Raw genomic sequence first — 57,289 nt, forward strand, 5'->3', positions numbered from 1 at the left:
AGGTTGGGGGTTCAAGTCCTCTCGCCGGCACCATTTGTACGAGCCATTAGCTCAGTCGGTAGAGCATCTGACTTTTAATCAGAGGGTCGAAGGTTCGAGTCCTTCATGGCTCACCATTTAAATATGCGGGTGTGGCGGAATTGGCAGACGCACCAGACTTAGGATCTGGCGCCGCAAGGCGTGGGGGTTCGACTCCCTTCACCCGCACCATTTATAAATTGCGGAAGTAGTTCAGTGGTAGAACACCACCTTGCCAAGGTGGGGGTCGCGGGTTCGAATCCCGTCTTCCGCTCCAAGTTTTTGCCGGGGTGGCGGAACTGGCAGACGCACAGGACTTAAAATCCTGCGGTAGGTGACTACCGTACCGGTTCGATTCCGGTCCTCGGCACCAGTAAACATTTTAATATGCGCCCGTAGCTCAATTGGATAGAGCGTCTGACTACGGATCAGAAGGTTATGGGTTCGACTCCTTTCGGGCGCGCCATATATTTCGGGGAGTAGCTCAGCTTGGTAGAGCACTTGGTTTGGGACCAAGGGGTCGCAGGTTCGAATCCTGTCTTCCCGACCATTCATTTAAATACCCATATGGGGCCTTAGCTCAGCTGGGAGAGCGCCTGCCTTGCACGCAGGAGGTCAGCGGTTCGATCCCGCTAGGCTCCACCAAAACTTTTTTAAAAAAACATGTTGACTTATCAATATACAGATGATAAGATAACGAAGTCGCTTTTTTGAAAGGCGAACAAATTGCTCTTTGAAAACTGAACGAACAATAAAACGTCAACGTTTAAAAAAGATTCTTCGGAATCAACAATGTACATTATGTACACAAGAGCTAATCAACTCTTTCTTGGAGAGTTTGATCCTGGCTCAGGACGAACGCTGGCGGCGTGCCTAATACATGCAAGTCGAGCGGACAGATGGGAGCTTGCTCCCTGAAGTCAGCGGCGGACGGGTGAGTAACACGTGGGCAACCTGCCTGTAAGACTGGGATAACTTCGGGAAACCGGAGCTAATACCGGATAATGCTTTTGGACTCATGTCCTTAAGCTGAAAGATGGTTTCGGCTATCACTTACAGATGGGCCCGCGGCGCATTAGCTAGTTGGTGAGGTAACGGCTCACCAAGGCAACGATGCGTAGCCGACCTGAGAGGGTGATCGGCCACACTGGGACTGAGACACGGCCCAGACTCCTACGGGAGGCAGCAGTAGGGAATCTTCCGCAATGGACGAAAGTCTGACGGAGCAACGCCGCGTGAGTGATGAAGGTTTTCGGATCGTAAAACTCTGTTGTTAGGGAAGAACAAGTACCGGAGTAACTGCCGGTACCTTGACGGTACCTAACCAGAAAGCCACGGCTAACTACGTGCCAGCAGCCGCGGTAATACGTAGGTGGCAAGCGTTGTCCGGAATTATTGGGCGTAAAGCGCGCGCAGGCGGTCCTTTAAGTCTGATGTGAAAGCCCACGGCTCAACCGTGGAGGGTCATTGGAAACTGGGGGACTTGAGTGCAGAAGAGGAGAGTGGAATTCCACGTGTAGCGGTGAAATGCGTAGAGATGTGGAGGAACACCAGTGGCGAAGGCGACTCTCTGGTCTGTAACTGACGCTGAGGCGCGAAAGCGTGGGGAGCGAACAGGATTAGATACCCTGGTAGTCCACGCCGTAAACGATGAGTGCTAAGTGTTAGAGGGTTTCCGCCCTTTAGTGCTGCAGCAAACGCATTAAGCACTCCGCCTGGGGAGTACGGCCGCAAGGCTGAAACTCAAAGGAATTGACGGGGGCCCGCACAAGCGGTGGAGCATGTGGTTTAATTCGAAGCAACGCGAAGAACCTTACCAGGTCTTGACATCCTCTGACACTCCTAGAGATAGGACGTTCCCCTTCGGGGGACAGAGTGACAGGTGGTGCATGGTTGTCGTCAGCTCGTGTCGTGAGATGTTGGGTTAAGTCCCGCAACGAGCGCAACCCTTGATCTTAGTTGCCAGCATTCAGTTGGGCACTCTAAGGTGACTGCCGGTGACAAACCGGAGGAAGGTGGGGATGACGTCAAATCATCATGCCCCTTATGACCTGGGCTACACACGTGCTACAATGGATGGTACAAAGGGCTGCAAGACCGCGAGGTTTAGCCAATCCCATAAAACCATTCTCAGTTCGGATTGCAGGCTGCAACTCGCCTGCATGAAGCCGGAATCGCTAGTAATCGCGGATCAGCATGCCGCGGTGAATACGTTCCCGGGCCTTGTACACACCGCCCGTCACACCACGAGAGTTTGTAACACCCGAAGTCGGTGGGGTAACCTTTTGGAGCCAGCCGCCTAAGGTGGGACAGATGATTGGGGTGAAGTCGTAACAAGGTAGCCGTATCGGAAGGTGCGGCTGGATCACCTCCTTTCTAAGGATGAAATGAAGTTTATCTTCATTAAAAGACGTCTTTATTTGTTCGTTCAGTTTTGAGAGAGCAATCTCTCGTTATAACTTGTTCCTTGAAAACTAGATAATGCAATAGAAGAAGATTACCAAGTAATCGCCATCTTAGTTTTTTCTCTCTTATTTATTTTAAGTAAGAGCATAACCATAAACACTGGTTAAGTTAGAAAGGGCGCACGGTGAATGCCTTGGCACTAGGAGCCGATGAAGGACGGTACTAACACCGATATGCTTCGGGGAGCTGTAAGTAAGCTTTGATCCGGAGATTTCCGAATGGGGGAACCCATCATCCGTAATGGGATGATATCTTTACCTGAATACATAGGGTATTGAAGGCAGACCCGGGGAACTGAAACATCTAAGTACCCGGAGGAAGAGAAAGCAAACGCGATTCCCTGAGTAGCGGCGAGCGAAACGGGATTAGCCCAAACCAAGAGGCTTGCCTCTTGGGGTTGTAGGACACTCTACACGGAGTTACAAAGGAGCGAGGTAAGTGAACAGGTCTGGAAAGGCCGGCCAGAGAAGGTAAAAGCCCTGTAGTTGAAACTTCGTTCCCTCCAGAGTGGATCCTGAGTACGGCGGGACACGAGAAATCCCGTCGGAAGCAGGGAGGACCATCTCCCAAGGCTAAATACTCCCTAGTGACCGATAGTGAACCAGTACCGTGAGGGAAAGGTGAAAAGCACCCCGGAAGGGGAGTGAAATAGTTCCTGAAACCGTGTGCCTACAAGTAGTCAGAGCCCATTTACGGGTGATGGCGTGCCTTTTGTAGAATGAACCGGCGAGTTACGATTACATGCAAGGTTAAGTTGATAAGACGGAGCCGCAGCGAAAGCGAGTCTGAATAGGGCGAATGAGTATGTGGTCGTAGACCCGAAACCAGGTGATCTACCCATGTCCAGGTTGAAGTTCAGGTAACACTGAATGGAGGACCGAACCCACGCACGTTGAAAAGTGCGGGGATGAGGTGTGGGTAGCGGAGAAATTCCAATCGAACTTGGAGATAGCTGGTTCTCTCCGAAATAGCTTTAGGGCTAGCCTCATGTAGTAAGAGTCTTGGAGGTAGAGCACTGTTTGGACTAGGGGCCCTCATCGGGTTACCGAATTCAGACAAACTCCGAATGCCAAAGACTTATCCATGGGAGTCAGACTGCGAGTGATAAGATCCGTAGTCAAGAGGGAAACAGCCCAGACCACCAGCTAAGGTCCCAAAGTATACGTTAAGTGGAAAAGGATGTGGAGTTGCTTAGACAACCAGGATGTTGGCTTAGAAGCAGCCACCATTTAAAGAGTGCGTAATAGCTCACTGGTCGAGTGACTCCGCGCCGAAAATGTACCGGGGCTAAACGTATCACCGAAGCTGTGGATGGACACCATTAGGTGTCCGTGGTAGGAGAGCGTTCTAAGGGCGTTGAAGCTAGACCGTAAGGACTGGTGGAGCGCTTAGAAGTGAGAATGCCGGTATGAGTAGCGAAAGATGGGTGAGAATCCCATCCACCGAATGCCTAAGGTTTCCTGAGGAAGGCTCGTCCGCTCAGGGTTAGTCGGGACCTAAGCCGAGGCTGAAAAGCGTAGGCGATGGACAACAGGTTGATATTCCTGTACCACCAAAATCCGTTTGAGTGATGGGGGGACGCAGGAGGATAGGGTAAGCGCGCTGTTGGATTAGCGCGTCCAAGCAGTTAGGCTGCAAGTGAGGCAAATCCCGCTTGCATACGGCTGAGCTGTGACGGCGAGGGAAATATAGTACCGAAGTTCTTGATTCCACACTGCCAAGAAAAGCCTCTAGCGAGGATTAGGTGCCCGTACCGCAAACCGACACAGGTAGGCGAGGAGAGAATCCTAAGGTGAGCGAGAGAACTCTCGTTAAGGAACTCGGCAAAATGACCCCGTAACTTCGGGAGAAGGGGTGCTCATTAGGGTGTTAAAGCCTTGATGAGCCGCAGTGAATAGGCCCAGGCGACTGTTTAGCAAAAACACAGGTCTCTGCGAAGCCGCAAGGCGAAGTATAGGGGCTGACGCCTGCCCGGTGCTGGAAGGTTAAGAGGAGGGGTTAGCGCAAGCGAAGCTCTGAATCGAAGCCCCAGTAAACGGCGGCCGTAACTATAACGGTCCTAAGGTAGCGAAATTCCTTGTCGGGTAAGTTCCGACCCGCACGAAAGGCGTAACGATCTGGGCACTGTCTCAACGAGAGACTCGGTGAAATTATAGTACCTGTGAAGATGCAGGTTACCCGCGACAGGACGGAAAGACCCCGTGGAGCTTTACTGTAGCCTGATATTGAATTTTGGTACAGCTTGTACAGGATAGGTAGGAGCCTGAGAAACCGGAGCGCCAGCTTCGGTGGAGGCGTCGGTGGGATACTACCCTGGCTGTATTGAAATTCTAACCCGCGCCCCTGATCGGGGCGGGAGACAGTGTCAGGTGGGCAGTTTGACTGGGGCGGTCGCCTCCTAAAAAGTAACGGAGGCGCCCAAAGGTTCCCTCAGAATGGTTGGAAATCATTCGTAGAGTGTAAAGGCACAAGGGAGCTTGACTGCGAGACCTACAAGTCGAGCAGGGACGAAAGTCGGGCTTAGTGATCCGGTGGTTCCGCATGGAAGGGCCATCGCTCAACGGATAAAAGCTACCCCGGGGATAACAGGCTTATCTCCCCCAAGAGTCCACATCGACGGGGAGGTTTGGCACCTCGATGTCGGCTCATCGCATCCTGGGGCTGTAGTCGGTCCCAAGGGTTGGGCTGTTCGCCCATTAAAGCGGTACGCGAGCTGGGTTCAGAACGTCGTGAGACAGTTCGGTCCCTATCCGTCGTGGGCGCAGGAAATTTGAGAGGAGCTGTCCTTAGTACGAGAGGACCGGGATGGACGCACCGCTGGTGTACCAGTTGTTCTGCCAAGGGCATCGCTGGGTAGCTATGTGCGGAAGGGATAAGTGCTGAAAGCATCTAAGCATGAAGCCCCCCTCGAGATGAGATTTCCCATAGCGTCAAGCTAGTAAGAACCCTGAAAGATGATCAGGTTGATAGGTCAGAGGTGGAAGCGTGGCGACACGTGCAGCTGACTGATACTAATCGTTCGAGGACTTAACCACACAATGGCATTACTGTTTTCTTCTTCTAACATTATCTAGTTTTGAAGGAATAACCTTTCTTCAATTAAATAGTCCGGTGGCGATAGCGAGAAGGTCACACCCGTTCCCATCCCGAACACGGAAGTTAAGCTTCTCAGCGCCAATGGTAGTTAGGGGCTGTCCCCTTGTGAGAGTAGGACGCTGCCGGGCAACATGAAAAAGTACATCTGTATGGATGTGCTTTTTTTGTAGTTTAAATTCTAAATTGAAGACGACTGTTTAACTTCGAGAAACATTGGAGAGCCAGTGCATGTAGTGGCATTGGAGGAAGGACCTAAAATGCCGCAAGGTATAGTCTTAAAAATGTAAGTTTGCTCAACTTATCTTTTTACCAAACTGTGAGGGAAGCGAGAAGCGAACAGGTCGAGGAATCGATTGAGGAAAGGCCGGAGCGTACGTAGTTGGTACGTGAGGACCTTGATGAGTGAGATGACGAAGAGATGTGAAGGTTATCGATTTCCGAACGATGATAGCGAGAAGGTCACACCCGTCCCTCCCGAACACGGAAGTTAAGCTTCTCAGCGCCAATGGTAGTTAGGGGCTGTCCCCTTGTGAGAGTAGGACGCTGCCGGGCAACATGAAAAAGTACATCTGTATGGATGTGCTTTTTTTGTAGTTTTTAATTAAAATCTTTGTTTTTTAATTAATAAGTGCTGCTTAATTATAATAATTTATCTAACCTTAAGTCCAAAACCACGTAGAGCTGCCCCCTTTTCTGAAAAACAGCTCCTAATTCCCTTTGAATATTTAACACGGCAAAAATTACATTATTCCAATATTTTAACTTCAAAGAATAAAATCAAACTTTTCCTTCCTAATTCGAGGTTTGAAGAACAAAAATTTAGGGGAAAATGTTTAATGCTAGTTCGTTGCAACCTATTACATAGATCATGTATAATATAAGTCAAATATAGTCAAAGTCAGATAGGGGGTGGCCGGGTGAGAAATATATCGGACATCATTGAAAACTACCTGAAACAAGTTTTAGACTTGAGCGAGCAGGAGATTGTTGAGATTAAAAGAAGTGAGATTGCAGACAAGTTTCAATGCGTACCTTCTCAAATAAATTATGTTATCAATACTCGGTTTACAATCGAGAAAGGGTATATGGTGGAAAGTAAACGCGGAGGAGGAGGTTATATAAGGATCATGAAGGTGCAGTCTTATGATTACGCACATTTAATTGATCAGCTAATCTCCATAATCGATTCACGAATAGCCCAGAATAGTGCTGAAAATGTTATATACAGACTTGTTGAAGAAGAAATTGTCTCAAAAAGGGAAGCAAAAATCATGCTAAGTGTCATTGATCGATCGGTACTATATATAGACCTGCCCTATAGAGATGAACTTCGAGCACGTATGTTAAAAGCAATGCTTACAACCTTGAAATATAAATAAACAGCAGGTTGGAGGGGAACCAATGGTTTGTCAGGAATGCAATCAAAGACCAGCTACCTTGCACTTTACGAAAATAGTAAATGGCGAAAAAGCAGAATTTCAGCTATGTGAAAAATGTGCGGCAGAAAAAGGGGAGATGTTTATGTTCAATAATGGACAGAACTACTCCATTCATAATCTCTTGGCAGGACTTCTTAATGTACAGCCAGCTTATCAGGGCAGCAGCCAAAATGCCTTTCAGAATGAAAAGGTCATTCAATGCCCTAATTGCTCTATGACATATAAGCAATTTATTAAGATTGGCAGGTTTGGCTGTGCAGAATGCTATGAAACATTTAGTGAACAGCTTCCTCCTATTTTTAAAAGGCTTCATAGCGGAAACGAAACACATAATGGAAAAATCCCCGCCAGAATCGGAGGAAGTATCCATTTACGAAAGAATATCGAAGAACTCAAGCAGAAAATGAAAGAATACATTGCGAACGAGGAATTTGAAGAAGCAGCATTGACTAGAGATGAGATAAGAAAGTTAGAAAAAGAGCTGAATTCCGCTCATGAGGAGGGAGAATAACTTGTCGTTGGAGCGTTTTATTAACCAGGCGATTAGCTCCTGGATGAGTACGGAGGGACCGGATTCAGACATAGTCTTAAGTTCTCGAATTCGGCTTGCTCGAAATCTTAAGCAATATAGATTTCCCACATTGTTTGAAAAGGATGAGGCTGAAGCCGTTATTAATCAAGTCAAAAAACGTTTAGAACATCCTGGAGAAATAGAAGATAAACACTTGGAATTGCTGCTTATGGATGAACTGCAGCCGCTGCAGAAAAGGGTATTAATGGAGAAGCATTTAATTAGCCCGCACTTAGCGGAAAACTCTACACATGGTGCTTGTCTCCTATCAGAAAGTGAAGAGATTAGTATCATGATTAATGAAGAGGATCATATACGCATTCAATGTCTATACCCAGGTTTTCAGTTATTAGAAGCACTGCAGATGGCGAATACAATTGACAATTGGCTTGAGGAAGAAATTGATTATGCTTTTAATGAAAAGGTTGGTTTTCTAACCAGCTGTCCTACCAATGTAGGAACCGGTATTCGTGCTTCTGTTATGATGCACTTGCCTGGTCTTGTATTAACACAGCAGATCAATCGAATTATCCCTGCAATTAATCAACTTGGTTTAGTTGTTAGAGGAATTTATGGGGAAGGCAGCGAAGCATTAGGGAACATCTTTCAAGTTTCAAATCAGATGACGTTAGGTAAATCCGAAGAAGATATTGCCGAAGACTTGAAAAGTGTTGTCAGTCAATTAATTTCACAGGAAAGGTCAGCAAGGGAAGCATTAGCAAAGACTTCTAACATACAATTAGAAGACAGAGTTTTCCGTTCATATGGGACTCTCCTGAATTGCAGAATCATTGAAACAAAAGAGGCGGCACGCTGTTTGTCTGATGTTCGCCTTGGCATTGATATGGGATACATTGAAAATGTATCTGAAAATATTTTAAATGAGCTTATGATTTTGACTCAGCCGGGCTTTTTACAGCAATATGCTGGCGGACCTTTGAGACCACAGGAAAGAGATATCCGCAGAGCAACACTCATTCGGGAAAGATTACAAATGGAAAGCAAATAGTTGGGAGGATAATCATATGATGTTCGGACGATTTACTGAAAGAGCGCAAAAGGTACTTGCATTAGCACAAGAGGAAGCAATCCGCCTTGGACATAATAATATTGGAACAGAACATATCCTGCTCGGTTTGGTTCGAGAAGGAGAGGGAATTGCGGCAAAGGCATTATATGCTCTAGGACTAGGTTCTGAGAAAATTCAGACTGAGGTAGAGAGTTTAATTGGACGAGGACAGGAAGTCTCACAATCACCGCATTATACGCCAAGAGCAAAAAAAGTAATTGAATTATCAATGGATGAAGCAAGAAAGCTGGGACACTCCTATGTAGGGACAGAACATATTCTTCTTGGGTTAATTCGTGAAGGAGAAGGTGTTGCTGCACGTGTACTAAATAACCTGGGCGTCAGCTTAAATAAAGCGAGACAGCAAGTGCTTCAGCTTTTAGGAAGCAATGAATCTGGAGGCCATCAAGGCGGTGCATCAGCAAATGCCAATACACCAACTCTTGATGGATTAGCCAGAGATTTAACTGCGATTGCAAGAGAAGGAAGTCTTGACCCTGTTATTGGGCGCAGTAAAGAAATTCAGCGTGTCATTGAAGTACTTAGCCGTCGTACAAAAAACAATCCTGTTTTAATTGGTGAACCAGGGGTTGGTAAAACAGCCATTGCTGAAGGATTAGCACAGCAAATTATCAATAATGAAGTGCCAGAGACACTGCGCGATAAAAGAGTTATGACTCTAGATATGGGTACTGTTGTTGCTGGGACAAAATACCGCGGTGAATTTGAAGATAGATTGAAGAAAGTAATGGATGAAATTCGCCAGGCCGGCAACATCATCTTATTCATTGATGAACTTCACACCTTGATTGGTGCTGGTGGTGCAGAAGGTGCCATTGATGCTTCAAATATATTAAAACCATCCCTTGCGCGTGGTGAATTGCAATGTATTGGTGCTACAACGCTTGATGAATATCGCAAGTACATTGAAAAGGATGCAGCACTTGAACGCCGCTTCCAGCCGATTACAGTTGATGAGCCGACGTCCGATGAATCTGTTCAAATCTTGAAAGGATTAAGAGACCGTTATGAGGCGCATCACCGTGTAACCATTTCAGATCAGGCGATTGAAGCAGCGGTTAAATTTTCGGATCGTTATATTTCTGACCGTTTCTTACCAGATAAGGCAATTGATTTAATTGATGAAGCCGGTTCAAAGGTAAGATTGAGATCTTATACGACTCCTCCAAACTTGAAGGAGCTTGAAGTTAAGCTTGAAGATGTCCGCAAAGAAAAGGATGCAGCCGTACAAAGCCAAGAATTTGAAAAAGCAGCATCATTGCGTGATACAGAACAGCGCCTGCGCGAACAGCTGGAAGAAACCAAGAAAACTTGGAAAGAAAAGCAGGGCAAAGAAAATAGCGAAGTAACCGTTGAGGATATTGCACATGTTGTTGCTAGCTGGACAGGAATTCCAGTATCTAAGCTGGCAGAAACAGAAACGCAAAAATTGCTTAACTTAGAAGAAATTCTTCATTCCCGTGTCATTGGACAAGAGGAAGCTGTTAAAGCAATCTCTAAGGCTGTACGCCGTGCACGTGCTGGATTAAAAGATCCTAAACGTCCAATCGGATCATTTGTGTTCCTTGGACCAACAGGAGTAGGGAAAACAGAATTGGCTAGAGCGCTGGCAGAGGCTATGTTCGGTGATGAAGAGGCAATGATCCGCATTGATATGTCCGAGTATATGGAGAAACATTCGACTTCTCGTTTAGTTGGTTCTCCTCCAGGCTATGTTGGTTATGATGAGGGCGGCCAGCTGACAGAAAAAGTGCGCAGAAAGCCATACTCTGTTGTCCTGCTCGACGAAATTGAAAAAGCACACCCAGATGTATTTAATATTCTTCTGCAAGTATTAGAGGACGGAAGACTGACAGACTCAAAAGGCAGGACGGTTGATTTCCGTAATACAGTCTTAATCATGACTTCAAATGTTGGAGCAGAAGCTCTAAAACGCAACAAATATGTAGGTTTCAATGTTCAAGAAGGAGATCAGGATTACAAAGATATGAAAGGAAAAGTAATGGAGGAGCTGAAAAAAGCATTCCGTCCAGAATTCCTGAACCGTATTGATGAAATCATTGTTTTCCACGCACTAGAAAAGAAACATCTGCAGGAAATTGTTTCGCTCATGTCAGATTCATTGACTAAACGCCTGCATGAACAAGAAATTCAGCTGGATCTTACTGAAGCTGCTAAGGCGAAAATCGCGGAAGAAGGCTATGATCCAGAGTATGGAGCAAGACCATTGCGCCGTGCGATTCAAAAGCATATCGAAGATCGTCTTTCTGAAGAGCTTTTAAAAGGAACTGTATTTACAGGTCAGAATGTTGTCATTGATGTCGAAAATGGCGAGTTTACCGTTAAGACAGCTGAAGCAAGCGGGACAGCAAATTTAAATAAAGCATAAGTTTATTGAGGTACACGAACAAATTTTCGTGTGCCTTTTTTATAAGTAATATCCTTCTGAATGACTTCAGTAATAATGGGGCTGATTCTGATAGTCCTTCCTTCCCTGTCCCCCTGTTTTATCTTTTTATCACTTTAGTTCTCTTTCCATAGCCTGTCTGTTATAGTTATAAATCATCAATAAGTATTTAACTGGAATCAATGATAATTGTTATATTTGTGAAATATATATAGATGTATGGAAGAAGGGGAAAGTAATGGCAAAACGGAAAACGAAATTTATGTGTCAGGAATGCGGATATGAATCACCAAAATGGATGGGGAAATGCCCAGGCTGCGGTGAGTGGAATAAAATGGTGGAGGAAGTTGAAAAACCCGCTAATTCAAGAAGAGGAGCATTTGCTCACTCTCAGGGAATGGCAACAGCCTCGAAAGCTACTCCGATTACGACAATTGAAACGATATCAGAACCACGGGTACTGACAGAATCACAGGAATTAAATAGGGTACTTGGTGGCGGTGTTGTTAGGGGATCACTCGTTTTAATAGGAGGAGACCCAGGAATCGGGAAGTCGACTTTGCTCCTTCAAGTCTCTTCACAGCTTGCGAAAAAGAACCACTCGGTTTTATACATATCCGGGGAGGAATCGATGAGACAGACAAAGCTGCGGGCAGATCGCCTCAGTATTACGTCTGAGCAGCTGCTTGTTTACTCTGAAACAAGTCTTGAAGAAATCAGCAGAACCATTGAACAGACAAATCCTGCCTTTGTGATCGTTGATTCCATTCAAACGATTTACCATCCTGAGGTTACATCGGCACCTGGAAGCGTTTCACAAGTACGCGAGTGTACGGCGGAATTAATGAGAATCGCGAAAACAAAAGGGATTGCTATCTTTATTGTTGGCCATGTGACAAAAGAAGGCTCGATTGCTGGACCGCGTTTATTAGAGCATATGGTGGATACTGTTCTTTATTTTGAAGGGGAGCGCCATCACACATACCGGATTTTGCGTGCCGTGAAAAACCGATTCGGTTCTACAAACGAAATGGGCATTTTTGAAATGAAAGAAATGGGACTTGAAGAAGTGGCAAATCCGTCTGAGATTTTCCTTGAGGAGAGGTCTGAAGGTGCAGCAGGTTCCACGGTTGTTGCTTCAATGGAAGGAACTCGTCCGGTTTTAGTGGAAATTCAAGCGCTGATTTCACCGACTAGCTTTGGGAATCCAAGAAGAATGGCAACAGGCATTGACCATAATCGAGTTCCTTTATTAATGGCGGTTTTAGAAAAAAGAGTAGGTCTTCTTCTTCAGAATCAAGACGCATATTTAAAAGTAGCCGGCGGTGTAAAGCTCGATGAACCGGCCATTGACTTAGCCGTAGCAGTAAGCATCGCCTCAAGCTTCCGGGATAAACCGACCCGTGCAACCGACTGCGTCATTGGAGAGGTAGGGTTAACAGGTGAGGTCCGCCGCGTGTCCCGAATTGAACAGCGTGTTCAAGAAGCTGCAAAGCTTGGTTTTGAAAGAGTAATCCTTCCCGCCAATAATATTGGAGGCTGGCAAGCTCCTGCAGGTGTTCAGCTAATAGGCGTTAACTCAGTTAGTGAGGCATTAAATGAAGCACTAGGGAGGTAAATATGGAAGCAAAAAAAACGGACGAAAAAAAGATCACCAAAGTCCTTCGGTTTATGGCGCCTGGAACACCAATCCGGGAAGGGATTGAAAATGTTCTGCGAGCCAATACGGGAGGGCTGATCGTCTTAGGCTCCAAAGAGCAGACAGAAGGAATTGTGGAAGGCGGTTTTCAGATTGATTGTCCGTTTACTCCCAGTTATTTATATGAGCTGGCCAAGATGGATGGGGCGATTATTTTAAACGAGGAAGGAAGTCGTATATTAGTAGCGAACGCTCAGCTTGCGCCAGACCGGGGCATCCCTTCGACCGAAACAGGGATGCGGCACCGTACGGCTGAGCGTGTTGCTAAGCAGACAGGTGCTCTGGTCATTGCAGTATCGCAGCGAAGAAACGTCATCACTCTTTATCAAAGCTCATTGCGTTATGCCCTCCGCGACATAGGCGTTATTTTAACAAAAGCCAATGTAGCTGTACAAACACTTGAGAAATATAAGGCTGTCCTTGAACAAAGAATAACAGATTTAAGTATGCTGGAATTTGAGGAAGCGGTTACTTACGCTGATCTTGTTAATGTACTGCACAGTGTATCCATGGTGTTCAGAATTAAAAATGAACTGCTGACATTCCTGTGTGAACTCGGCACAGAAGGCAGGTTAATTCGGCTGCAAATGGATGAGCTCTTGACTGAAATAGAAAAAGAGGCTGAGTTTATTATTAAGGATTATGCTTTTTCACCCAGTATGAATGCAAAAGAAGTTCTCGCTTCTCTTCAGCGCATTTCAAATGGGGAAAGAGCAGAGGATAGTGTTATATTAAAACTTCTTGGTTATCAGGGATACATTCATTTAGAAGAGATGAAGCAGCCAAGAGGATACAGAATGCTAAATAAAGTAGCAAGGATGCCATCCATTATTATCGCAAATCTAATAGAACAATTTAAGGAGCTGCCAAATATTATGGGTGCTACCATTGAAGAATTAGATGATGTTGATGGCATTGGCGAAGTAAGAGCAAAAAAAATTAAAGAGGGCTTGAAGCGTATTAAAACACAAGTTTTTTTAGATAGACATGTATAGAGACCATTGAACTATAAATTTGGTTATGCTAAAATGGTTGGTTATTATTTGACACCTTATGATGTGAGGTGCTAACCTAGTGGTATACCTTTTTAACTGGAAAAAGTTTAATGTGAATTAGTTTTGTAGAATAACATTTGTGTTACAAAAATAAAATTATCTGTAATAGAAGGTTTCGATTTGGAAAATTTGTTTATAATGAGTAAAAGGAGGTGAGGGAATGTTAAAACGTATTGTACAGGCATGCTTCCTTATTACTGGGGTCGCGCTTGGAATCTTTTTAATTCCTCAATTATTATCGTTTGTTGCATTAGACGGGGTTTCTTGGTTAAATAATCCATATATATCCGGTGTGTTAGGTGCCATTATATTTTATCTTATTACTTTTTGGGCGGTTGATTATGTTGTCAACTTTGTGCGCTGGACAGAGGAATCGCTCGTTAAGGTTCCCATTACTGATATTATTTTTGGAAGCGTTGGATTAGTATTTGGGCTTGTGATTGCGTTTCTTATTGGTTTTGCGCTCTCTGAGTTCCCTATTATAAATACAGTTGCACCGATTGTATTAACACTGCTATTTGGATATCTGGGCTTTCAGGTAGGGTTTAAGAAGCGGGATGAACTATTAACACTATTTACAAGTAAGAAAAAGAAAGCGGCTGAAGAGGAATCGGAAAAAACAGCCCCTAAAACGCTGAAAATTCTAGATACAAGTGTCATTATTGATGGCCGTATCGCGGATATCTGCCAAACAGGCTTTTTGGAAGGAACGATTGTGATTCCGCAATTTGTTCTCGAGGAGCTGCAGCATATCGCAGACTCATCTGACGTGCTTAAACGAAATAGAGGTCGCCGCGGTTTAGATATACTCAACCGTATTCAAAAGGAGCTTTCCATTAAGGTTGAAATTTATGAAGGTGACTTTGAAGAAATTCAAGAAGTAGACAGCAAGCTTGTTAAACTAGCTAAAATATCTAATGGTGTTGTCGTCACCAATGATTTTAATCTTAATAAAGTATGTGAATTGCAAAAGGTAGCTGTTCTTAACATAAATGATCTTGCAAACGCTGTAAAACCAGTTGTTCTTCCAGGGGAAGAAATGAAGGTGCAAGTCATTAAAGATGGAAAAGAGCAAAACCAAGGTATTGCTTATTTAGATGACGGAACGATGATTGTCGTTGAAGAAGGACGCAATTATATTGGAAAACATATTGATGTTCTGGTTACAAGTGTTCTCCAAACCTCTGCAGGTAGAATGATATTTGCGAAACCCAAACTATTAGAAAAAGCATTATAATATTAAAGTGACTGATAGAGCTGTTTGCTAACAGCTCTTTTCAAATTGTCGGGAATTAAAACGGCAGATTGCGTCAATTTTAGAGGAGTTACTTAAGAAATCCTATAAGTTTTAGGGGCATCATCAGATAAAACAGAGAATTATAAAGGATTGCTGTTTTGCTCTCTTTCTAGTGAATTGATTATCTGATAGAATGATGATGTTATAAAAGGTAGATACTGACCAAATGGATAGGAGATTACGATGGGTTATGAAGTGATCATTCCTGCGGCCGGGCAAGGTAAAAGAATGGAAGCGGGTAAGAACAAGCTGCTGCTCGAGCTTCGGGAAGTCCCTGTGCTTATACATACATTAAAGGTGTTTGAACAAGATCGAAATTGTAAAGCGGTACATCTTGCAATCCACCCAGATGATGAACAGGAAATGAAAAAGCTCTTGCGAAAATATGGGATTAAAAAAGTTGCATCTCTGATCTATGGCGGAAAAGAACGCCAGCATAGCGTGTATCATGTGGTGAAGGAACTAAATGGGGAAGGCATCGTTTTAGTGCATGATGCAGCAAGGCCATTTGTTGAAATAGACGCCATTAGCCGCTTGGTAGAGGCAGCAGAAGAAACAGGTGCCTCTATTTTAGCTGTGCCTATGAAGGATACCGTGAAAAAAGCAAATGAAGGCTTGGTTTCGGAAACGGTTGAACGGGCATCGCTATGGTCTGTCCAAACTCCTCAGGCATTCCGCCTGCCGATGCTGCTTGATGCACATGAACGAGCTGCAAGAGAAAGCTATGTTGGAACAGATGATGCAAGTCTGGTGGAACGAACAAATGGCAATATCAAAATTGTTGAAGGCAGTTATGACAATATCAAGCTGACGACACCGGAAGATCTTTACTTTGCTGAAGCTATTATGAATAAGAGAATGCAAGGTAAAAAGAAAGGCAAATAGGGAAACTGATGTCTGGTTTTCCGCTTAGCCCTCAAAGTAAGATCGTTTTCATTAGAGTCTTTCGCCATACGCCTGCAATAGGATAGAGGGAGACTTGCTGCTTTACAAAATATACACACCTTAAGGCATATTTCTAACAAGGAGTTGAATGAAATGTTTCGTATTGGACAAGGATTTGATGTACATCAGCTGACAGAAGGAAGACCTCTTATCATCGGCGGGATTGAGATACCATATGAAAAGGGATTATTAGGACATTCGGATGCCGATGTGCTATTGCATACAGTAGCCGATGCCTGTTTAGGTGCCATTGCAGCTGGGGACATTGGAAAACATTTTCCTGATACAGACCCTGAATTTAAGGATGCTGATTCTGCCAAGCTTCTGCAGCATGTGTGGGCGCTAGTTAAAGAAAGAGGCTATGAGCTTGTAAATGCGGATTGTACGATCATTGCCCAGATGCCAAAGATGGCTCCTCATATTGATAAAATGAGAGAAAGAATTGCGTCTTTGCTCGAGACAGAGCTTGAGAATATTAATGTAAAGGCAACTACTACTGAGAAGCTTGGTTTTCCCGGCAGAGGTGAAGGGATTGCTTCACAGGCGGTTGTGTTATTAAAAAAGCGAGATAGCTAATGGCTCATTAGCAGCTTAGAGAAAATACGAAAATGAAGTAAAAAAATAAGGAGGCACTATGATGTCAAATAATATTCGTGTCCGTTATGCACCAAGTCCAACAGGACATTTACATATTGGAAATGCACGTACAGCTCTATTTAATTATTTATTTGCACGCAGTCAAGGCGGGAAATTTATTATTCGCATTGAAGATACTGATAAGAAGCGTAATATCGAAGGCGGAGAAGAGAGTCAGCTTAAGTATTTAAATTGGCTTGGAATCGATTGGGATGAAAGTGTAGATAAAGAAGGCGAGTATGGTCCTTATCGTCAGTCTGAAAGAAATGACCTTTATCAAAAATATGCTCAAGAATTGCTGGAGAAGGGCCATGCTTATAAATGCTACTGCACAGAAGAAGAACTGGAAGCAGAACGCGAAGCACAGATGGCAAAAGGCGAAAATCCAATTTACTCTGGAAAGTGCCGCAATCTAACGGATGAACAAAGAGCAGCACTAGAAGCAGAAGGCAGAAAGCCGAGCATCCGATTCCTTGTTCCAAAAGGGGTTGTATACTCTTTTGATGACATGGTAAAAGGACAGGTATCGTTTGAATCAGACGGAATTGGTGATCATGTTATTGTGAAAAAGGATGGCACTCCAACATACAATTTTGCAGTAGCGGTTGATGATCATCTTATGGCCATCTCGCATGTTCTGCGCGGAGATGATCATATCTCAAACACACCAAAGCAGTTAATGATTTATGAAGCTTTAGGCTGGGAGCCTCCTGTTTTTGGTCATATGACTTTAATTGTTAATGAAAGCCGTAAAAAATTAAGCAAGCGGGATGAGTCCATCATTCAATTTATTGAGCAATATGAAGAGCTTGGCTATTTACCTGAAGCACTCTTTAACTTTATTGCACTGCTTGGGTGGTCGCCTGCTGGAGAAGAAGAAATCTACAGTAAAGAACAATTTATTGATTTATTTGACGCAAGTCGTCTATCTAAATCCCCAGCGCTGTTTGATAAACAAAAATTAACATGGCTGAACAATCAGTATATGAAAACGATTGATCTGGATCGACTTGTCAGCCTGTCTCTGCCGCATCTAGTGAAAACCGGAAAGGTAGAGGAACAGCTTTCCCCTGAGAAACAAGAGTGGGTTCGAAAACTTATTGCTTTGTACCAGGAAAAAATGAGCTTCGGTGCTGAAATCGTCGAAATGTCTGAACTGTTTTTTACCGAGGAAATGAATATAGAAGACGAAGCAAAAGAAGTGCTCTCAGGCGAACAGGTACCTGAAGTGTTAAATGCATTTTTAGGTGAAATTGAACAGCTTGAGCCATTTGCTGCTGATGGAATTAAGGCAGCCATGAAGGCTGTGCAAAAGCAGACAGGACAAAAAGGGAAAAACTTATTTATGCCGATACGTTCTGCAACAACAGGCCAGACACATGGTCCGGATCTGCCGCAGGCAATTGAGCTTTTAGGTAAAGAAAAAGTAAAAACCAGAATCATGAGCATTTTAGGTTAACATATTGGGGAAAATGTAATATAGTAAATATAATTAAAAACAATTTAAAGCGTGGAAGAGGAAAAGTAGGGAAATGAAGCTTTTTAGAGAGAACCATCACCGGCTGAAAGTGGTTCAGGCCTCTCATTTTTTGAAGTGCCCCTCTGAGCCCTGTATCGAACGATAAGATAACTCTTTAGAAAAGAGTGCTGTAGATATAGGCGGAACCTATCCGTTATTAGGCTAAAGTTGAGGCATGATCGTTCAATCGATTAGTCTAAACAGAGTGGAACCGCGGGTAAAACGTCTCTGTCATTTGACAGGGGCGTTTTTTATTTTGATCAAAGGCAAGGGAATGGTAGCGGGGGAGTTTTTCCATGTTTGTCTTTTACTCCTCAGCAGATGGCAGCAGTATTCAGCTTCCTGATTTACACGCGCAATATTTCAAGACTCACGGATAATATTTCCCGGAAAATACTATTCGAGAAAAGCAAATCGCCCAGAGGAGGGGTGTTTATGTTTAAGCGAATGAAAGAGGACATCGGAGTGGTGTTTGAACAAGATCCCGCTGCACGAAGCAGTTTGGAGGTCATCTTAACGTATTCTGGCTTGCACGCTGTGTGGGCACACAGACTTGCTCATAAGTTTTATAAAAAGCGGTTTTATTTCCTGGCAAGAATGATTTCACAGCTCAGCCGGTTCTTCACCGGAATTGAAATTCATCCTGGTGCAAAAATAGGAAGGAAATTCTTTATTGATCATGGGATGGGTGTTGTTATTGGAGAAACATGTGAAATTGGAGATAATGTAACAGTTTTCCAAGGAGTAACATTAGGCGGAACAGGTAAGGAAAAAGGCAAGCGGCATCCGACCATCTTGGATAATGCCCTTATTGCGACAGGAGCTAAAGTGCTGGGTTCGATTACGATAGGGGAAAATGCAAAAATCGGCGCCGGCTCAGTGGTGCTTCACGATGTCCCTCCTAATTCAACTGTTGTTGGGATTCCGGGACGAGTGAAGGTACAGGATGGTGTGAAGATCAAGGATTTAAATCACACTGATTTGCCGGATCCACTGTTTGATCGTATGAAAGAAATAGATGAGGAACTTCTAGCCTTGAAAAATGAGTTAGAGTTGTTAAAGAAAGAAAGGAGCAAAGTATAATGGCTATTCAGCTTTATAATACACTGACAAGAAAAAAAGAACCGTTTATTCCTTTAGAGGAAGGGAAAGTGAAAATGTATGTATGCGGACCGACGGTTTATAACTATATTCATATAGGGAACGCCCGTCCGCCAATTGTATTTGATACAGTAAGAAATTATTTAACATATAGAGGCTACGATGTACACTATGTTTCAAATTTCACAGATGTTGACGACAAGTTAATTCGTACAGCGAAAGAATTGGGTGAAGAAGTGCCGCAAATTGCGGAGCGTTTTATCGATGCGTATTTTGAAGATGTAACAGCTCTAGGGTGCAAACGAGCAGATGTTCACCCGCGTGTAACTGAAAGCATGGATATTATCATTGAGTTTATTCAAACGTTAATTGATAAGGGCTATGCATATGAGTCAGAAGGAGATGTATACTTCCATACACGAAAATTTGATGGGTATGGAAAGCTTTCACATCAGTCGATAGATGAACTTCGAGTTGGTGCTCGGATTGCAATTGGTGAAAAGAAGCAAGATGCACTGGATTTTGTTTTGTGGAAATCAGCCAAAGAAGGGGAAATCAAGTGGGATAGTCCTTGGGGGCAAGGACGTCCAGGCTGGCATATCGAGTGCTCGGCAATGGCGAAAAAATACCTGGGTGATACGATTGATATTCATGCTGGCGGCCAAGATCTTTCTTTCCCGCATCATGAGAATGAAATCGCACAATCGGAGGCTTTAACAGGAAAGACCTTCGCACGCTACTGGATGCATAATGGCTATATTAATATTGATAATGAAAAGATGTCGAAGTCATTAGGTAACTTTGTCCTTGTGCACGATATTATTAAGAAGCATGATCCGCAAGTATTAAGATTTTTTATGCTTTCTGTTCACTACCGAAATCCAATTAATTACAACGATGAACTTCTCGAAAACACAAGAGTTGGATTAGAGCGCATCCGTACTTCATATGAAAACTTAAAGCACCGCAAACAGGCAAGTGCGGAACTGACAGACCACAATGAAGAATGGCTGCAAAAGATCAGTCAGCATCATGAAGAATTCATTACTGCAATGGACGATGATTTTAATACTGCAAATGCTATATCTGTTCTATTTGAACTTTCTAAGCTTGCTAACTATTATCTAATGGAGAAAAATACTTCTGCAGCTGTAATTGAAGCATTTTTAAAGGAGTTTGAAGATTTATTCTCCGTTCTAGGGCTTTCACTTGAAAAGGAACAAGAAGAACTGCTTGATGAGGAAATTGAACAATTGCTGGAGCAGAGAATTCAAGCAAGAAAAGACCGCAACTTCCAGCTGGCAGACGATATTCGCGACAAGCTAAAGGAAATGAATATCATTCTTGAGGATACTGCTCAAGGAACCAGATGGAAGAGAGGCTGAACAAATGCTCAGCTACAGTGAAAAAATAGATGAAAAACAATTAAATAGTCTTGCGCTTGCCTATATGGGTGATGCTGTTTATGAGATATATGTAAGAAGGCATCTTTTGCAAAGCGGAAAAGTAAGACCGCATCAGCTTCATAAAGAAGGCACACGATATGTGTCAGCAAAAGCGCAAGCTCATGTCATACATGGTTTTCTAAATGAAGGTCTGCTTTCAGAAGAAGAGGAAGCAGTTGTGAGAAGAGGAAGGAACGCTAAGTCAGGAACCATTCCTAAAAACACCGACGTTCAAACCTACCGTTACAGTACAGCGTTTGAAGCGCTGATCGGTTATTTATATTTAGCAGACAGAGAGCAGCGGCTTGAGGAATTAATACAAGCCGCATTCCGCTCCGTCGAACTTAAGGAAGGAGGCAAATAGAATGAGTCAGGATTTTATCATTGGTAAAAACCCGGTTATAGAAGCGTTAAAATCGGACCGGGATATTAACAAAATTTTTATAGCTGAAGGTTCCCAAAGCGGCCAGATGCAGCAAGTGATCGGTTTAGCGAAAACAAATGGCGTGCTTGTTCAATTTGTACCGAAAAAGAAGCTGGATCAGCTTGTTGAAGGAACACATCAAGGAGTTGTAGCGGCTGTAGCAGCTTATCAGTATGCAGAGGTGGACGAGCTATTTGCTCGTGCTGAAGAAAGAAATGAAGATCCTTTCTTCCTGCTGCTAGATGAAATTGAAGACCCACATAATCTTGGATCAATTATGCGAACAGCTGATGCTGCTGGAGCACATGGTATTATCATTCCGAAAAGAAGAGCGGTAGGGCTGACGGCAACTGTAGCGAAAGCATCAACGGGAGCCATTGAGCATATACCAGTGGTGCGTGTGACCAATATGGCAAGAACGATCGATGAATTGAAAGAACGCGGTGTATGGATTGCAGGAACAGACGCATCCGGCAAACAAGACTACAGACAATTTGATGGAACCATGCCGCTGGGTTTAGTAATCGGAAGTGAAGGAAAGGGAATGGGCAGGCTGATTAAAGACAAATGTGACTTTTTGCTGAGTTTACCGATGGCTGGACATGTAACATCTTTGAATGCATCTGTTGCTGCAGCACTGCTTATGTATGAGGTATACAGGAAACGTAATCCTGATGTACGATAATGGATATTTTGATTGTAGACGGCTATAACATAATTGGCGCCTGGCCAGAGCTTGATGAGCTTAAAAAGAAGGATTTAGCTTCGGCCAGGGACAGGCTAGTGGAAAAAATGGCTGAATATCAAGGGTATACTGGATTTCGTGTCATTATCGTGTTTGATGCGCATTTTGTAAAAGGAACGGAAAAAAAGTATAAAAACTATAAAGTGGAAGTTATTTTCACGCGGAATAATGAGTCGGCAGATGAACGAATTGAAAAGCTTGCGAGTGACCTGAATAACATCCGGACGCAAATTCATGTGGCTACTTCTGATTATACGGAGCAATGGGTGATTTTTGGCCAAGGCGCTTTACGGAAGTCAGCCCGTGAGCTGCTCAATGAGATGAATGTCATTGAAGGTAAAATTCAAAAAAAGGTCAAAAAAATCCAAGAGAAAAGACCGTCTTCTAAAATTGCTCTCCCGGATGAAGTGGCAGAAATTTTTGAAAAATGGCGCCGAGGGAAGGAATGAGCGGTTGACGCTTGAAAAAAATGTACTGTATAATATTTCTATCCATGCTTGGTACGGTCGGAGGGATCTTAGTGAGTACTGACTTCAAGACGAATGATGATAACAACATTGCCTTTTTGGAGCTTGAGGATGAAGAGCTGATTGAATTGGTGCATAAGGGTGAGAGTCAAGCGTTAGATTACTTGATTCATAAGTATCGCAACTTTGTAAGAGCAAAGGCAAGGTCCTATTTTTTGATTGGTGCAGATAAGGAAGATATTGTACAGGAAGGAATGATTGGTCTTTATAAAGCGATCCGTGATTATAAAGGCGACAAATTATCTTCTTTCAAAGCATTTGCAGAACTATGTATTACCAGACAAATTATTACCGCAATCAAAACAGCCACACGACAAAAACATATCCCTTTAAACTCATACGTATCTTTGGACAAGCCTATTTATGATGAGGAATCAGACAGAACGCTGATGGACGTCATTTCTGGCGCAAAGGTGATGGACCCGGAGGAACTGATCATCAACCAGGAGGAGTTTGACCAAATTGAAGTCAAAATGTCCGAGCTGCTAAGTGACTTGGAACGAAAGGTTCTTGCTCTTTATTTGGATGGGCAGTCTTATCAGGAAATATCTGAAGAATTAAATCGTCATGTTAAGTCCATCGACAATGCACTGCAGCGAGTTAAACGCAAGCTGGAGCGCTATTTGGAAGTTCGAGAGTTTTCCTTGTAAATATAATTTAGAATTTTGCAGTTATTGACATCATTTGTCGCCCATGGTACAGTTTTAAAGACGTAAATGAAAGTGTAGCAGGTGGAGACTATGCAGAAAAAAGCCGTTTTAGCGTGTTCACAGTGCGGAAAGAGAAACTATTCGACGTCTGCAAGCAAAGATGGAACAAGGCTGGAATTCAAGAAGTTTTGCAGCACATGCAGTGCTCATACAGTACATCGAGAAACAAAGTAAGCGTAGAAATGTGCAGTAACTTATACAAGAATGATTCCATTTTTAGGACAAGTCATTTGGAAGATAAGTACAGCAAAGCCTCTGTTTACGCCTTTTTTAGGTAGGATTACTTATTTGATCTTAGAATAAATAGCACATTAATGTGGCTTTTAGGATATATCTCTTGAAGTTGGGGGTTACGAAATGCAACGCATCGTGAATTTTTTCCGTGAAGTTGGACGGGAAATGAAAAAGGTCAGCTGGCCAAAACGCAAAGAATTAACGAAGTATACAGTTACTGTATTATCAGTTGTTGTGTTCTTTTCTGTGTTTTTCGCTGTGCTTGATCTTGGAATTTCCGAATTGATTCGTTTAATTCTTGAATAACCCCTGTGATTCCATGGTATAATGGAAAATAATACAGGTCAAATTCGCAGAAGCCCGGAAACGGGTTTTTTCATTTGGTCAAAAAATGATATGCGAAGAGATGGAATCAGTATCATCTACTTGTTTACAAACAATCGCAGGCTGAAGATTGTGAAATAAAATTATGAAATTACAGGGAGGGAAGGACGAACAAGTCCTCTTGAATGGAAAAGAATTGGTATGTTGTTCATACGTACTCTGGCTATGAGAATAAAGTAAAAGCAAATTTGGAAAAACGGGTAGAATCGATGGGGATGCAAGACAAGATCTTCAGAGTCGTTGTTCCAGAGGAAGAAGAAACAGATTTTAAAAACGGAAAAAAGAAGGTTGTTAAACGCAAGGTGTTCCCTGGGTATGTTCTGGTGGAAATTGTCATGACTGATGACTCTTGGTATGTTGTCAGAAATACACCAGGTGTAACAGGCTTCGTAGGTTCTGCAGGCTCAGGGTCAAAACCAACCCCGCTGCTGCCGGAAGAAGTTCAGGTCATCCTTAAGCGCATGGGTGTGGACGAAAAACGAGTTGATGTTAACTTTGAGCTTGGTGAAACGGTACAAGTTCAAGAAGGTCCTTTTGCTAACTTTACAGGTACGATCGAAGAAATTGATAAAGATAAAGCGAAAATTAAAGTGCTTGTTAACATGTTTGGCCGTGACACTCCAGTCGAACTTGATTTTTCTCAAATTGAAAAAATTTAAGTTGAGCGTTTCTGCGGGTTTTTAAGAAAGAAAAAGGCATTTTTCCTTTTTTTTAGAACCTTGTGCTGATGAGTAACTTCATATATTTTCAAAAAAACTTGAAATCAGTTTCGGAAAGTGGTAGAATTTCAAAGGTCAGTATGTCTCGGAACGAGACCGGACAATTGTTAGTTCTTTATCTTAATATAAAGAATATGAGTTGAGTGGGAGGGTTTATTCCCTATTACCACATCACGGACTTTAAGGAGGTGTGTCTCGTGGCTAAAAAAGTAATCAAACTTGTTAAGTTGCAAATTCCTGCAGGTAAAGCGAATCCAGCACCGCCGGTAGGTCCTGCACTTGGTCAAGCCGGTGTTAATATCATGGGATTCTGTAAAGAGTTTAACGCTCGTACAGCTGAACAGGCTGGCTTAATCATTCCTGTTGAAATCACGGTGTTTGAAGACCGTTCATTTACATTTATTACGAAAACTCCGCCTGCTGCTGTTCTTCTTAAGAAGGCTGCTGGAATTGAGTCTGGTTCTGGTGAACCAAACCGTAATAAAGTAGCAACAGTCAAGCGTGACAAGGTACGCGAGATTGCTGAAACAAAAATGCCTGATCTAAACGCTGCAAGTGTTGAAGCTGCAATGCGTATGGTTGAAGGTACTGCACGCAGCATGGGTATTGTTATCGAAGACTAATCCCTGCTGTAATTGATGAGGTTGCGACGCTGAATTTGGATTCACGCGCAACCTTTATTAGTGCGGACGCTTTATAAGTTGTCCGGACGCTTTCTTCTAAGAGAAAGCTGTTTCGTCACGTGGGAGGTTATTCCGCTAAAACCACAATATAGGAGGAAATATTAAAATGGCTAAAAAAGGTAAAAAGTTTATCGAAGCTGCGAAGCTTGTAGATAACACTAAAGCATACCCGGTTGTTGAAGCAATCGAGCTTGTTAAAAAAACAAACTTTACTAAATTTGATGCAACTGTTGAAGTGGCATTCCGTTTAGGTGTAGATCCTAAGAAAGCTGACCAGCAAATCCGTGGAGCAGTTGTGCTTCCAAACGGAACTGGTAAAACTCAACGCGTTCTAGTTTTCGCTAAAGGTGAAAAAGCAAAAGAAGCAGAAGCTGCTGGTGCAGATTATGTTGGCGATGCTGAATTCATCAACAAAATCCAACAAGGCTGGTTCGAGTTCGACGTAATCGTTGCAACTCCAGACATGATGGGTGAAGTTGGTAAACTTGGACGTGTATTAGGACCTAAAGGCTTAATGCCAAACCCTAAAACTGGCACAGTAACATTTGACGTTGAAAAAGCGGTAAATGAAATTAAAGCTGGTAAAGTTGAATACCGTGTTGATAAAGCTGGAAACATCCACGTTCCAATCGGAAAAGTATCTTTTGAAGATGCTAAACTTGTTGAGAACTTCAACACAATTTTCGATACTATGCTTAAAGTTAAACCTTCTGCTGCTAAAGGCACATACATGAAGAACGTTTCTGTTACTTCAACAATGGGCCCTGGTGTTAAAGTAGATCCATCTTCTGTAACAGTTAAATAAGTTTACGAACTTGGATAAAAAAGGATTTGACAAACAATAATACATTTAGTAATATGTATTTTGTTGTAAAAAATAAATAACCATTTGTACCGAAGACAGCAGGTGCTATTAGCTTAATTCCCTGCCGAGGTCATACGATAGATTGATATGCTTACATTAGCTATTGTATACTTCCTCCATGTCTGTTTCGGATGTGGAGGTTTTTTATAGCCGGTATAAATGTAGAATTTCTACAGGAGGTGTAAGGATGAGCAGCGTAATCGAACAAAAGAAACAAATCGTAGAAGAGATTGCTGATAAATTTAAATCAAGTTTATCAACAGTTGTTGTTGACTACCGTGGTCTTTCTGTTGCAGAAGTAACTGAACTTCGTAAACAGCTTCGTGAAGCTGGCGTAGAATTTAAAGTTTACAAAAACTCTTTAACTCGCCGTGCAGCTGAAGTAGCTGAGCTTACTGGCTTAAACGATTCACTTACTGGCCCGAATGCAGTAGCATTCAGCACAGAAGATGTTGTTGCTCCAGCGAAAATCCTTAACGATTTCGCGAAAAAGCATGAAGCATTAGAGATCAAAGCAGGTGTTATTGAAGGCACAGTTGCTACAGCAGAAGATGTTAAAGCTCTTGCGGAACTACCATCCCGCGAAGGTTTACTATCTATGCTACTCAGCGTACTTCAAGCTCCAGTCCGCAACCTTGCTCTTGCTGCAAAAGCTGTTGCAGATCAAAAAGAAGAACAAGGCGCGTAAGCTAGATTACTCGTTAAACTAATAGATTCAAACCAAAAATAAGGAGGAAACATACTCATGACTAAAGAACAAATCATTGAAGCAGTTAAAAATATGACTGTTTTAGAACTTAACGACTTAGTAAAAGCAATCGAAGAAGAATTTGGTGTAACTGCTGCTGCTCCTGTAGCAATGGTTGGCGGAGCTGCTGCTGGCGGTGCTGCTGAAGAGAAAACTGAATTTGATGTAGTTCTTGCTTCTGCAGGCGATCAAAAAATCAAAGTTATCAAAGTTGTTCGTGAAATCACAGGCCTAGGTCTTAAAGAAGCGAAAGAACTTGTTGATAACACTCCTAAAGCTCTTAAAGAAGGCGTTTCTAAAGAAGAAGCTGAAGAAATCAAAGCTAAGCTTGACGAAGTTGGAGCTGGCGTAGAAGTTAAGTAATAATGTTTAAGAAGCCCGCTTTTATAGCGGGTTTTTTCTACTTTTCATTTATTTTCTTCTATAATATATGAGCAATCATGAATTTCTCCGTCCTAGATTGTATAATCATTCTTCATTTTATTCCCCGCCGGAGGTGATATTGTGTCTGAGCATTACTATTCCCAAACTCAAAAGGTAGAAAGTCAGCCGAAAACATGGCGTTATACATTGAATGGAAGGTCTTTTGTTTTTAAAACAGACAATGGTGTCTTTTCGAAAGCTGAAGTTGATTTTGGATCTAAGCTGCTGATCGAAACATTTACCGAGCCTCAAATAGAGGGCAACATTCTTGATGTTGGCTGTGGATATGGACCAATTGGTTTGTCGGTAGCTCAAAAGCTGAGTGATCGTACAGTCCACATGGTTGATGTGAATGCAAGAGCTCTTGGCCTTGCTAAGGAAAATGCTGAGTTAAACCACATTGAAAACGTCAATGTGTATGAAAGTGACCGCCTTGAAAAGGTAAAAGGCAATAAGTTTGCTGCTATTTTAACAAACCCGCCCATTCGTGCAGGAAAGAAAGTAGTACATGATATTTTTGAACAGAGTTTTGAAGTGTTACTTCCAGGAGGAGAGCTCTGGATTGTCATCCAGAAAAAGCAGGGAGCACCTTCAGCGATTGAAAAATTAAGCGAGCTTTTCCCTGAAGTAGAGACAATTGAGAAGAAGAAAGGCTATTTTATTATTAAAGCAAAAAAAGATTGACTTGACATTTTCGCTATGATAGTATTGTAAAATGCCAACATATTATATTTCTGATATAAACTAAATTAATCAACTCTTGTATAAATTTGGTTTTATTGGAAATGCTAATAAAATAATAGTCGTATTGTGGAACTGTGGTTTTATGACTAAAACCCTTTTTCTTTTTGTCTTATGAGTATCGGCTTGCTTGCGGTTCAAAAGGTGTTTTATTTATACTAAAGCATATTTTACAGCAAGTGTTTATGTATTTGAAGAATAAGTATGAACCTGATTAGTGCTTTTGTGCCTCGGTTTTCTGAAACTAAGATCCAGCGTGTAATACATAATATCGCTGGATATCATTATGTGTTTGGAGCCAATGCGGGTACCTGCGCTTTTCTAAATAAATTAGCTTGATTTGAGGGGTGAATCAGTTGACAGGTCAACTAGTTCAGTATGGACGACACCGCCAACGTAGAAGTTACGCGCGAATCAGTGAAGTTTTAGAATTACCAAATCTAATCGAAATCCAAACCTCTTCTTATCAATGGTTTCTTGATGAGGGTTTACGTGAAATGTTTCATGACATTTCTCCGATTGAAGACTTTACTGGTAATTTGTCGCTTGAATTTATTGATTACAGCCTTGGCGAACCAAAATATTCCGTTGAGGAATCGAAAGAACGAGATGTTACATACTCTGCACCACTGCGTGTAAAAGTGCGTCTTGTAAACAAAGAAACAGGCGAAGTGAAAGACCAGGATGTCTTTATGGGTGATTTCCCGTTAATGACAGAGACAGGTACGTTCGTAATTAATGGAGCGGAACGTGTCATCGTTTCCCAGCTTGTGCGTTCTCCTAGCGTATATTACAGCGGGAAGCTTGATAAAAATGGAAAGAAAGGTTTTACTGCGACAGTAATTCCGAACCGCGGCGCTTGGCTTGAGTATGAAACAGATGCCAAAGATGTCGTATACGTTAGAATAGATCGTACTCGGAAACTGCCCGTTACGGTTCTTTTGCGTGCACTTGGGTTCGGCTCTGATCAAGAGATCATTGATTTAATTGGGGATAATGAATATATCCGCAATACGCTTGAAAAAGATAACACGGAAGGTATCGATAAAGCGCTATTAGAAATTTATGAGCGTCTTCGTCCGGGTGAACCGCCAACTGTGGAAAATGCTAAAAGTCTTCTATTGTCAAGATTCTTTGATCCAAAGAGATATGATTTGGCAAATGTTGGCCGTTACAAGATTAATAAAAAGCTTCATATTAAAAATAGATTATTTGGTCAGAGATTGGCAGAAACACTTGTTGATCCAGAAACAGGCGAAATTATCGCGGAAAAAGGTGCGACTTTAGACCGTCGTACATTAGACCGTATTTTGCCTAACCTTGAAAAGAATATCGGTTTCAAATCTGTAAATCTTTTAGGCGGAGTTATTTCAGATGATGTAGAACTTCAGTCTATTAAAATTTATGCACCTAATGAAGACGGGGAAAAAGCGATTAACGTTATTGGAAATGCGTACGTTGAGGAAGCAGTGAAGAACATTTCACCTTCTGATATTATTGCGTCCATCAGTTACTTCTTTAACCTGCTGCATGGTGTAGGTGATACAGATGATATCGATCACTTAGGAAACAGACGTCTGCGTTCTGTTGGAGAATTGCTTCAAAACCAATTCCGTATTGGTTTATCCAGAATGGAACGTGTGGTTCGTGAAAGAATGTCAATCCAGGATACAAATACGATTACTCCACAGCAGTTAATCAATATTCGTCCTGTTATTGCATCTATTAAAGAGTTCTTCGGAAGCTCTCAGCTTTCTCAGTTCATGGATCAGACAAACCCATTAGCAGAATTAACACATAAACGCCGTTTATCTGCCTTAGGGCCAGGTGGTTTGACGCGTGAGCGTGCAGGCTTTGAAGTTCGTGACGTTCACTACTCTCACTACGGCCGCATGTGTCCAATTGAGACACCAGAGGGTCCGAACATCGGTTTGATCAACTCTCTTTCATCTTTTGCAAAAGTGAATCGTTTCGGCTTTATTGAAACACCTTACCGCCGTATCGATCCTGATACAGGTAAAGTGACATCCCGAATCGACTATTTAACAGCTGATGAAGAGGATAACTATGTTGTTGCACAGGCAAACGCTGTTTTAGGCGAAGATGGCTCTTTCCTTGATGAAGAAGTTGTTTCACGCTTTAAAGGTGAGAACACAGTTGTAAGCAGAGATCGCATCGATTACATGGATGTATCTCCTAAGCAGGTTGTTTCTGCCGCAACAGCTTGTATTCCGTTCCTTGAAAACGATGACTCTAACCGTGCTCTTATGGGAGCGAACATGCAACGTCAAGCGGTTCCTCTTATGCAGCCGGAAGCTCCTCGTGTAGGAACAGGTATGGAGTATGTATCAGGGAAAGACTCTGGTGCTGCTGTGATCTGTAAGCATGAAGGTATTGTTGAGCATGTGGAAGCACGCGAAGTTTGGGTGCGACGCATTAATGTAGTAGATGGCCAAGAAGTAAAAGGCGATCTTGATAAGTACAGAATGTTAAAATTCATCCGTTCCAACCAAGGAACTTGCTATAACCAGCGTCCAATCGTTGCTGTAGGAAACCGTGTAACAAAAGGAGAAATCCTTGCTGACGGTCCATCTATGGAACTTGGGGAATTAGCATTAGGACGAAATGTTCTTGTAGCGTTTATGACTTGGGATGGATATAACTACGAGGATGCGATCATTATGAGTGAGCGCCTTGTAAAAGATGATGTATATACTTCTATTCATATTGAAGAATATGAATCAGAATCTCGTGATACAAAGCTTGGACCTGAAGAGATTACAAGAGATATCCCTAACGTTGGGGAAGATGCTCTTCGCAACCTCGATGAACGCGGAATTATCCGTACAGGTGCAGAAGTAAAAGATGGTGATCTTCTTGTTGGGAAAGTAACTCCTAAAGGGGTAACAGAACTAACGGCAGAAGAAAGATTATTACATGCGATCTTTGGTGAGAAAGCTCGTGAAGTCCGTGATACTTCTCTTCGTGTGCCACATGGCGGCGGCGGAATTGTATTGGATGTAAAAGTATTTAATCGTGAAGATGGAGACGAATTGCCTCCAGGTGTAAACCAGCTCGTTCGCGTCTATATTGTTCAGAAGCGTAAGATTTCTGAAGGAGATAAAATGGCCGGACGTCACGGAAACAAAGGGGTTATATCCAGAATCTTACCAGAAGAGGATATGCCTTACCTTCCAGACGGAACACCTGTTGACATCATGTTAAACCCACTTGGGGTTCCATCTCGTATGAACATTGGTCAGGTGCTTGAGCTTCATCTTGGTATGGCTGCAAGAGCATTAGGCATCCACGTTGCTTCTCCAGTATTTGATGGAGCAAACGAGGAAGATGTTTGGGAAACAATTGAAGAAGCTGGTATGGCAAGAGATGCTAAAACGGTTCTTTACGATGGCCGTTCAGGTGAGCCTTTTGACAACCGTGTATCTGTAGGTGTCATGTACATGATTAAACTTGCACACATGGTTGATGACAAGCTCCATGCCCGTTCAACAGGACCTTACTCTCTAGTTACGCAGCAGCCGTTGGGCGGTAAAGCTCAATTTGGCGGACAGCGTTTCGGTGAGATGGAGGTTTGGGCACTTGAAGCTTACGGTGCAGCCTATACACTTCAGGAGATCTTAACGGTTAAATCTGATGATGTTGTAGGACGTGTTAAAACATACGAATCAATTGTTAAAGGTGAAAATGTCCCTGAGCCAGGTGTACCTGAATCGTTTAAAGTATTAATCAAAGAACTTCAAAGCTTAGGTATGGACGTGAAAATCCTATCTGGCGATGAAGAAGAAATTGAAATGAGAGACCTTGAGGACGAAGAAGAGATTCAGCAAGCTGAATCCCTTACAATTGCTCCAGATACAGCAAACGAAGAATCTGAAAAGGTTGCAGCAAAAGAATAATGAAGTATACGGAGTGAGGGCGATCACGTCCTCCTCCATTCCATAATAATTTAGGCAAAATGGGTAAAATCCGGAGATCAAAAGGGAGGTAGGCCCCTTGCTAGATGTAAATAATTTTGAGTATATGAAAATAGGTCTAGCTTCACCTGACAAGATCCGTTCTTGGTCACATGGTGAGGTAAAAAAACCTGAAACGATTAACTATCGTACATTAAAGCCAGAAAAGGACGGTTTGTTCTGTGAACGCATTTTTGGTCCTACAAAAGACTGGGAATGTCATTGCGGAAAATACAAACGAGTTCGTTACAAAGGTGTAGTTTGTGACCGATGCGGCGTTGAAGTAACACGTGCAAAAGTCCGTCGTGAAAGAATGGGTCATATTGAGCTTGCGGCTCCTGTTTCTCATATTTGGTACTTCAAAGGGATCCCTAGCCGTATGGGGCTTGTTTTGGATATGTCACCGCGTGCATTGGAAGAGGTTATTTACTTCGCATCCTATGTAGTGACAGATTCTGGTGATACAGCGCTAGAGAAAAAGCAGCTGTTATCCGAAAAGGAATACCGTGCATACCGTGAAAAATACGGAACAAAGTTCCAAGCATCAATGGGTGCTGAATCCATTAAAAAACTTCTTTCAGAAATCGACCTAAATAAAGAGGCTGATACCCTTAAAGAAGAACTGCGTACTGCTCAAGGGCAGCGTCGTACACGTGCAATTAAAAGATTAGAAGTAATTGAAGCATTCCGTGGTTCTGGCAATGAACCTTCTTGGATGATTCTTGATGTTCTTCCTGTTATTCCTCCAGAGCTTCGCCCAATGGTACAGTTAGATGGCGGACGTTTCGCTACTTCTGACTTAAACGACCTTTACCGTCGTGTTATCAACCGTAATAATCGTTTAAAACGTTTATTAGACCTTGGTGCTCCAAGCATCATTGTTCAAAACGAAAAACGTATGCTTCAAGAAGCGGTTGATGCATTAATCGATAATGGCCGTCGCGGCAGACCAGTCACTGGACCAGGTAACCGTCCATTAAAATCATTGTCACATATGCTAAAAGGTAAGCAAGGACGTTTCCGTCAAAACCTTCTGGGTAAACGTGTTGACTACTCAGGCCGTTCCGTTATCGTTGTAGGACCGAACCTGAAAATGTATCAGTGCGGATTACCAAAAGAAATGGCATTAGAGCTATTTAAGCCTTTTGTTATGAAGGAATTGGTTGAAAAGGGTCTTGCTCATAATATTAAATCTGCAAAACGCAAAATTGAAAGAGTACAGCCGGAAGTTTGGGATGTGCTAGAAAGTGTTATTAAAGAACATCCAGTTCTTCTTAACCGTGCCCCTACTCTGCATAGACTTGGAATTCAGGCATTTGAGCCTACACTTGTAGAAGGCCGTGCAATCCGTCTGCATCCGCTCGTATGTACAGCTTATAACGCTGACTTTGACGGAGACCAAATGGCTGTTCACGTTCCGCTTTCTTCAGAAGCTCAAGCTGAAGCAAGACTTCTAATGCTAGCGGCACAAAACATCTTGAACCCGAAAGATGGAAAACCAGTTGTAACACCTTCTCAGGATATGGTACTAGGTAACTACTACTTAACTCTTGAAAGAGAAGGAGCAGTTGGAGAAGGAATGATCTTTAATGATACGAGTGAAGCGCTATTAGCATACCAAAATGGATATGTTCATCTTCACACGAGAGTAGCAGTTAATGCTTCTTCATTAAACAATCAAACCTTTACAGAAGAGCAAAACAACCAGCTATTAATTACGACAGTTGGAAAACTGATCTTTAACGAGATTTTACCTGAGACATTCCCATTCATTAATGAGCCTACAAAAACAAACTTAGAAGAAGAAACACCTAAGAAGTACTTTGTAGATCCTGGTACAGACGTACCTGCAGCAATCATGGAAATGCCGCTTGTAGATCCGTTCAAGAAGAAAATTCTAGGTAATATTATTGCGGAAGTATTTAAACGCTTTAAGATTACTGAAACATCTAAAATGCTTGACCGCATGAAAAATCTTGGATTCCGCTACTCTACAAAAGCCGGTATTACTGTTGGTGTATCCGACATCGTAGTATTAGGTGATAAAGAGCAGATCATCCAAGAAGCACAAAATAAGGTTGATAATGTCACAAAGCAATTCAGACGTGGTTTAATCACAGAAGATGAGCGTTATGACAGAGTTATTTCCATCTGGAGTGCTGCGAAGGATGATATCCAATCAAGATTGATGAAATCCCTTGATAAATCGAACCCGATATTCATGATGAGTGATTCCGGAGCCCGTGGTAACGCGTCTAACTTTACACAGCTTGCTGGTATGCGCGGACTAATGGCCAACCCGGCTGGACGTATCATTGAACTTCCGATTAAATCAAGTTTCCGTGAAGGTCTAACAGTATTGGAATACTTCATCTCCACTCACGGTGCGCGTAAAGGTCTTGCCGATACAGCTCTTAAGACAGCTGACTCAGGTTACTTAACACGCCGTCTTGTTGATGTTGCTCAAGATGTTATCGTTCGTGATGATGATTGTGGTACTGACCGCGGTCTTGAGATTTCAGCCTTAAAGGATGGCACAGAAGTAATCGAAGCTCTTGACGAACGTTTAATTGGACGTTATGCAAGAAGAACGGTGAAGCATCCTGAAACAAAAGAAATTATCGTCGCTGAGAATGATCTAATTACAGAAGACATCGCTGTTCAAATTATTGATGCAGGCATTGAGACTGTGTGGATCCGTTCAGCATTTACTTGTAATACTCGCCACGGTGTATGTAAGAAGTGTTATGGCCGCAACCTTGCAACAGGTCAAGAGGTTGAGGTTGGGGAAGCAGTTGGTATCATTGCTGCTCAATCCATCGGTGAGCCAGGTACACAGTTAACAATGCGTACTTTCCATACAGGCGGGGTTGCGGGAGACGATATCACACAAGGTCTACCGCGTATCCAGGAGATCTTTGAAGCGCGTAATCCTAAAGGTCAGGCAGTCATTTCTGAAATCGATGGTGTGATCGTAGGCATTAATGAAGGCCGCGACCGCCAGCATGAAATCGTCGTTCAAGGCGAAGTTGAATCACGCACATATAATGCGCCATATACAGCGCGTTTAAAAGTTGCTGTCAACGACCGAGTTGAACGCGGACAGGAATTAACTGAAGGTTCAATTGACCCGAAAGAGTTAATCAAAGTCAAAGATGTTACAGCAGTTCAAGAATACTTACTGCGTGAGGTACAGAAAGTTTATCGTATGCAAGGGGTTGAAATTGGGGATAAGCATATCGAAGTAATGGTACGCCAAATGCTTCGTAAAGTTCGTGTCATTGATGCGGCTGAAACAGATGTGCTTCCAGGTACATTGCTTGATATCCACCAGTTCACTGATGCAAACGAAAAAGCTCTTCTTGCAGGGAAAATTCCTGCAACCGGCCGCCCAGTATTACTTGGAATCACAAAAGCTTCACTCGAAACGGATTCATTCTTATCTGCTGCATCCTTCCAAGAAACAACAAGAGTTCTTACGGATGCTGCAATTAAAGGAAAACGTGATGAGCTGCTTGGCTTGAAGGAAAATGTTATCATCGGTAAGCTTGTACCTGCCGGAACAGGCATGCAGCGTTACCGGACAGCAGAACCTTATACTGCCAACGAAGCTGCTGAAGATGCAGTAACAGTTGAATAAATAATAGGAATGCGGTATTTGCTTTCTCGAGCAAATACCGCATTTAAATGATATTTATCTGCCCAGTTTGAAATCTTTGTTGACATTAAGTTTTAAAGATGCTAATATAGCAAAGGTGCTCCTATTAACTGGATACTTTGGAGGATATGAATGATGTCTTATGAAAAAGTATTGCAGGCAAAAAACTTTGTAGTAGGAACAAAGCAAACAGTAAAGGCTCTAAAAACAGGAACAGTCCAAGAAGTTATATTGGCTGCTGATGCTGATCGACATGTACTGGCAAAAGTAGAGAATACAGCGAAGGAATTACTTGTTCCGATTCAATATGCAGATTCGATGAAAAAGCTCGGAAAAGCATGCGGGATACAAGTTGGAGCAACTGCTGTTGCGATAATTAATTAAAAACTGTTTTTGCGGAAGACTTCTGCAAGAACTTTGTTTTTGCTTCAAAATGAACCACCTGGATGTGTGGGCTTACACGAAAAGATGAAGGGAGGAAAACAATCATGCCTACTATTAACCAATTAGTGCGCAAGCCTCGTAAAACTAAAGAGGAGAAGTCAAATTCACCTGCGCTTAACAAAGGTTACAACAGCTTCAAAAAAGTACAAACAAATGTTTCTTCACCACAAAAACGCGGTGTATGTACACGTGTTGGTACAATGACTCCAAAGAAACCGAACTCGGCGTTACGTAAATATGCACGTGTTCGTTTAACAAACGGAATTGAGGTTAACGCTTATATTCCTGGTATCGGCCACAACCTTCAAGAACACAGCGTTGTTCTTATCCGTGGAGGACGTGTAAAAGACTTACCGGGTGTACGTTACCACATCGTACGCGGTGCTTTAGATACAGCTGGTGTTAACAATCGTATGCAAGGCCGTTCTAAATACGGTGCTAAGCGTCCGAAAGCAGCTAAGAAATAATAAAACAAACAACTTAAAATACAACCCTTTCTGAAAGGAGGAAAATTAAATGCCACGTAAAGGTCCTGTAGCAAAGAGAGACGTATTGCCAGATCCGATTTACAACTCAAAGCTTATCAGCCGTTTAATCAACAAAATGATGATCGATGGTAAGAGAGGGAAAGCGCAAGCGATCCTATATTCTGCATTTGATACTATTCAAGAACGCACTGGCAAAGAGCCAATGGAAGTTTTTGATCAAGCGTTAAAAAACATCATGCCTGTACTTGAAGTTAGAGCACGCCGTGTTGGTGGAGCTAACTACCAAGTACCAGTTGAGGTGCGTCCTGACCGCCGTACGACTTTAGGTCTTCGCTGGTTAGTGAACTACTCACGTCTTCGCGGTGAAAAAACAATGGAAGAGCGTTTAGCTAACGAAATCCTTGATGCAGCTAACAACACTGGTGCATCTGTTAAGAAACGTGAAGATATGCATAAAATGGCGGAAGCAAACAAAGCGTTTGCTCACTATCGCTGGTAAGATAACCTTATTAAATAAAATAACCCTTATACTAGGAAGGAGAAAGACCCAATGGCAAGAGAGTTCTCCTTAGAAAATACTCGTAATATTGGTATCATGGCTCACATTGATGCTGGTAAAACAACAACAACTGAACGTGTACTTTACTACACTGGCCGTATTCACAAAATCGGTGAAACACATGAAGGTGCTTCACAGATGGACTGGATGGAACAAGAGCAGGAGCGCGGAATTACAATTACTTCCGCTGCTACTACTGCTCAATGGAAAGGTCACCGTGTAAACATTATCGATACACCGGGACACGTAGACTTCACTGTTGAAGTTGAACGTTCACTTCGTGTACTTGATGGTGCTGTAGCAGTACTTGATGCTCAATCTGGTGTTGAGCCTCAAACTGAAACAGTTTGGCGTCAAGCAACAACATATGGTGTACCACGTGTTGTTTTCGTAAACAAAATGGATAAGCTTGGAGCTGACTTCTTATACTCTCTAGGCACATTGCATGACCGTCTGCAAGCAAATGCTGCAGCGATTCAATTACCGATTGGTGCTGAAGATCAATTCGAAGGTATCATCGACCTAATTGAAATGAAAGCTACGTTCTACGGTAATGACCTTGGTACAGATATCGAAGATCGTGAAATTCCTGCTGAATACATGGATCAAGCTGAAGAATATCGTGAAAAGTTAATTGAAGCGGTAGCTGAGCTTGATGAAGAATTAATGGAGAAATACCTTGGTGGAGAAGAAATCTCTAACGAAGAGCTAAAAGCGGTAATTCGTAAAGGTACAGTAAACGTTGAATTCTATCCTGTAATCTGTGGATCAGCTTTCAAAAACAAAGGTGTTCAAAAAATGCTTGATGCAGTAATTGATTACCTGCCATCTCCAGTAGATGTACCAGCAATCAAAGGAACTCTTCCTGATACAGATGAAGAGGTAACTCGTCCTTCTAGTGACGATGCGCCATTTGCTGCACTTGCATTTAAAGTTATGACTGACCCTTATGTTGGTAAGTTAACATTCTTCCGTGTGTATTCTGGAACACTTAATTCTGGTTCATACGTACAGAACTCTACAAAAGGTAAGCGTGAGCGCGTAGGACGTATTCTGCAAATGCACGCAAACTCTCGTGAAGAGATCTCAATCGTACATGCTGGAGATATCGCAGCAGCTGTAGGTCTAAAAGATACTACAACTGGGGATACTCTATGTGATGAAAAAGAATTAGTAATCCTTGAATCTATGGAATTCCCAGAGCCAGTTATTCAGCTTTCTATCGAGCCTAAATCTAAGGCCGACCAAGATAAGATGACAACTGCTCTACAAAAACTACAAGAAGAAGATCCAACATTCCGTGCGCATACTGACCAGGAAACTGGACAAGTTATTATCGCGGGTATGGGTGAGCTTCACTTGGATATCCTAGTTGACCGTATGCGTCGTGAATTTAAAGTGGAAGCAAACGTTGGTGCACCTCAGGTTGCATACCGTGAAACTTTCCGTACTTCTGCTCAAGTAGAAGGTAAATTCGCACGTCAATCTGGTGGACGCGGACAATTCGGACACGTTTGGATTGAATTCTCTCCAAACGAAGAAGGAAAAGGGTTTGAATTCGAAAACGGCATTGTTGGTGGGGTTGTTCCTCGTGAATACATCCCGGCAGTTCAAGCTGGACTAGAAGACTCTCTAGATAGAGGGGTTCTTGCTGGATATCCTCTTGTTGATATTAAAGCTAGATTATACGATGGATCTTACCATGATGTTGACTCATCTGAAATGGCGTTTAAAATTGCTGCATCAATGGCACTTAAGAATGCTGCTTCAAAATGTAACCCAGTAATTCTTGAGCCGATTATGAGAATAGAAGTAATCATCCCTGAAGAATACCTAGGAGACATTATGGGGAACGTTACATCACGTCGCGGACGTGTTGAAGGTATGGATGCTCGTGGAAACGCACAAGTAGTTCGTGCAATGGTTCCACTTTCAGAAATGTTTGGTTACGCAACTTCATTGCGTTCTAGCACGCAAGGTCGCGGTGTATTCTCAATGCACTTTGATCACTATGAAGAAGTACCAAAATCAATTTCTGAAGAAATCATCAAAAAAAATAAAGGTGAATAATTGATTTTACCTTTTCAATCAAGTATAACTACTATTGTAGGCTATTAGACTGCCGGGAGTTACCTTCCGGCCGTCATTAAAAAATACTTAACTTTTACAATCCGAAGGAGGACTTTTAAAATGGCAAAAGCTAAATTTGACCGTTCAAAACCCCATGTTAACATCGGTACTATCGGACACGTTGACCATGGTAAAACTACTTTAACAGCTGCTATCACTACTGTTCTTTCAAAAGCAGGCGGCGGTGAAGCACGCGGATATGATCAAATCGACGCAGCTCCAGAAGAGCGCGAGCGTGGAATCACAATCTCAACTGCACACGTTGAGTACGAAACTCCAAACCGTCACTATGCACACGTTGACTGCCCAGGACATGCTGACTATGTTAAAAACATGATCACTGGTGCTGCACAAATGGACGGCGGAATCCTAGTTGTTTCTGCTGCTGACGGCCCAATGCCACAAACTCGAGAGCACATTCTTCTTTCTCGTCAAGTAGGTGTACCTTACCTTGTTGTATTCATGAACAAATGTGACATGGTAGATGACGAAGAACTTCTTGAGTTAGTAGAAATGGAAGTTCGTGACCTTCTTTCTGAATATGAGTTCCCTGGCGATGACATCCCAGTTATCAAAGGTTCTGCTCTAAGAGCTCTTGAAGGAGATGCTCAATGGGAAGAAAAAATCAACGAGCTTATGGCTGCTGTTGATGAGTATATCCCAACACCAACTCGTGACACTGACAAGCCATTCATGATGCCAGTTGAGGATGTATTCTCTATCACTGGACGTGGAACAGTTGCTACTGGACGTGTTGAGCGTGGAGTAGTTAAAGTTGGAGACGTTATCGATATCACTGGTTTCACTGAAGAGCCAAAATCAACAACTGTAACAGGTGTTGAAATGTTCCGTAAGCTTCTTGATTATGCTGAAGCTGGTGACAACATTGGTGCACTTCTACGTGGTGTTGCACGTGAAGATATCCAACGTGGACAAGTACTTGCTAAGCCAGGTACAATCAAGCCACACACAAAGTTCAAAGCAGAAGTTTACGTATTATCTAAAGAAGAGGGTGGACGTCACACTCCATTCTTCACAAACTACCGTCCTCAGTTCTACTTCCGTACAACTGATGTAACTGGTATTTGTAACCTTCCTGAAGGCGTAGAAATGGTTATGCCTGGGGATAACATCGAAATGCACGTTGAGCTAATCGCTCCAATCGCTATCGAAGAAGGTACTAAGTTCTCTATCCGTGAGGGTGGACGTACTGTAGGTGCTGGAGTAGTAGCTACAATCGTTGAATAATTAAACTAAGAGCCGGGAGAAATTCTCCTGGCTCTTTTTTATAAAAAAACTTCATTATTCTTTTAGCTGCAGTCCCTGTACAGGAGCTGCAGCTTTTTTGTGCTTTATATGTAATCAAGCTATAGGCTAACAAACTCTATCAAATAATACTTAAGTACAACAACTATTCGATGACTTAACTATAGAAAAGTTAAAAGGATATTATCTATAAGCCAAACCCACCAGAGTCACTTATACATTTGAATGTTATGTGCAAATATCTAAAGAGAAATATAAACAAGCACATTTCAATTCTATTCTGAATAAAAATTCCTTAATGCTTCTATAACTTATATTAATAAAAGGGCAAACCCTCTTGAAGAAGGATCTCGATCAAAGTGATATAAAGTTATGGTATTTATGCAACTATTATATAGAAGAAACACATCAATAATCTGATGTTAAAATAGAAATTGCTGTTAGTTAAAAGAACTACTTGAAATAAGGATCATAAGTAGATATAATTAAAAAAGTGCGCGAAACAGAAATGAATCAATATTTATGTTGCATTTCATTTATAGTTTCTGTATAATAGACAATGTTGGTCTTTGACTGCGATGAAGTGAAAGGTTGCTGACACACCCGGCCGCTTTGCCATGGCGAGTGTGTGGGAAATTTTCACGGAGAATGTCTATATTAAAATAGGCGAAAAGGAGGGAAAATAATGGCAAAACAAAAAATTCGTATTCGTTTAAAAGCGTATGATCACAGAATCCTTGATCAATCTGCTGAGAAAATTGTAGAAACTGCAAAACGCTCTGGTGCGGCTGTATCTGGTCCAATCCCATTGCCAACTGAAAAGTCAATCTACACAATTCTTCGTGCGGTGCATAAGTATAAAGATTCTCGTGAGCAATTCGAAATGCGTACGCATAAACGTCTAATCGACATCATTAACCCAACACCACAAACGGTTGATTCTCTAATGCGTTTAGATCTGCCATCTGGTGTGGATATCGAAATTAAGCTTTAATTTAATAAATAACTAACATATTGTAGGAGGTGTGACTGATATGACCAAAGGAATCTTAGGAAGAAAGATTGGTATGACTCAAGTATTTGCTGAAAACGGTGATCTAATCCCGGTAACAGTTGTTGAAACTGCTGGAAACGTTGTTCTTCAAAAGAAATCTGCTGAAACAGACGGATACGAAGCGATCCAAATCGGTTTCGAAGACAAACGCGAAAAGCTTTCAAACAAACCTGAAAAAGGTCACGTTGCAAAAGCAAACACTGCTCCTAAGCGCTTCGTTCGTGAATTCCGCGACGTAAACTTAGCTGAGTATGAAGTTGGTCAAGAAGTCAAAGTAGAAATTTTCGCTGAGGGCGAAACTGTTGATGTAACAGGAATCTCAAAGGGTAAAGGTTTCCAGGGTGCTATCAAACGCCACGGACAATCTCGCGGGCCAATGGCACACGGTTCACGTTACCACCGTCGTCCTGGTTCAATGGGTCCTGTAGCTCCAAACCGTGTATTCAAAGGTAAATTATTACCAGGACGCATGGGCGGAGAGCAAATCACAGTTCAAAACCTTGAAATCGTTAAAGTGGATGCAGAACGCAACCTTCTTTTAATTAAAGGAAATGTGCCAGGTCCTAGAAAAGCACTTCTTAAAATTAAGAGCGCGGTAAAAGCGAAGTAATTACACTGGAAAGGAGGAAACATAAATGCCTAAAGTAGCATTATATAACCAAAGCGGTTCTAAAGTTGGTGATATCGAACTTAACGAATCAATCTTTGGTATTGAGCCTAATAACCACGTAATGTTCGAAGCAGTAGTTATGCAAAGAGCATCATTACGTCAAGGAACTCATAAAACAAAAATTCGTTCTGAAGTAGCGGGCGGTGGACGTAAACCATGGCGCCAAAAAGGTACTGGCCGTGCTCGTCAAGGATCTATCAGATCTCCACAATGGCGCGGAGGCGGTACTGTATTCGGTCCTGTACCACGCAGCTACAGCTATAAATTACCTAAAAAAGTTCGCCGTTTAGCAATTAAATCTGCACTTTCTTCTAAAGTATTAGATGAAAATGTACTTGTATTAGAAGGTTTAGCTTTTGAAGCTCCAAAAACAAAGGATTTCAAAGGTCTTCTAAAAGGTCTATCAGTTGATTCTAAAGCACTTATCGTAACAGCTGACCTTGATGAAAACGTAGCATTATCTGCACGTAACATTCCTGGTGTAACTGTTGTAACTGCTGCTGGAATTAGTGTGTTAGATGTTTTAAATCATGATAAATTAATCATGACGAAACAAGCGGTTGAAAAAGTAGAGGAGGTGCTTGCATAATGGATGCACGCGATATCATTAAGCGCCCCGTTATCACAGAACGTTCTACTGACATCATGGCTGAGAAAAAGTACACTTTCGAAGTTGATGTAAGAGCTAACAAAACACAAGTTAAAGACGCTGTTGAAGAAATCTTTGACGTGAAAGTTGAAAAAGTCAACATCATGAACTACAAAGGTAAATTCAAGCGTATGGGCAAATTTGGCGGATACACAAACAAACGCCGTAAAGCGATTGTTAAACTAACTGCCGATAGCAAAGAAATCGAGATTTTCGAAGCATAATATTATTGATCTAACTAGAAGAGGAGGGAAACGAAATGGCGATTAAAAAGTATAAACCTACCTCTAATGGTCGTCGCGGCATGACGGTTTCTGATTTCGCTGAAATCACAACAAACAAACCGGAAAAATCTTTACTTGCTCCTATTAAGCGTAAAGGTGGTCGTAACAACCAAGGTAAGTTGACAGTTCGTCATCAAGGTGGCGGTCATAAGCGTCAATATCGTCTAATCGATTTTAAACGCAACAAAGATGGCATTCCAGGCCGCGTTGCTACAATCGAGTATGATCCAAACCGTTCAGCAAACATTGCATTAATTAACTATGTTGATGGAGAAAAGCGTTACATCCTAGCTCCTAAGAATTTAGAAGTGGGTATGGAAGTAATGTCTGGTCCTGAAGCAGATATCAAGGTGGGTAACGCATTACCACTTTCAAATATTCCTGTGGGTTCTGTAATCCACAATATCGAATTAAAACCTGGTAAAGGCGGACAATTAGTACGTTCTGCTGGAACAAGTGCACAAGTACTTGGTAAAGAAGGCAAATACGTATTAGTACGTTTAAACTCTGGTGAAGTTCGTATGATTCTTGCTACTTGCCGTGCAACAATCGGTCAAGTTGGTAATGAGCAGCATGAGCTTATTAACATTGGTAAAGCAGGTCGTTCACGTTGGTTAGGCAAACGTCCTACAGTTCGTGGATCTGTAATGAACCCTAACGATCACCCACACGGTGGTGGTGAAGGTCGTGCGCCAATCGGACGTAAGTCTCCAATGACTCCTTGGGGCAAACCGACTCTTGGATTCAAAACTCGTAAGAAAAACAACAAATCAGATAAATTTATCGTGCGTCGCCGTAAAAAATAACGGGATTGAGCTACGGTTCCAGAACAGGACCGTAGAACAATCACGAAGGGAGGTTCAATCATGGGTCGCAGCTTAAAAAAAGGACCTTTTGTTGACGAACATTTAATGACAAAGATCGAAAAGCTTAACGAAACCGAAAGCAAGTCTGTTACAAAAACTTGGTCTCGTCGTTCTACGATCTTCCCGCAATTCATCGGACATACTATTGCAGTATATGATGGTCGTAAACATGTGCCTGTATATATCACAGAAGACATGGTAGGACACAAGCTTGGAGAATTCGCTCCAACTCGTGCATACAAAGGCCATGGCAATGATGATAAGAAAACAAGACGTTAATGAGAGGAGGGCATTCAAATGCAAGCTAAAGCTGTTGCAAGAACAGTTCGTATTGCTCCTCGTAAAGCTCGTTTAGTCGTAGATTTAATTCGAGGAAAGCAAGTTGGTGAAGCGGTAGCGATTCTTAATCTGACTCCAAAAGCAGCTTCTCCAATCGTAGAAAAAGTATTAAAATCTGCATTGGCAAACGCTGAGCACAACTACGAAATGGACGTAAACAATTTAGTAGTAGCTCAAGCATTCGTTGACGAAGGACCAACTTTAAAACGTTTCCGTCCTCGTGCAATGGGTCGTGCAAGCGCAATTAACAAGCGCACTAGCCACATCACTATCGTTTTATCAGAAAAGAAGGAGGGATAATCAGTGGGTCAAAAAGTAAATCCAGTCGGTTTGCGTATCGGAGTTATTCGTGATTGGGAATCTAAATGGTATGCAGGCAAAGACTATGCTGATCTTTTACACGAAGACCTAAAAGTGCGTGAGTATATCACAAAGCGCTTAAAGGATGCTTCTGTTTCTAAAGTAGAAATCGAACGTGCTGCTAACCGCTTGAACATCACTGTCCACACTGCTAAGCCAGGTATGGTAATTGGTAAAGGTGGTACTGAAGTTGAAGCGCTTCGTAAGTCTCTTAACTCACTTACTGGCAAACGTGTTCACATTAACATTCTTGAAATCAAAAAAGCTGACATCGATGCGAAATTGGTTGCGGAAAACATTGCTCGTCAATTAGAAAACCGCGTATCATTCCGTCGTGCTCAAAAACAAACAATTCAACGTGCTATGCGCGCTGGCGCTAAAGGTATCAAAACAATGGTATCTGGTCGTCTTGGCGGTGCTGATATCGCTCGTTCTGAATCATACAGTGAAGGAACAGTTCCACTTCATACACTTCGTGCTGATATCGACTATGCTACAGCTGAAGCAGATACTACTTACGGTAAATTAGGCGTAAAAGTATGGATCTATCGTGGAGAGGTCCTTCCAGCAAAGAAGAAAACTGCGGAAGGAGGCAACTAATATGTTAGTACCAAAGCGCGTCAAATATCGTCGTGTACACCGTGGGAAAATGCGCGGTCAAGCAAAAGGCGGAACTGAAGTAACATTCGGTGAATATGGTCTACAAGCATTAGAAGCTTCTTGGATCACTAACCGTCAAATCGAATCTGCACGTATCGCAATGACTCGTTACATGAAACGTGGCGGTAAAGTTTGGATTAAAATCTTCCCACATAAGCCTTATACTGCAAAGCCTCTAGAAGTCCGTATGGGTTCTGGTAAAGGTGCTCCAGAAGGCTGGGTAGCAGTTGTTAAACCTGGGAAAATCATGTTTGAAATCGCTGGTGTTTCTGAAGAAATCGCTCGTGAAGCACTTCGCCTTGCATCACACAAACTTCCTGTAAAATGTAAGTTTGTAAAACGAGAAGAAATTGGTGGTGAATCAAGTGAAAGCTAATGAAATTCGTGACCTTACCACTGCAGAAATTGAACAAAAAGTGAAATCTTTAAAAGAAGAGCTTTTTAACCTTCGCTTTCAATTGGCGACTGGACAACTGGAAAATACAGCTCGCATTCGTGAAGTTCGCAAGGCGATCGCTCGTATGAAAACTGTTATCCGTGAAAGAGAAATTGGTTTTAGCAAGTGATATTGAGAGGAGGTTCGCACAATGAGTGAACGCAACCAACGCAAAGTTTACACAGGACGTGTGGTTTCTGACAAAATGGATAAGACTGTTACTGTTTTGGTTGAAACATACAAAAAGCATGCTCTATATGGTAAACGCGTTAAGTACTCTAAAAAGTTTAAAGCTCATGATGAGCAAAACGAAGCAAAAATTGGCGATATCGTTCGTATTATGGAAACTCGTCCACTATCTGCGACTAAACGCTTCCGTCTAGTAGAAGTTGTTGAGAAAGCAGTTATTATCTAATTGTTCGGTAGGGAGTCTGATCCCGAAGGGAGGTTACACACATGATTCAACAAGAATCACGTTTAAAAGTTGCTGACAACTCTGGTGCTCGTGAAGTACTAACTATCAAAGTTCTTGGCGGTTCAGGCCGTAAAACTGCAAACATTGGTGATGTCATCGTTTGTACAGTGAAACAAGCAACACCAGGTGGCGTTGTTAAAAAAGGTGACGTTGTTAAAGCTGTAGTTGTTAGAACAAAAAGCGGTGTTCGCCGTAATGACGGTACTTACATTCGTTTTGATGAAAACGCATGTGTGATTATTCGTGATGATAAAGGTCCTCGTGGTACTCGTATTTTCGGACCTGTTGCGCGTGAACTTCGTGACAACAACTTCATGAAAATTGTTTCATTAGCTCCAGAAGTATTATAAATCTAAATCAAATTGCCTTTAAGGAGGTGCGCACAGATGCATGTAAAAAAAGGTGATAAAGTTATGGTCATCTCTGGTAAGGATAAAGGCAAAACAGGTGTTATCCTAGCAGCTTTCCCTAAACAAAGCCGAGTGCTAGTTGAAGGAGTAAACGTTGTTAAGAAACACGCTAAGCCATCCCAAGTGAATCCGCAAGGCGGAATCATCAGCCAAGAGGCACCTGTTCATGTATCAAACGTTATGCCTGTTGACCCTAAGTCTGGTGAACCAACTCGTGTAGGCTACAAGACGGTTGATGGCAAAAAAGTACGTGTAGCAAAAAAATCCGGTGAAGTTCTAGATAAATAGTTAATAGAAGAAGGGAGGTACTATGAATGAACCGCCTAAAAGAAAAACACAGTAAAGAAATTACACCTGCTCTAGTGAGCAAGTTCAACTATAGTTCAGTAATGCAAGTTCCAAAGCTTGAAAAAATCGTTATCAACATGGGTGTCGGTGATGCAGTTTCAAACTCAAAAGCATTAGATAATGCTGTTGAAGAACTAGCACAAATCACTGGACAGAAACCACTTGTGACACGTGCGAAGAAATCAATCGCTGGCTTCCGTCTTCGTGAAGGCATGCCGATCGGTGCTAAAGTTACACTACGCGGTGAGCGTATGTACGAATTCTTTGATAAATTAGTATCGGTTTCTCTTCCACGTGTACGTGACTTCCGCGGTATTTCTAAAAAGTCTTTTGACGGCCGTGGAAACTACACACTTGGTGTGAAAGAACAATTAATCTTCCCTGAGATTGATTACGATAAAGTAAGCAAAGTTCGTGGTATGGATATCGTTATCGTAACTACAGCTAATACTGATGAAGAAGCTCGTGAACTTTTAACTCAATTTGGAATGCCATTCCAAAAGTAATCGCTAAATAGAGGGAGGCGAAAACGTGGCTAAAAAGTCAATGATTGCGAAGCAAAAACGCACGCCTAAATACAAGGTACAAGAATATACACGCTGCGAGCGTTGCGGCCGTCCACATTCTGTATACCGTAAATTTAAGCTTTGTCGTATTTGTTTCCGTGAATTAGCATATAAAGGTCAAATACCTGGTGTGAAAAAAGCTAGCTGGTAAAACCCAAAGTTGGGAAGGAGGTAAAAACAATGGTCATGACAGATCCAATTGCAGATTTGCTTACTCGCATCCGTAATGCGAATATGGTTCGTCACGAAAAATTAGAAGTTCCTGCTTCTAATATCAAGAAAGAAGTTGCTGAAATCCTTAAGCGTGAAGGATTCGTGCGTGATGTTGAGTTTATCGAAGACAATAAGCAAGGCATTATCCGCATTTTCTTAAAATACGGTGCAAACAACGAGCGCGTTATTACTGGTCTTAAGCGTATCAGTAAGCCTGGTCTTCGTGTATACGCAAAAGCTGATGAAGTACCTCGTGTACTTAACGGTTTAGGTATCGCACTAGTTTCTACTTCTCAAGGAGTTCTTACAGATAAAGAAGCTCGCGCTAAACAAGTTGGCGGAGAAGTACTAGCATACGTTTGGTAATAGAGTTTCTTAATGAATGGAGGTGCAATAAATGTCTCGTATAGGTAAAAAACCAATCGAAATTCCATCTGGTGTAACTATTACAATTGATGGAGCAGCAGTTACAGTTAAAGGTCCTAAAGGTGAACTTTCTCGTTCATTTAACCCTGATATCGAAGTGAAAGTGGAAGAGAACATCATTAACATTGTTCGTCCATCTGAATCTAAAGAGCACCGTGCTCTACACGGAACTACTCGTGCATTGATCGCTAACATGGTTGAGGGAGTTTCCAAAGGCTTTGAAAGAGGTTTAGAGCTTATCGGTGTCGGTTACCGTGCTCAAAAACAAGGGAAAAAGCTAGTGTTAAACGTTGGTTATTCTCACCCTGTAGAAATCGAGCCTGAAGAAGGTCTTGAAATCGAAGTACCATCTAATACAAAAGTTATCGTTAAAGGAACTAACAAAGAACGTGTTGGTGCTTTAGCAGCTAACATCCGTGACGTTCGTCCTCCAGAGCCTTACAAAGGTAAAGGGATCCGTTATGAAGGCGAATATGTGCGCCGTAAAGAAGGTAAAACAGGTAAGTAATGCCGCTTAGGTAAACGAAAGGAGTGACCGAAATGATTACGAAGGCTGATAAAAATGCAGTTCGTAAAAAAAGACATGCACGTGTTCGTGCAAAGCTTTCTGGAACTGCGGTTCGTCCTCGTTTAAATGTGTTCCGTTCAAACAAACACATTTACGCTCAATTAATTGATGATGTAAACAAAGTAACAATTGCAAGTGCGTCATCACTTGATAAAGATGTTAACCTTGATTCTACAAGCAATGTTGATGCAGCTGTTAAAGTTGGAGAACTAGTTGCAAAACGTGCTGTTGAAAAAGGAGTTAATTCTGTAGTATTCGACCGTGGAGGATACCTCTATCATGGCCGCGTAAAAGCATTAGCTGATGCTGCACGCGAAAACGGGTTGGAATTTTAATAGACAAAGGAGGGACACAAAAAGATGCGTCGTATTGATCCAAACAAACTTGAACTTGAAGAGCGCGTAGTTACGGTTAACCGTGTTGCGAAGGTTGTTAAAGGTGGACGTCGTTTTAGATTCTCTGCTCTTGTAGTAGTAGGTGACAAAAACGGTCACGTTGGCTTTGGAACTGGTAAAGCACAAGAGGTGCCGGAAGCTATCCGTAAAGCAATTGAAGATGCGAAGAAAAACCTAATCGAAGTACCTATGGTTGGAACTACAATTCCTCACCAAGTAATCGGTCATTTCGGTGCTGGCGAAATTCTTCTGAAACCTGCATATGAAGGTACTGGAGTTATCGCTGGTGGTCCTGTCCGTGCGGTTCTTGAGTTAGCTGGTGTTGGCGATATCCTTTCTAAATCTCTAGGAACAAACACACCAATTAACATGGTTCGCGCTACATTGGACGGACTGAACCAATTAAAACGTGCTGAAGACGTAGCAAAACTACGTGGTAAATCAGTAGAAGAACTGTTAGGATAAGGAGGGAAATCAGATGGCGAATAAACTAGAAGTGACCCTCACTCGCAGCGTGATTGGCCGCCCACAGGACCAACGCGAAACAGTTAAAGCCCTTGGCTTGCGTAAAATGCACCAAACAGTTGAGCACCAGGATAATGCAGCAATCCGCGGTATGATCAATAAGGTAGCTCACCTTGTTACGGTTAAAGAAAACTAATTATCACTCTTCTATAAAATAAGGAGGTGCCAACATGAAACTTCATGAATTAAAACCTGCAGAAGGTTCTCGTCAAGAACGTAAGCGTAAAGGTCGCGGAATCGGTTCTGGTAATGGTAAAACTGCTGGTAAAGGTCATAAAGGTCAAAACGCACGTTCAGGCGGCGGTGTACGTCCTGGTTTTGAGGGTGGTCAAACACCTTTATTCCAACGCTTGCCAAAACGCGGATTTACAAACATCAATCGTAAAGATTATGCTGTTGTAAACCTTGACGCCCTAAACCGCTTCGAAGACGGAACTGTGGTTTCACCAGAGCTTCTAATCGAAACTGGTGTAGTCAGCAAAGAAAGAGCAGGAATCAAAATTCTTGCTAAAGGCAAAGTTGAGAAAAAGCTTACAGTTAAAGCTCATAAATTCTCCTCTGCTGCAAAGGAAGCTATTGAAGCTGCCGGCGGTCAAACAGAGGTGATTTAATGTTTAAGACAATCTCCAATTTTATGCGCGTGGGTGATATAAGAAACAAGATTATATTCACCCTTTTAATGCTGATTGTTTTTCGCATCGGTACGTTCATACCTGTGCCAGGTGTGAATGCCGATGTACTGCAAGCACAGGATTCACTAAATGTATTTGGTGTGCTGAATACATTTGGCGGCGGTGCACTTCTTAACTTCTCTATTCTTGCTATGGGGATCATGCCGTATATCACAGCATCAATCATTGTGCAGCTTCTGCAAATGGATGTTGTGCCTAAATTTACGGAATGGTCTAAGCAAGGAGATGTTGGGCGCCGTAAGTTAGCACAGTTTACTCGCTATTTTACTATCGTGCTTGGATTTATCCAGGCTCTTGGTATGTCTTATGGGTTTAATAACCTGGCAGGCGGTATGCTAATTGAGAATACTGGTATAGGTTCATACCTGCTTATTGCAACAGTATTGACCGCTGGAACTGCATTTTTAATGTGGCTGGGCGAGCAAATTACTGAAAAGGGAGTAGGAAACGGAATTTCCATTATCATTTTTGCTGGGATCGTTGCTGGTATTCCAAATATCGTCAATCAGATCTATGCACAGCAATTTGAAAATGCGGGTGACCAGTTATTCCTTCGCATCATTACAATGGTGCTGATCCTTATTGCAGTTATTGCTATAATCGTTGGTACAATTTTCATCCAACAGGCTTTAAGGAAAATTCCTGTGCAATATGCAAAACGGGTATCTGCAGGCAATGCTTCTGCTGGTATGCAAAACACACATTTGCCATTGAAAGTTAACGCAGCTGGAGTTATTCCAGTAATCTTCGCTGTATCATTTATTGTTACGCCAAGAACAATTGCGGGCTTCTTTGAGTCAAATAGTGTTACAGATTGGATAATCACTGTATTTGATTACACAGAGCCAATTGGTATGGTAATCTATAGTGCGCTGATTATTGCATTTACGTATTTCTATGCTTTCATTCAAGTTAACCCAGAGCAAGTCTCTGAAAACTTAAAGAAGCAGGGCGGTTATGTACCAGGGATCAGACCTGGTAAAAATACGCAGGAATACTTAACACGCGTTCTCTACCGTTTAACATTTGTTGGTGCATTATTCCTTACCGCGATTTCAATTGTGCCGATGTTTTTCATTAATATCGCAGGATTACCAGAATCAGCGCAAATTGGAGGAACAAGCTTACTAATTGTTGTCGGTGTTGCACTTGATACAATGAAGCAGCTTGAGTCACAGCTTGTTAAACGTCATTATAAAGGCTTTATAAAATAATCTGGTTAAAGGGGACGTGTGTTCCCTATAACCATTTTCAGACTAGGGGGAATTCACTTGAATCTAGTATTAATGGGGCTCCCTGGTGCCGGAAAAGGTACACAAGCAGAGAAAATTGTCCAAAAATACGGCATCCCTCATATTTCCACAGGAGATATGTTCCGCGCAGCCATCAAAGGAGAAACGGAACTAGGCCTGCAAGCTAAATCGTTCATGGACAAAGGCGAACTCGTTCCTGATGAAGTTACGATCGGCATTGTACGCGAGCGTTTAAGCGAATCAGACTGTGAAAAAGGGTTTTTGCTTGATGGGTTTCCAAGAACGGTACCTCAAGCGGAAGCACTTGAAAACATCCTTTCTGAACTAAACAAAACAATGGACTATGTTATTAATATTGATGTAGATCAAGAGATCTTGATGGAGCGCCTCACTGGCCGCAGAATCTGCAAAAGCTGCGGAGCTACTTATCATCTTGTATTTAATCCTCCTGCTAAGGAAGGCGTATGCGACCGTTGTGGCGGAGAATTATATCAACGTGCAGATGATAATGAAGAAACTGTGAAAAATCGCCTTGATGTTAATATTAAACAAACAAAGCCATTACTTGGTTTTTATGAATCTAAAGGCTATTTACGCAATATTGATGGCCAGCAAGAGATCGGTAAAGTATTTTCTGATATTGATGTTCTACTCGGAGATTTGTCTAAATGATTATTTGCAAAACCGAGCGAGAAATTGCGATTATGCGTGAAGCCGGAAGAATTGTTGCACTGACGCACGAGGAACTGAAAAAGCATATTGCCCCTGGAATAACCACGAAAGAGCTTGATAGAATTGCTGAAAGCTTTATAAAAAAGCATGATGCATTTCCGTCATTTAAAGGCTATAACGGGTTTACAGGAAGTATATGTGCTTCAGTAAATGATGAACTTGTTCATGGTATTCCTGGTGATCGGGTCTTAAAAAATGGCGATATTATCAGCATCGATATTGGCGCCAAATATAACGGTTATCATGGTGATTCTGCCTGGACGTATGCTGTCGGCCGCATTGATGATGATACGAAACGCTTATTAGACGTAACGGAGCAGTCATTATATACAGGCCTTAAAGAAGCGATTCCAGGAGAACGGTTATCGAACATCTCTCATGCGATTCAAACATTTGCGGAATCAAATGGTTTTTCTATTGTACGTGAGTATGTCGGGCATGGGATAGGGCAAGACTTACATGAGGAGCCGCAAATTCCACATTATGGTCCCCCGAATAAAGGACCTCGTTTAAAACCGGGCATGGTACTTGCTGTCGAACCGATGGTAAACGCCGGAAGCCGCTATGTGAAAACGCTGGCTGACCAGTGGACCGTTGTTACGGTTGATGGATCTAGATGTGCTCACTTTGAGCATACAATAGCGATCACAGAAACAGGTTATGAAATTCTAACAGTCATTTAGACATAAGGTTTCATGAAAAAATTCTGGACAATTTGCGTTCAAAAAGAATTTTCTCTTTTTACAAGACGTAAACATAGTCAGTATGCTATAATTATAAGGTTGTTGATTGGTTGTACTGATTTTAATCGGCAGCCATAAGCAGGACAATAATTTAGTAACTCTTCAGGTTTGGAGCAGATCTTTTAGAAACCTGACCGCGTAGTTTAACAAAGAAAAGCTAATGTCTTAGGTTAATCTAAGCATTTAAGATTTCGTATTTTGATTAAGAAGGGAGACGCGTTCGATGGCAAAAGACGATGTAATCGAGATAGAAGGCACAGTAGTTGATACTTTGCCAAATGCAATGTTTAAGGTAGAATTAGAAAATGGTCATACAGTGTTAGCTCATGTGTCCGGTAAAATTCGTATGCACTTCATCCGTATCTTACCTGGAGATAAAGTAACTGTTGAGCTTTCTCCATATGATTTAACTCGTGGAAGAATCACATATCGCTTTAAGTAATCATTGCGCTCCGTACTATTAAGGAGGTTAGGATAATGAAAGTAAGACCATCAGTTAAGCCGATCTGCGAAAAGTGCAAAGTCATCCGCAGACGCGGCAAAGTAATGGTTATCTGTGAAAACCCTAAACACAAACAAAAACAAGGTTAATAACAAGGAGGTGCGCGTATAAATGGCACGTATTGCTGGTGTAGATGTACCACGTGAGAAACGTGTGGTTATCTCATTAACTTATATCTATGGTATTGGTAGAAATACTTCTTCAAAGATTCTTGCTGAAGCTGGTGTATCTGAAGACACTCGCGTTCGCGATCTAACAGAAGATGAATTAAACAAAATCCGTGAGCAAATCGACAAGTTAAAAGTTGAAGGTGATCTTCGTCGTGAAATTTCACTTAACATCAAACGTTTAATGGAAATCGGAAGCTACCGCGGTCTTCGTCACCGTCGTGGATTACCTGTTCGTGGACAAAACACGAAAAACAACGCACGTACACGCAAAGGTCCTCGTAAGACTGTAGCGAACAAGAAGAAATAATCTGTAAAGGAGGTACTTTAAATGGCTCGTAAAACTAACACACGTAAACGCCGTGTCAAAAAGAATATTGAAAATGGTATTGCACATATCCGTTCTACTTTCAATAACACAATCGTAACTATTACAGATGCACATGGAAATGCTCTTTCTTGGTCAAGTGCTGGGGCTTTAGGGTTCAGAGGTTCTCGTAAATCCACTCCTTTCGCAGCACAAATGGCAGCTGAAACAGCAGCTAAAACTTCCATGGAGCATGGTATGAAATCTTTAGAGGTAACTGTTAAAGGACCTGGTGCAGGTCGTGAAGCAGCTATTCGTGCTCTTCAAGCTGCAGGACTTGAAGTTACTGCAATTAGAGACGTAACTCCTGTTCCGCATAACGGATGTCGTCCACCAAAACGCCGCCGTGTATAATTTTACTGTATAGATTTTGTATCCTTGTCTATAATGGGATATGATACAATTTTCGTTTTTATACAGAATAATTATTCCAGTTGTTGTGCACAAAACGGGAACGTATACATGGGGGAATTTCGGTTAGAAAAACTAGCCGGGGTTTCGACGTTTTGAAGGAGGGTATATTTTGATGATCGAAATAGAAAAACCAAAAATCGAAACGGTTGAGATCAGCGATGATGCCAAGTACGGGAAGTTCGTCGTAGAGCCACTAGAGCGTGGATATGGTACAACTCTGGGTAACTCCTTACGTCGTATTCTTTTATCCTCACTCCCAGGTGCCGCTGTCACATCGATCCAAATTGATGGGGTACTTCATGAGTTCTCAACAATTGAAGGCGTCGTAGAAGATGTAACATCTATCATTTTAAACATTAAGAAGCTAGCACTGAAAATCTACTCCGATGAAGAAAAAACACTTGAAATTGATGTGCAAGGCGAGGGTGTTGTTACAGCAGCGGATGTCACGCATGACAGTGATGTAGAGATTCTGAATCCAGATCTTCATATCGCTACACTTGGTTCAAATGGCCATTTACACATGCGCTTGACTGCAAAACGCGGAAGAGGCTATACGCCTGCTGTCCAAAACAAACGCGAAGATCAGCCGATCGGTGTGATTCCGATTGATTCGATCTATACACCAGTTGCTCGTGTCTCCTATCAAGTAGAGAATACACGTGTAGGGCAAATGACTAACTATGATAAGTTAACATTCGATGTTTGGACTGACGGAAGTACAGGTCCTCAAGATGCGGTTGCACTTGGAGCGAAGATCTTAACTGAGCATTTAAATATCTTTGTCGGTTTAACTGATGAAGCACAAAATGCTGAAATCATGGTTGAAAAAGAAGAAGATCAAAAAGAAAAAGTACTTGAAATGACTATTGAAGAACTTGATCTTTCTGTTCGTTCTTATAACTGCCTAAAGCGTGCAGGCATCAACACTGTTCAGGAATTGGCTAACAAGACTGAAGAAGATATGATGAAGGTTCGTAACTTAGGAAGAAAATCACTTGAAGAAGTGAAACATAAATTAGAAGAGCTTGGTTTAGGCTTGCGTAAAGACGATTGATCATAAGCAAGTTTTTACAGCTCGGGGAATGACTTCAACAAAGGAGGGAAACTCTCATGGGATACAGAAAGTTAGGACGTACTAGTGCTCAGCGTAAAGCGATGCTACGTGACTTAGCAACAGACTTAATCATCAATGAGCGTATTGAAACAACAGAAGCTCGTGCAAAAGAACTTCGTTCAGTTGTTGAAAAAATGATCACTCTTGGTAAACGTGGTGACCTACACGCACGTCGTCAAGCTGCTGCTTTTATCCGTAATGAAGTTGCAAATGCTGAAGAGAACCAAGATGCTGTTCAAAAATTATTCAGCGATGTTGCTTCTCGTTACGAAGAGCGTCAAGGCGGATACACTCGTATTATGAAACTTGGACCTCGCCGCGGTGACGGTGCTCCAATGGTAATCATCGAGTTAGTATAATAAAACCTTAGCGAATGAACAGGCTTAGTCTCTTGACTGAGCTGTTCGACGCACAACAACAAGTGGGGCGCTGGACAGTTTAAGTACAAACTTGTTCTTTGCCCCCTTTTTGTAAATGGGCTTGCTTCCTGTTATTGCTAAGCCCAGCAATAAGCCAATCTGAGTGTTATGATGAGCGTGTGTTTAGCTTACTTATGTAAGCTACTGTAAAAAATAAAGAAAGCAGCAGGGCTTTATAAATAGCTCATAAAGTTAAACTTGGCATATCCCTCGTTTAATTCTTTCTTTCGCGACTCGTCTAGCTCGTTGCATCTCCTCCACATAGCTTTAGCGGACAAACAGGATGGCCTGTTTTGGAGGGGATGCAGGCTTTATTTTAATCAAATTGTAAGCAAAGATTTAAAGTAGCTGCATCATGAGCTTTAAATAGGGAGGCAGCATGATTCTACACGCTTAGAAATTCATGTAGATACTGTTACTATGTGAAGTACAAGCTTAAATATGCTATAGTCTTACTATTCAAGCTCGCCAAGTTGGCGGGTTTTTTGTTTTAATAAATTATATATTTGCAATTAAAGTTGTTTTTGTATACGGTAAACTACACATACGTACACAGCCATGGCGAGCTCTTATCAGAACTTGTCATGCAACAAGCGAGGATAGCTGAGAATAGAAGAGATTAGAAAGGCTGAGAGGAGCGTATTTGGATGAATGAACTTGTCCGTTTACAGGATATTTCTTTTCAATACGATGAGGAGGCAGATTATGCCTTAAAAGGAGTATCTTTTTCTATATATGAAGGAGAATGGCTTGCAATTGTTGGTCATAATGGTTCGGGTAAATCAACATTGGCCAAGCTGTTAAATGGGCTGCAATATGCACAGGAAGGAACGATTTCTGTAGATAGCATGCTGCTTTCAGAGGATACCGTTTGGGAAGTCCGCAAAAAAATTGGCATGGTTTTTCAAAATCCAGATAATCAGTTTGTAGGAACAACTGTGCAGGATGATGTGGCTTTTGGTTTAGAAAATCATGGAGTGGCACGAGAAGAGATGGTGGATCGAGTTAGACATTCACTAGAAAAGGTCAAAATGGACCAGTTTCTTGATCAAGAGCCGCACCATTTATCAGGCGGTCAGAAGCAGCGAGTAGCCATAGCGGGTGTCATAGCGCTGAGACCCAATCTGATCATT

The 57,289-nt window shown here is 42.1% G+C and carries 62 protein-coding genes, 8 tRNA genes, 4 rRNA genes and 1 other annotated feature (2 of these 75 cut by a window edge); all 74 genes read left to right on the forward strand.

What is annotated here, in order from left to right:
* A tRNA-Thr gene (locus J1899_RS00500) sits at positions 1-33 on the forward strand; it begins 43 nt to the left of the window's first position.
* A gap of 7 nt (positions 34-40) precedes the next feature.
* Positions 41-116, forward strand: a tRNA-Lys gene (locus J1899_RS00505).
* Positions 117-125: 9 nt separating this feature from the next.
* Positions 126-210: transfer RNA gene (locus tag J1899_RS00510), tRNA-Leu, on the forward strand.
* A 10-nt stretch (positions 211-220) separates the two neighbouring features.
* Positions 221-295 (forward strand) — tRNA-Gly (locus J1899_RS00515).
* A 7-nt stretch (positions 296-302) separates the two neighbouring features.
* Positions 303-391, forward strand: a tRNA-Leu gene (locus J1899_RS00520).
* Between the two features lie 16 nt (positions 392-407).
* A tRNA-Arg gene (locus J1899_RS00525) sits at positions 408-484 on the forward strand.
* 7 nt (positions 485-491) lie between these two features.
* A tRNA-Pro gene (locus tag J1899_RS00530) sits at positions 492-568 on the forward strand.
* A gap of 19 nt (positions 569-587) precedes the next feature.
* Positions 588-663: transfer RNA gene (locus J1899_RS00535), tRNA-Ala, on the forward strand.
* A 181-nt stretch (positions 664-844) separates the two neighbouring features.
* A 16S ribosomal RNA gene (locus tag J1899_RS00540) occupies positions 845-2,394 on the forward strand.
* Positions 2,395-2,585: 191 nt separating this feature from the next.
* Positions 2,586-5,519, forward strand: a 23S ribosomal RNA gene (locus tag J1899_RS00545).
* 72 nt (positions 5,520-5,591) lie between these two features.
* Positions 5,592-5,708, forward strand: a 5S ribosomal RNA gene (gene rrf / locus J1899_RS00550).
* 309 nt (positions 5,709-6,017) lie between these two features.
* Positions 6,018-6,132, forward strand: a 5S ribosomal RNA gene (rrf, locus tag J1899_RS00555).
* The 16S, 23S and 5S rRNA genes sit together here with 8 tRNA genes alongside, the layout of an rRNA operon.
* 365 nt (positions 6,133-6,497) lie before the next feature.
* Positions 6,498-6,959, forward strand: a complete 462-nt coding sequence (locus J1899_RS00560; protein ID WP_066441654.1) for a CtsR family transcriptional regulator — start codon at positions 6,498-6,500, stop codon at positions 6,957-6,959.
* Between the two features lie 22 nt (positions 6,960-6,981).
* On the forward strand, positions 6,982-7,530 hold the full coding sequence (mcsA, locus tag J1899_RS00565; RefSeq protein WP_214476879.1) for a protein-arginine kinase activator protein McsA: 549 nt from the start codon (positions 6,982-6,984) through the stop codon (positions 7,528-7,530).
* Position 7,531: 1 nt separating this feature from the next.
* Positions 7,532-8,599 (forward strand): protein-arginine kinase McsB, encoded by a 1,068-nt coding sequence (gene mcsB, locus J1899_RS00570; RefSeq protein ID WP_080849060.1) that lies wholly within the window; start codon positions 7,532-7,534, stop codon positions 8,597-8,599.
* Positions 8,600-8,615: 16 nt separating this feature from the next.
* Positions 8,616-11,069, forward strand: coding sequence for an ATP-dependent protease ATP-binding subunit ClpC (clpC, locus tag J1899_RS00575; protein ID WP_214476881.1), 2,454 nt, complete (start codon positions 8,616-8,618; stop codon positions 11,067-11,069).
* 256 nt (positions 11,070-11,325) lie between these two features.
* Positions 11,326-12,705, forward strand: coding sequence for a DNA repair protein RadA (radA, locus tag J1899_RS00580; protein ID WP_214476882.1), 1,380 nt, complete (start codon positions 11,326-11,328; stop codon positions 12,703-12,705).
* A gap of 2 nt (positions 12,706-12,707) precedes the next feature.
* Positions 12,708-13,781 carry a DNA integrity scanning diadenylate cyclase DisA gene (disA, locus tag J1899_RS00585; RefSeq protein ID WP_214476885.1) on the forward strand — a complete coding sequence of 358 codons (1,074 nt, stop codon included), beginning with the start codon at positions 12,708-12,710 and terminating at the stop codon, positions 13,779-13,781.
* Between the two features lie 220 nt (positions 13,782-14,001).
* Positions 14,002-15,078 (forward strand): PIN/TRAM domain-containing protein, encoded by a 1,077-nt coding sequence (locus J1899_RS00590; RefSeq protein WP_066441638.1) that lies wholly within the window; start codon positions 14,002-14,004, stop codon positions 15,076-15,078.
* Positions 15,079-15,321: 243 nt separating this feature from the next.
* Complete coding sequence (ispD, locus tag J1899_RS00595) at positions 15,322-16,023, forward strand: 2-C-methyl-D-erythritol 4-phosphate cytidylyltransferase (RefSeq protein ID WP_066441637.1); 702 nt, start codon at positions 15,322-15,324, stop codon at positions 16,021-16,023.
* 153 nt (positions 16,024-16,176) lie between these two features.
* Positions 16,177-16,659 (forward strand): 2-C-methyl-D-erythritol 2,4-cyclodiphosphate synthase, encoded by a 483-nt coding sequence (gene ispF, locus J1899_RS00600; protein ID WP_066441636.1) that lies wholly within the window; start codon positions 16,177-16,179, stop codon positions 16,657-16,659.
* 61 nt (positions 16,660-16,720) lie between these two features.
* Complete coding sequence (gene gltX / locus J1899_RS00605; RefSeq protein WP_066441634.1) at positions 16,721-18,178, forward strand: glutamate--tRNA ligase; 1,458 nt, start codon at positions 16,721-16,723, stop codon at positions 18,176-18,178.
* Between the two features lie 495 nt (positions 18,179-18,673).
* Positions 18,674-19,321, forward strand: a complete 648-nt coding sequence (gene cysE, locus J1899_RS00610) for a serine O-acetyltransferase (RefSeq protein WP_066441632.1) — start codon at positions 18,674-18,676, stop codon at positions 19,319-19,321.
* A complete protein-coding gene (gene cysS, locus J1899_RS00615) occupies positions 19,321-20,724 on the forward strand; it encodes a cysteine--tRNA ligase (RefSeq protein WP_214476887.1) in 1,404 nt (467 codons plus the stop codon). The genes cysE and cysS overlap by 1 nt, the downstream gene beginning before the upstream one ends.
* A gap of 4 nt (positions 20,725-20,728) precedes the next feature.
* A complete protein-coding gene (locus tag J1899_RS00620) occupies positions 20,729-21,148 on the forward strand; it encodes a Mini-ribonuclease 3 (protein WP_214476889.1) in 420 nt (139 codons plus the stop codon).
* Position 21,149: 1 nt separating this feature from the next.
* Positions 21,150-21,893, forward strand: a complete 744-nt coding sequence (rlmB, locus tag J1899_RS00625) for a 23S rRNA (guanosine(2251)-2'-O)-methyltransferase RlmB (RefSeq protein ID WP_066441627.1) — start codon at positions 21,150-21,152, stop codon at positions 21,891-21,893.
* Positions 21,893-22,402, forward strand: coding sequence for an NYN domain-containing protein (locus J1899_RS00630; protein ID WP_066441623.1), 510 nt, complete (start codon positions 21,893-21,895; stop codon positions 22,400-22,402). The genes rlmB and J1899_RS00630 overlap by 1 nt, the downstream gene beginning before the upstream one ends.
* A gap of 71 nt (positions 22,403-22,473) precedes the next feature.
* The gene (gene sigH, locus J1899_RS00635) at positions 22,474-23,130 is read left to right on the forward strand and encodes an RNA polymerase sporulation sigma factor SigH (protein ID WP_066441614.1); all 657 of its coding nucleotides are present in this window, start codon (positions 22,474-22,476) and stop codon (positions 23,128-23,130) included.
* A 90-nt stretch (positions 23,131-23,220) separates the two neighbouring features.
* A complete protein-coding gene (gene rpmG, locus J1899_RS00640; protein WP_082851569.1) occupies positions 23,221-23,364 on the forward strand; it encodes a 50S ribosomal protein L33 in 144 nt (47 codons plus the stop codon).
* Between the two features lie 183 nt (positions 23,365-23,547).
* Complete coding sequence (secE, locus tag J1899_RS00645; protein ID WP_066441612.1) at positions 23,548-23,730, forward strand: preprotein translocase subunit SecE; 183 nt, start codon at positions 23,548-23,550, stop codon at positions 23,728-23,730.
* 203 nt (positions 23,731-23,933) lie between these two features.
* On the forward strand, positions 23,934-24,467 hold the full coding sequence (gene nusG, locus J1899_RS00650) for a transcription termination/antitermination protein NusG (protein ID WP_066441609.1): 534 nt from the start codon (positions 23,934-23,936) through the stop codon (positions 24,465-24,467).
* A 257-nt stretch (positions 24,468-24,724) separates the two neighbouring features.
* Entirely contained in the window at positions 24,725-25,150 is a 426-nt protein-coding gene (gene rplK / locus J1899_RS00655) for a 50S ribosomal protein L11 (RefSeq protein ID WP_009336545.1), read from the forward strand.
* A 166-nt stretch (positions 25,151-25,316) separates the two neighbouring features.
* Positions 25,317-26,015 (forward strand): 50S ribosomal protein L1, encoded by a 699-nt coding sequence (gene rplA / locus J1899_RS00660; protein ID WP_151575971.1) that lies wholly within the window; start codon positions 25,317-25,319, stop codon positions 26,013-26,015.
* 71 nt (positions 26,016-26,086) lie between these two features.
* Positions 26,087-26,230: a sequence feature (ribosomal protein L10 leader region), on the forward strand.
* A 32-nt stretch (positions 26,231-26,262) separates the two neighbouring features.
* Positions 26,263-26,763, forward strand: a complete 501-nt coding sequence (gene rplJ, locus J1899_RS00665) for a 50S ribosomal protein L10 (protein WP_214476891.1) — start codon at positions 26,263-26,265, stop codon at positions 26,761-26,763.
* 57 nt (positions 26,764-26,820) lie between these two features.
* The gene (gene rplL, locus J1899_RS00670; protein ID WP_066441601.1) at positions 26,821-27,186 is read left to right on the forward strand and encodes a 50S ribosomal protein L7/L12; all 366 of its coding nucleotides are present in this window, start codon (positions 26,821-26,823) and stop codon (positions 27,184-27,186) included.
* A gap of 141 nt (positions 27,187-27,327) precedes the next feature.
* The gene (locus J1899_RS00675; protein WP_066441598.1) at positions 27,328-27,930 is read left to right on the forward strand and encodes a class I SAM-dependent methyltransferase; all 603 of its coding nucleotides are present in this window, start codon (positions 27,328-27,330) and stop codon (positions 27,928-27,930) included.
* A 413-nt stretch (positions 27,931-28,343) separates the two neighbouring features.
* Complete coding sequence (gene rpoB, locus J1899_RS00680) at positions 28,344-31,904, forward strand: DNA-directed RNA polymerase subunit beta (RefSeq protein WP_066441595.1); 3,561 nt, start codon at positions 28,344-28,346, stop codon at positions 31,902-31,904.
* A gap of 97 nt (positions 31,905-32,001) precedes the next feature.
* Positions 32,002-35,601: a DNA-directed RNA polymerase subunit beta' gene (gene rpoC, locus J1899_RS00685; RefSeq protein WP_214476893.1), complete on the forward strand. Its 3,600-nt coding sequence runs from the start codon at positions 32,002-32,004 to the stop codon at positions 35,599-35,601.
* 153 nt (positions 35,602-35,754) lie between these two features.
* Positions 35,755-36,003, forward strand: a complete 249-nt coding sequence (locus tag J1899_RS00690) for a 50S ribosomal protein L7ae-like protein (protein ID WP_066451217.1) — start codon at positions 35,755-35,757, stop codon at positions 36,001-36,003.
* Between the two features lie 104 nt (positions 36,004-36,107).
* Positions 36,108-36,530 (forward strand): 30S ribosomal protein S12, encoded by a 423-nt coding sequence (rpsL, locus tag J1899_RS00695; RefSeq protein ID WP_066441591.1) that lies wholly within the window; start codon positions 36,108-36,110, stop codon positions 36,528-36,530.
* Between the two features lie 49 nt (positions 36,531-36,579).
* Positions 36,580-37,050 carry a 30S ribosomal protein S7 gene (rpsG, locus tag J1899_RS00700; protein ID WP_066441590.1) on the forward strand — a complete coding sequence of 157 codons (471 nt, stop codon included), beginning with the start codon at positions 36,580-36,582 and terminating at the stop codon, positions 37,048-37,050.
* A gap of 51 nt (positions 37,051-37,101) precedes the next feature.
* The gene (fusA, locus tag J1899_RS00705) at positions 37,102-39,180 is read left to right on the forward strand and encodes an elongation factor G (RefSeq protein WP_214476895.1); all 2,079 of its coding nucleotides are present in this window, start codon (positions 37,102-37,104) and stop codon (positions 39,178-39,180) included.
* 120 nt (positions 39,181-39,300) lie between these two features.
* A complete protein-coding gene (gene tuf, locus J1899_RS00710) occupies positions 39,301-40,488 on the forward strand; it encodes an elongation factor Tu (protein ID WP_066441586.1) in 1,188 nt (395 codons plus the stop codon).
* 703 nt (positions 40,489-41,191) lie between these two features.
* Positions 41,192-41,500, forward strand: a complete 309-nt coding sequence (rpsJ, locus tag J1899_RS00715; protein ID WP_009791329.1) for a 30S ribosomal protein S10 — start codon at positions 41,192-41,194, stop codon at positions 41,498-41,500.
* A 40-nt stretch (positions 41,501-41,540) separates the two neighbouring features.
* The gene (gene rplC / locus J1899_RS00720) at positions 41,541-42,170 is read left to right on the forward strand and encodes a 50S ribosomal protein L3 (protein ID WP_066441583.1); all 630 of its coding nucleotides are present in this window, start codon (positions 41,541-41,543) and stop codon (positions 42,168-42,170) included.
* Positions 42,171-42,195: 25 nt separating this feature from the next.
* Positions 42,196-42,819 carry a 50S ribosomal protein L4 gene (gene rplD / locus J1899_RS00725; RefSeq protein WP_066441580.1) on the forward strand — a complete coding sequence of 208 codons (624 nt, stop codon included), beginning with the start codon at positions 42,196-42,198 and terminating at the stop codon, positions 42,817-42,819.
* The gene (rplW, locus tag J1899_RS00730; protein ID WP_066441577.1) at positions 42,819-43,103 is read left to right on the forward strand and encodes a 50S ribosomal protein L23; all 285 of its coding nucleotides are present in this window, start codon (positions 42,819-42,821) and stop codon (positions 43,101-43,103) included. Before rplD ends, rplW begins: the two co-directional genes overlap by 1 nt.
* A gap of 35 nt (positions 43,104-43,138) precedes the next feature.
* Positions 43,139-43,969, forward strand: coding sequence for a 50S ribosomal protein L2 (gene rplB, locus J1899_RS00735; protein WP_066441571.1), 831 nt, complete (start codon positions 43,139-43,141; stop codon positions 43,967-43,969).
* A 60-nt stretch (positions 43,970-44,029) separates the two neighbouring features.
* Positions 44,030-44,308, forward strand: coding sequence for a 30S ribosomal protein S19 (gene rpsS, locus J1899_RS00740; protein WP_066441566.1), 279 nt, complete (start codon positions 44,030-44,032; stop codon positions 44,306-44,308).
* Between the two features lie 18 nt (positions 44,309-44,326).
* Complete coding sequence (gene rplV, locus J1899_RS00745; protein ID WP_066441564.1) at positions 44,327-44,668, forward strand: 50S ribosomal protein L22; 342 nt, start codon at positions 44,327-44,329, stop codon at positions 44,666-44,668.
* A 3-nt stretch (positions 44,669-44,671) separates the two neighbouring features.
* Entirely contained in the window at positions 44,672-45,328 is a 657-nt protein-coding gene (gene rpsC / locus J1899_RS00750) for a 30S ribosomal protein S3 (protein ID WP_066441563.1), read from the forward strand.
* 1 nt (position 45,329) lies between these two features.
* Positions 45,330-45,764, forward strand: a complete 435-nt coding sequence (rplP, locus tag J1899_RS00755; RefSeq protein ID WP_066441560.1) for a 50S ribosomal protein L16 — start codon at positions 45,330-45,332, stop codon at positions 45,762-45,764.
* A complete protein-coding gene (gene rpmC / locus J1899_RS00760) occupies positions 45,754-45,954 on the forward strand; it encodes a 50S ribosomal protein L29 (RefSeq protein WP_009336588.1) in 201 nt (66 codons plus the stop codon). Before rplP ends, rpmC begins: the two co-directional genes overlap by 11 nt.
* Positions 45,955-45,975: 21 nt before the next feature.
* Positions 45,976-46,239 carry a 30S ribosomal protein S17 gene (rpsQ, locus tag J1899_RS00765; RefSeq protein WP_066441558.1) on the forward strand — a complete coding sequence of 88 codons (264 nt, stop codon included), beginning with the start codon at positions 45,976-45,978 and terminating at the stop codon, positions 46,237-46,239.
* Between the two features lie 41 nt (positions 46,240-46,280).
* Positions 46,281-46,649: a 50S ribosomal protein L14 gene (gene rplN, locus J1899_RS00770; protein ID WP_066441555.1), complete on the forward strand. Its 369-nt coding sequence runs from the start codon at positions 46,281-46,283 to the stop codon at positions 46,647-46,649.
* A 36-nt stretch (positions 46,650-46,685) separates the two neighbouring features.
* Positions 46,686-46,997: a 50S ribosomal protein L24 gene (gene rplX / locus J1899_RS00775; protein ID WP_066441552.1), complete on the forward strand. Its 312-nt coding sequence runs from the start codon at positions 46,686-46,688 to the stop codon at positions 46,995-46,997.
* 26 nt (positions 46,998-47,023) lie between these two features.
* A complete protein-coding gene (rplE, locus tag J1899_RS00780) occupies positions 47,024-47,563 on the forward strand; it encodes a 50S ribosomal protein L5 (protein ID WP_066441549.1) in 540 nt (179 codons plus the stop codon).
* 25 nt (positions 47,564-47,588) lie between these two features.
* A complete protein-coding gene (gene rpsN / locus J1899_RS00785) occupies positions 47,589-47,774 on the forward strand; it encodes a 30S ribosomal protein S14 (RefSeq protein WP_009499044.1) in 186 nt (61 codons plus the stop codon).
* A 29-nt stretch (positions 47,775-47,803) separates the two neighbouring features.
* The gene (rpsH, locus tag J1899_RS00790; RefSeq protein WP_066441538.1) at positions 47,804-48,202 is read left to right on the forward strand and encodes a 30S ribosomal protein S8; all 399 of its coding nucleotides are present in this window, start codon (positions 47,804-47,806) and stop codon (positions 48,200-48,202) included.
* 31 nt (positions 48,203-48,233) lie between these two features.
* Positions 48,234-48,770 carry a 50S ribosomal protein L6 gene (rplF, locus tag J1899_RS00795; RefSeq protein WP_066441537.1) on the forward strand — a complete coding sequence of 179 codons (537 nt, stop codon included), beginning with the start codon at positions 48,234-48,236 and terminating at the stop codon, positions 48,768-48,770.
* 32 nt (positions 48,771-48,802) lie between these two features.
* Positions 48,803-49,165 (forward strand): 50S ribosomal protein L18, encoded by a 363-nt coding sequence (rplR, locus tag J1899_RS00800; RefSeq protein ID WP_066441536.1) that lies wholly within the window; start codon positions 48,803-48,805, stop codon positions 49,163-49,165.
* Between the two features lie 24 nt (positions 49,166-49,189).
* Positions 49,190-49,690, forward strand: coding sequence for a 30S ribosomal protein S5 (gene rpsE, locus J1899_RS00805; protein ID WP_066441535.1), 501 nt, complete (start codon positions 49,190-49,192; stop codon positions 49,688-49,690).
* A gap of 13 nt (positions 49,691-49,703) precedes the next feature.
* Positions 49,704-49,886 carry a 50S ribosomal protein L30 gene (gene rpmD, locus J1899_RS00810; RefSeq protein WP_066441532.1) on the forward strand — a complete coding sequence of 61 codons (183 nt, stop codon included), beginning with the start codon at positions 49,704-49,706 and terminating at the stop codon, positions 49,884-49,886.
* Positions 49,887-49,920: 34 nt separating this feature from the next.
* A complete protein-coding gene (gene rplO / locus J1899_RS00815; RefSeq protein ID WP_066441530.1) occupies positions 49,921-50,361 on the forward strand; it encodes a 50S ribosomal protein L15 in 441 nt (146 codons plus the stop codon).
* A complete protein-coding gene (secY, locus tag J1899_RS00820) occupies positions 50,361-51,656 on the forward strand; it encodes a preprotein translocase subunit SecY (protein ID WP_066441528.1) in 1,296 nt (431 codons plus the stop codon). The genes rplO and secY overlap by 1 nt, the downstream gene beginning before the upstream one ends.
* 57 nt (positions 51,657-51,713) lie before the next feature.
* Complete coding sequence (locus J1899_RS00825; RefSeq protein WP_066441526.1) at positions 51,714-52,367, forward strand: adenylate kinase; 654 nt, start codon at positions 51,714-51,716, stop codon at positions 52,365-52,367.
* Positions 52,364-53,110, forward strand: coding sequence for a type I methionyl aminopeptidase (gene map / locus J1899_RS00830; RefSeq protein WP_066441523.1), 747 nt, complete (start codon positions 52,364-52,366; stop codon positions 53,108-53,110). Before J1899_RS00825 ends, map begins: the two co-directional genes overlap by 4 nt.
* Before the next feature lie 283 nt (positions 53,111-53,393).
* Positions 53,394-53,612: a translation initiation factor IF-1 gene (gene infA / locus J1899_RS00835; protein WP_009336604.1), complete on the forward strand. Its 219-nt coding sequence runs from the start codon at positions 53,394-53,396 to the stop codon at positions 53,610-53,612.
* A 35-nt stretch (positions 53,613-53,647) separates the two neighbouring features.
* Positions 53,648-53,761 carry a 50S ribosomal protein L36 gene (gene rpmJ / locus J1899_RS00840; protein WP_000868344.1) on the forward strand — a complete coding sequence of 38 codons (114 nt, stop codon included), beginning with the start codon at positions 53,648-53,650 and terminating at the stop codon, positions 53,759-53,761.
* Positions 53,762-53,783: 22 nt separating this feature from the next.
* Positions 53,784-54,149 (forward strand): 30S ribosomal protein S13, encoded by a 366-nt coding sequence (gene rpsM / locus J1899_RS00845; RefSeq protein WP_066441520.1) that lies wholly within the window; start codon positions 53,784-53,786, stop codon positions 54,147-54,149.
* A 21-nt stretch (positions 54,150-54,170) separates the two neighbouring features.
* Positions 54,171-54,560, forward strand: a complete 390-nt coding sequence (rpsK, locus tag J1899_RS00850) for a 30S ribosomal protein S11 (RefSeq protein ID WP_066441517.1) — start codon at positions 54,171-54,173, stop codon at positions 54,558-54,560.
* A gap of 172 nt (positions 54,561-54,732) precedes the next feature.
* On the forward strand, positions 54,733-55,677 hold the full coding sequence (locus J1899_RS00855) for a DNA-directed RNA polymerase subunit alpha (protein WP_066441514.1): 945 nt from the start codon (positions 54,733-54,735) through the stop codon (positions 55,675-55,677).
* A gap of 56 nt (positions 55,678-55,733) precedes the next feature.
* The gene (rplQ, locus tag J1899_RS00860; RefSeq protein WP_066441511.1) at positions 55,734-56,096 is read left to right on the forward strand and encodes a 50S ribosomal protein L17; all 363 of its coding nucleotides are present in this window, start codon (positions 55,734-55,736) and stop codon (positions 56,094-56,096) included.
* A 707-nt stretch (positions 56,097-56,803) separates the two neighbouring features.
* Positions 56,804-57,289 carry the 5' portion of an energy-coupling factor ABC transporter ATP-binding protein gene (locus tag J1899_RS00865; protein ID WP_214476897.1) on the forward strand. Its footprint extends 351 nt past the window's final position, so the window shows 486 of its 837 coding nt (coding positions 1-486); the start codon lies at positions 56,804-56,806; its stop codon lies beyond the right edge, outside the window.

Source organism: Cytobacillus gottheilii, assembly GCF_018582665.1.
Lineage (GTDB): Bacteria > Bacillota > Bacilli > Bacillales > Cytobacillaceae > Cytobacillus > Cytobacillus gottheilii.

What these genes read in the sequence shown, in the direction of transcription:
- mcsA (WP_214476879.1), top strand. Translation starts at nt 6,982, where the DNA reads ATGGTTTGTCAGGAATGCAATCAAAGACCAGCTACCTTGCACTTTACG.
- clpC (WP_214476881.1), top strand. Translation starts at nt 8,616, where the DNA reads ATGATGTTCGGACGATTTACTGAAAGAGCGCAAAAGGTACTTGCATTA.
- radA (WP_214476882.1), top strand. Translation starts at nt 11,326, where the DNA reads ATGGCAAAACGGAAAACGAAATTTATGTGTCAGGAATGCGGATATGAA.
- disA (WP_214476885.1), top strand. Translation starts at nt 12,708, where the DNA reads ATGGAAGCAAAAAAAACGGACGAAAAAAAGATCACCAAAGTCCTTCGG.
- J1899_RS00590 (WP_066441638.1), top strand. Translation starts at nt 14,002, where the DNA reads ATGTTAAAACGTATTGTACAGGCATGCTTCCTTATTACTGGGGTCGCG.
- ispD (WP_066441637.1), top strand. Translation starts at nt 15,322, where the DNA reads ATGGGTTATGAAGTGATCATTCCTGCGGCCGGGCAAGGTAAAAGAATG.
- ispF (WP_066441636.1), top strand. Translation starts at nt 16,177, where the DNA reads ATGTTTCGTATTGGACAAGGATTTGATGTACATCAGCTGACAGAAGGA.
- gltX (WP_066441634.1), top strand. Translation starts at nt 16,721, where the DNA reads ATGTCAAATAATATTCGTGTCCGTTATGCACCAAGTCCAACAGGACAT.
- cysE (WP_066441632.1), top strand. Translation starts at nt 18,674, where the DNA reads ATGTTTAAGCGAATGAAAGAGGACATCGGAGTGGTGTTTGAACAAGAT.
- cysS (WP_214476887.1), top strand. Translation starts at nt 19,321, where the DNA reads ATGGCTATTCAGCTTTATAATACACTGACAAGAAAAAAAGAACCGTTT.
- J1899_RS00620 (WP_214476889.1), top strand. Translation starts at nt 20,729, where the DNA reads ATGCTCAGCTACAGTGAAAAAATAGATGAAAAACAATTAAATAGTCTT.
- rlmB (WP_066441627.1), top strand. Translation starts at nt 21,150, where the DNA reads ATGAGTCAGGATTTTATCATTGGTAAAAACCCGGTTATAGAAGCGTTA.
- J1899_RS00630 (WP_066441623.1), top strand. Translation starts at nt 21,893, where the DNA reads ATGGATATTTTGATTGTAGACGGCTATAACATAATTGGCGCCTGGCCA.
- rpmG (WP_082851569.1), top strand. Translation starts at nt 23,221, where the DNA reads ATGCAGAAAAAAGCCGTTTTAGCGTGTTCACAGTGCGGAAAGAGAAAC.
- secE (WP_066441612.1), top strand. Translation starts at nt 23,548, where the DNA reads ATGCAACGCATCGTGAATTTTTTCCGTGAAGTTGGACGGGAAATGAAA.
- nusG (WP_066441609.1), top strand. Translation starts at nt 23,934, where the DNA reads ATGGAAAAGAATTGGTATGTTGTTCATACGTACTCTGGCTATGAGAAT.
- rplA (WP_151575971.1), top strand. Translation starts at nt 25,317, where the DNA reads ATGGCTAAAAAAGGTAAAAAGTTTATCGAAGCTGCGAAGCTTGTAGAT.
- rplJ (WP_214476891.1), top strand. Translation starts at nt 26,263, where the DNA reads ATGAGCAGCGTAATCGAACAAAAGAAACAAATCGTAGAAGAGATTGCT.
- rplL (WP_066441601.1), top strand. Translation starts at nt 26,821, where the DNA reads ATGACTAAAGAACAAATCATTGAAGCAGTTAAAAATATGACTGTTTTA.
- J1899_RS00690 (WP_066451217.1), top strand. Translation starts at nt 35,755, where the DNA reads ATGTCTTATGAAAAAGTATTGCAGGCAAAAAACTTTGTAGTAGGAACA.
- rpsL (WP_066441591.1), top strand. Translation starts at nt 36,108, where the DNA reads ATGCCTACTATTAACCAATTAGTGCGCAAGCCTCGTAAAACTAAAGAG.
- rpsG (WP_066441590.1), top strand. Translation starts at nt 36,580, where the DNA reads ATGCCACGTAAAGGTCCTGTAGCAAAGAGAGACGTATTGCCAGATCCG.
- fusA (WP_214476895.1), top strand. Translation starts at nt 37,102, where the DNA reads ATGGCAAGAGAGTTCTCCTTAGAAAATACTCGTAATATTGGTATCATG.
- tuf (WP_066441586.1), top strand. Translation starts at nt 39,301, where the DNA reads ATGGCAAAAGCTAAATTTGACCGTTCAAAACCCCATGTTAACATCGGT.
- rpsJ (WP_009791329.1), top strand. Translation starts at nt 41,192, where the DNA reads ATGGCAAAACAAAAAATTCGTATTCGTTTAAAAGCGTATGATCACAGA.
- rplC (WP_066441583.1), top strand. Translation starts at nt 41,541, where the DNA reads ATGACCAAAGGAATCTTAGGAAGAAAGATTGGTATGACTCAAGTATTT.
- rplD (WP_066441580.1), top strand. Translation starts at nt 42,196, where the DNA reads ATGCCTAAAGTAGCATTATATAACCAAAGCGGTTCTAAAGTTGGTGAT.
- rplW (WP_066441577.1), top strand. Translation starts at nt 42,819, where the DNA reads ATGGATGCACGCGATATCATTAAGCGCCCCGTTATCACAGAACGTTCT.
- rplB (WP_066441571.1), top strand. Translation starts at nt 43,139, where the DNA reads ATGGCGATTAAAAAGTATAAACCTACCTCTAATGGTCGTCGCGGCATG.
- rpsS (WP_066441566.1), top strand. Translation starts at nt 44,030, where the DNA reads ATGGGTCGCAGCTTAAAAAAAGGACCTTTTGTTGACGAACATTTAATG.
- rplV (WP_066441564.1), top strand. Translation starts at nt 44,327, where the DNA reads ATGCAAGCTAAAGCTGTTGCAAGAACAGTTCGTATTGCTCCTCGTAAA.
- rplP (WP_066441560.1), top strand. Translation starts at nt 45,330, where the DNA reads ATGTTAGTACCAAAGCGCGTCAAATATCGTCGTGTACACCGTGGGAAA.
- rpsQ (WP_066441558.1), top strand. Translation starts at nt 45,976, where the DNA reads ATGAGTGAACGCAACCAACGCAAAGTTTACACAGGACGTGTGGTTTCT.
- rplN (WP_066441555.1), top strand. Translation starts at nt 46,281, where the DNA reads ATGATTCAACAAGAATCACGTTTAAAAGTTGCTGACAACTCTGGTGCT.
- rplX (WP_066441552.1), top strand. Translation starts at nt 46,686, where the DNA reads ATGCATGTAAAAAAAGGTGATAAAGTTATGGTCATCTCTGGTAAGGAT.
- rplE (WP_066441549.1), top strand. Translation starts at nt 47,024, where the DNA reads ATGAACCGCCTAAAAGAAAAACACAGTAAAGAAATTACACCTGCTCTA.
- rpsH (WP_066441538.1), top strand. Translation starts at nt 47,804, where the DNA reads ATGGTCATGACAGATCCAATTGCAGATTTGCTTACTCGCATCCGTAAT.
- rplF (WP_066441537.1), top strand. Translation starts at nt 48,234, where the DNA reads ATGTCTCGTATAGGTAAAAAACCAATCGAAATTCCATCTGGTGTAACT.
- rplR (WP_066441536.1), top strand. Translation starts at nt 48,803, where the DNA reads ATGATTACGAAGGCTGATAAAAATGCAGTTCGTAAAAAAAGACATGCA.
- rpsE (WP_066441535.1), top strand. Translation starts at nt 49,190, where the DNA reads ATGCGTCGTATTGATCCAAACAAACTTGAACTTGAAGAGCGCGTAGTT.
- rpmD (WP_066441532.1), top strand. Translation starts at nt 49,704, where the DNA reads ATGGCGAATAAACTAGAAGTGACCCTCACTCGCAGCGTGATTGGCCGC.
- rplO (WP_066441530.1), top strand. Translation starts at nt 49,921, where the DNA reads ATGAAACTTCATGAATTAAAACCTGCAGAAGGTTCTCGTCAAGAACGT.
- secY (WP_066441528.1), top strand. Translation starts at nt 50,361, where the DNA reads ATGTTTAAGACAATCTCCAATTTTATGCGCGTGGGTGATATAAGAAAC.
- map (WP_066441523.1), top strand. Translation starts at nt 52,364, where the DNA reads ATGATTATTTGCAAAACCGAGCGAGAAATTGCGATTATGCGTGAAGCC.
- infA (WP_009336604.1), top strand. Translation starts at nt 53,394, where the DNA reads ATGGCAAAAGACGATGTAATCGAGATAGAAGGCACAGTAGTTGATACT.
- rpmJ (WP_000868344.1), top strand. Translation starts at nt 53,648, where the DNA reads ATGAAAGTAAGACCATCAGTTAAGCCGATCTGCGAAAAGTGCAAAGTC.
- rpsM (WP_066441520.1), top strand. Translation starts at nt 53,784, where the DNA reads ATGGCACGTATTGCTGGTGTAGATGTACCACGTGAGAAACGTGTGGTT.
- rpsK (WP_066441517.1), top strand. Translation starts at nt 54,171, where the DNA reads ATGGCTCGTAAAACTAACACACGTAAACGCCGTGTCAAAAAGAATATT.
- J1899_RS00855 (WP_066441514.1), top strand. Translation starts at nt 54,733, where the DNA reads ATGATCGAAATAGAAAAACCAAAAATCGAAACGGTTGAGATCAGCGAT.
- rplQ (WP_066441511.1), top strand. Translation starts at nt 55,734, where the DNA reads ATGGGATACAGAAAGTTAGGACGTACTAGTGCTCAGCGTAAAGCGATG.